Origin of the sequence: Aeromonas sp. CU5, assembly GCF_002586745.1 — a bacterium.
Lineage (GTDB): Bacteria > Pseudomonadota > Gammaproteobacteria > Enterobacterales > Aeromonadaceae > Aeromonas > Aeromonas sobria.
Genome location: NZ_CP023817.1, coordinates 804,325 through 861,995, shown reverse-complemented (window position 1 = coordinate 861,995; position 57,671 = coordinate 804,325). Strand labels below are relative to the sequence as shown.

Annotated in this window: 43 protein-coding genes, 1 pseudogene and 1 riboswitch (2 of these 45 only partly in view); of the genes and pseudogenes, 28 read left to right on the top strand and 16 right to left on the bottom strand. The window is 57.9% G+C overall.

Features of this window, described 5'->3' with window-relative positions:
- The 4 genes from flgJ to mgtE form a co-directional block, all read left to right on the top strand.
- Nucleotides 1-22: the final stretch of a flagellar assembly peptidoglycan hydrolase FlgJ gene (gene flgJ / locus CK911_RS03940; protein WP_098969061.1), read on the top strand. 1,040 nt of this gene lie to the left of the window's left edge; only the last 22 of its 1,062 coding nucleotides appear in the window; its start codon lies beyond the left edge, outside the window; it ends in the stop codon at nt 20-22.
- Between the two features lie 3 nt (nt 23-25).
- Nucleotides 26-2,029 carry a flagellar basal body rod C-terminal domain-containing protein gene (locus CK911_RS03935; protein ID WP_098969060.1) on the top strand — a complete coding sequence of 668 codons (2,004 nt, stop codon included), beginning with the start codon at nt 26-28 and terminating at the stop codon, nt 2,027-2,029.
- Between the two features lie 4 nt (nt 2,030-2,033).
- A complete protein-coding gene (flgL, locus tag CK911_RS03930) occupies nt 2,034-3,242 on the top strand; it encodes a flagellar hook-associated protein FlgL (protein WP_098969059.1) in 1,209 nt (402 codons plus the stop codon).
- Nucleotides 3,243-3,421: 179 nt separating this feature from the next.
- A riboswitch (M-box (ykoK) riboswitch) is annotated at nt 3,422-3,591 on the top strand.
- A 122-nt stretch (nt 3,592-3,713) separates the two neighbouring features.
- Nucleotides 3,714-5,057, top strand: a complete 1,344-nt coding sequence (mgtE, locus tag CK911_RS03925) for a magnesium transporter (RefSeq protein WP_098969058.1) — start codon at nt 3,714-3,716, stop codon at nt 5,055-5,057.
- Between the two features lie 210 nt (nt 5,058-5,267).
- Here mgtE and icd read toward each other — a convergent pair whose 3' ends face one another.
- Entirely contained in the window at nt 5,268-6,521 is a 1,254-nt protein-coding gene (icd, locus tag CK911_RS03920; RefSeq protein ID WP_098969057.1) for an NADP-dependent isocitrate dehydrogenase, read from the bottom strand.
- A 156-nt stretch (nt 6,522-6,677) separates the two neighbouring features.
- Nucleotides 6,678-7,553, bottom strand: coding sequence for an AraC family transcriptional regulator (locus CK911_RS03915; protein WP_042021366.1), 876 nt, complete (start codon nt 7,551-7,553; stop codon nt 6,678-6,680).
- Nucleotides 7,554-7,669: 116 nt separating this feature from the next.
- Here CK911_RS03915 and manA point away from each other — a divergent pair, with 116 nt between their 5' ends.
- The 8 genes from manA (at nt 7,670) to CK911_RS03875 (ending at nt 24,715) form a co-directional block, all read left to right on the top strand.
- Nucleotides 7,670-8,860 carry a mannose-6-phosphate isomerase, class I gene (gene manA, locus CK911_RS03910; RefSeq protein ID WP_098969056.1) on the top strand — a complete coding sequence of 397 codons (1,191 nt, stop codon included), beginning with the start codon at nt 7,670-7,672 and terminating at the stop codon, nt 8,858-8,860.
- Nucleotides 8,861-9,498: 638 nt separating this feature from the next.
- Complete coding sequence (locus tag CK911_RS03905) at nt 9,499-12,195, top strand: GH92 family glycosyl hydrolase (protein WP_098969055.1); 2,697 nt, start codon at nt 9,499-9,501, stop codon at nt 12,193-12,195.
- 56 nt (nt 12,196-12,251) lie between these two features.
- On the top strand, nt 12,252-14,654 hold the full coding sequence (locus tag CK911_RS03900; RefSeq protein WP_098972437.1) for a GH92 family glycosyl hydrolase: 2,403 nt from the start codon (nt 12,252-12,254) through the stop codon (nt 14,652-14,654).
- Between the two features lie 62 nt (nt 14,655-14,716).
- Nucleotides 14,717-17,242: a GH92 family glycosyl hydrolase gene (locus CK911_RS03895; RefSeq protein WP_098969054.1), complete on the top strand. Its 2,526-nt coding sequence runs from the start codon at nt 14,717-14,719 to the stop codon at nt 17,240-17,242.
- Nucleotides 17,243-17,549: 307 nt separating this feature from the next.
- Nucleotides 17,550-19,988, top strand: coding sequence for a GH92 family glycosyl hydrolase (locus CK911_RS03890; protein WP_098969053.1), 2,439 nt, complete (start codon nt 17,550-17,552; stop codon nt 19,986-19,988).
- A gap of 431 nt (nt 19,989-20,419) precedes the next feature.
- Nucleotides 20,420-22,312 carry a PTS fructose transporter subunit EIIC gene (locus CK911_RS03885; protein WP_098969052.1) on the top strand — a complete coding sequence of 631 codons (1,893 nt, stop codon included), beginning with the start codon at nt 20,420-20,422 and terminating at the stop codon, nt 22,310-22,312.
- A 235-nt stretch (nt 22,313-22,547) separates the two neighbouring features.
- The gene (locus CK911_RS03880; RefSeq protein ID WP_098969051.1) at nt 22,548-23,300 is read left to right on the top strand and encodes a DNA/RNA non-specific endonuclease; all 753 of its coding nucleotides are present in this window, start codon (nt 22,548-22,550) and stop codon (nt 23,298-23,300) included.
- Between the two features lie 311 nt (nt 23,301-23,611).
- Entirely contained in the window at nt 23,612-24,715 is a 1,104-nt protein-coding gene (locus tag CK911_RS03875; RefSeq protein ID WP_098969050.1) for a YdcF family protein, read from the top strand.
- Nucleotides 24,716-24,786: 71 nt separating this feature from the next.
- On the opposite strand, the gene CK911_RS03870 is transcribed toward CK911_RS03875, so the two are convergent.
- The gene (locus CK911_RS03870; RefSeq protein WP_098969049.1) at nt 24,787-25,161 is read right to left on the bottom strand and encodes a DUF805 domain-containing protein; all 375 of its coding nucleotides are present in this window, start codon (nt 25,159-25,161) and stop codon (nt 24,787-24,789) included.
- A 368-nt stretch (nt 25,162-25,529) separates the two neighbouring features.
- Here CK911_RS03870 and CK911_RS03865 point away from each other — a divergent pair, with 368 nt between their 5' ends.
- Entirely contained in the window at nt 25,530-27,455 is a 1,926-nt protein-coding gene (locus CK911_RS03865; RefSeq protein ID WP_098969048.1) for an FAD/NAD(P)-binding protein, read from the top strand.
- Nucleotides 27,452-28,657, top strand: a complete 1,206-nt coding sequence (locus tag CK911_RS03860; RefSeq protein ID WP_098969047.1) for a cytochrome c — start codon at nt 27,452-27,454, stop codon at nt 28,655-28,657. The genes CK911_RS03865 and CK911_RS03860 overlap by 4 nt, the downstream gene beginning before the upstream one ends.
- An 88-nt stretch (nt 28,658-28,745) precedes the next feature.
- Here CK911_RS03860 and CK911_RS03855 read toward each other — a convergent pair whose 3' ends face one another.
- The 3 genes from CK911_RS03855 to CK911_RS03845 form a co-directional block, all read right to left on the bottom strand.
- The gene (locus CK911_RS03855) at nt 28,746-29,081 is read right to left on the bottom strand and encodes a DUF3634 family protein (RefSeq protein WP_172953947.1); all 336 of its coding nucleotides are present in this window, start codon (nt 29,079-29,081) and stop codon (nt 28,746-28,748) included.
- A 105-nt stretch (nt 29,082-29,186) separates the two neighbouring features.
- Nucleotides 29,187-30,155 (bottom strand): nucleoside hydrolase, encoded by a 969-nt coding sequence (locus tag CK911_RS03850; protein ID WP_098969046.1) that lies wholly within the window; start codon nt 30,153-30,155, stop codon nt 29,187-29,189.
- Between the two features lie 212 nt (nt 30,156-30,367).
- Nucleotides 30,368-30,661: a hypothetical protein gene (locus CK911_RS03845; protein ID WP_068977287.1), complete on the bottom strand. Its 294-nt coding sequence runs from the start codon at nt 30,659-30,661 to the stop codon at nt 30,368-30,370.
- 212 nt (nt 30,662-30,873) lie between these two features.
- Between CK911_RS03845 and CK911_RS03840 the strand changes: the two genes are divergently transcribed.
- The 10 genes and pseudogenes from CK911_RS03840 to CK911_RS21480 all read left to right on the top strand — a co-directional run.
- Nucleotides 30,874-32,319, top strand: coding sequence for a coniferyl aldehyde dehydrogenase (locus CK911_RS03840; protein WP_098969045.1), 1,446 nt, complete (start codon nt 30,874-30,876; stop codon nt 32,317-32,319).
- Between the two features lie 41 nt (nt 32,320-32,360).
- Nucleotides 32,361-32,975, top strand: coding sequence for a TetR/AcrR family transcriptional regulator (locus CK911_RS03835; RefSeq protein WP_098972433.1), 615 nt, complete (start codon nt 32,361-32,363; stop codon nt 32,973-32,975).
- Nucleotides 32,944-33,474: a hypothetical protein gene (locus CK911_RS03830; protein WP_098969044.1), complete on the top strand. Its 531-nt coding sequence runs from the start codon at nt 32,944-32,946 to the stop codon at nt 33,472-33,474. Before CK911_RS03835 ends, CK911_RS03830 begins: the two co-directional genes overlap by 32 nt.
- 18 nt (nt 33,475-33,492) lie before the next feature.
- Entirely contained in the window at nt 33,493-34,677 is a 1,185-nt protein-coding gene (locus tag CK911_RS03825; RefSeq protein WP_098969043.1) for an iron-containing alcohol dehydrogenase, read from the top strand.
- Between the two features lie 194 nt (nt 34,678-34,871).
- Complete coding sequence (locus tag CK911_RS03820; protein ID WP_042021384.1) at nt 34,872-35,132, top strand: GNAT family N-acetyltransferase; 261 nt, start codon at nt 34,872-34,874, stop codon at nt 35,130-35,132.
- Entirely contained in the window at nt 35,119-35,709 is a 591-nt protein-coding gene (locus CK911_RS03815; RefSeq protein ID WP_098969042.1) for a nucleotidyltransferase family protein, read from the top strand. Before CK911_RS03820 ends, CK911_RS03815 begins: the two co-directional genes overlap by 14 nt.
- Nucleotides 35,710-35,780: 71 nt before the next feature.
- Nucleotides 35,781-37,604, top strand: coding sequence for a SulP family inorganic anion transporter (locus tag CK911_RS03810; RefSeq protein ID WP_098969041.1), 1,824 nt, complete (start codon nt 35,781-35,783; stop codon nt 37,602-37,604).
- Nucleotides 37,605-37,724: 120 nt separating this feature from the next.
- Nucleotides 37,725-39,086: an MATE family efflux transporter gene (locus CK911_RS03805; RefSeq protein ID WP_098969040.1), complete on the top strand. Its 1,362-nt coding sequence runs from the start codon at nt 37,725-37,727 to the stop codon at nt 39,084-39,086.
- Nucleotides 39,083-39,694, top strand: a complete 612-nt coding sequence (locus CK911_RS03800) for a hypothetical protein (protein WP_098969039.1) — start codon at nt 39,083-39,085, stop codon at nt 39,692-39,694. The genes CK911_RS03805 and CK911_RS03800 overlap by 4 nt, the downstream gene beginning before the upstream one ends.
- Nucleotides 39,695-39,997: 303 nt before the next feature.
- Nucleotides 39,998-40,224, top strand: a pseudogene (locus CK911_RS21480) (IS4 family transposase); the annotation flags it as partial.
- Between the two features lie 212 nt (nt 40,225-40,436).
- Here the strand turns inward: CK911_RS21480 and CK911_RS03795 are convergent.
- The 7 genes from CK911_RS03795 to CK911_RS03765 form a co-directional block, all read right to left on the bottom strand.
- A complete protein-coding gene (locus CK911_RS03795; protein ID WP_033137996.1) occupies nt 40,437-41,381 on the bottom strand; it encodes a TerC family protein in 945 nt (314 codons plus the stop codon).
- Between the two features lie 301 nt (nt 41,382-41,682).
- Nucleotides 41,683-42,678 carry a murein tripeptide/oligopeptide ABC transporter ATP binding protein OppF gene (oppF, locus tag CK911_RS03790; protein ID WP_042021336.1) on the bottom strand — a complete coding sequence of 332 codons (996 nt, stop codon included), beginning with the start codon at nt 42,676-42,678 and terminating at the stop codon, nt 41,683-41,685.
- Complete coding sequence (locus CK911_RS03785; protein WP_042021334.1) at nt 42,679-43,659, bottom strand: ABC transporter ATP-binding protein; 981 nt, start codon at nt 43,657-43,659, stop codon at nt 42,679-42,681.
- Nucleotides 43,660-43,737: 78 nt separating this feature from the next.
- Nucleotides 43,738-44,649: an oligopeptide ABC transporter permease OppC gene (oppC, locus tag CK911_RS03780; protein WP_042021331.1), complete on the bottom strand. Its 912-nt coding sequence runs from the start codon at nt 44,647-44,649 to the stop codon at nt 43,738-43,740.
- A gap of 14 nt (nt 44,650-44,663) precedes the next feature.
- Nucleotides 44,664-45,584, bottom strand: coding sequence for an oligopeptide ABC transporter permease OppB (oppB, locus tag CK911_RS03775; protein ID WP_042021329.1), 921 nt, complete (start codon nt 45,582-45,584; stop codon nt 44,664-44,666).
- Nucleotides 45,585-45,682: 98 nt separating this feature from the next.
- Nucleotides 45,683-47,302 (bottom strand): ABC transporter substrate-binding protein, encoded by a 1,620-nt coding sequence (locus tag CK911_RS03770; protein ID WP_098969038.1) that lies wholly within the window; start codon nt 47,300-47,302, stop codon nt 45,683-45,685.
- 279 nt (nt 47,303-47,581) lie between these two features.
- Nucleotides 47,582-48,217, bottom strand: coding sequence for a YchE family NAAT transporter (locus tag CK911_RS03765; protein ID WP_005337678.1), 636 nt, complete (start codon nt 48,215-48,217; stop codon nt 47,582-47,584).
- 849 nt (nt 48,218-49,066) lie between these two features.
- On the opposite strand from CK911_RS03765, the gene adhE reads away from it, so the two are divergent.
- Nucleotides 49,067-51,742 (top strand): bifunctional acetaldehyde-CoA/alcohol dehydrogenase, encoded by a 2,676-nt coding sequence (gene adhE / locus CK911_RS03760; RefSeq protein ID WP_098969037.1) that lies wholly within the window; start codon nt 49,067-49,069, stop codon nt 51,740-51,742.
- A gap of 521 nt (nt 51,743-52,263) precedes the next feature.
- Here adhE and CK911_RS03755 read toward each other — a convergent pair.
- From CK911_RS03755 to CK911_RS03745, 3 genes are all read right to left on the bottom strand, one after another.
- A complete protein-coding gene (locus CK911_RS03755; protein WP_042021324.1) occupies nt 52,264-53,004 on the bottom strand; it encodes a YebC/PmpR family DNA-binding transcriptional regulator in 741 nt (246 codons plus the stop codon).
- A 100-nt stretch (nt 53,005-53,104) separates the two neighbouring features.
- A complete protein-coding gene (gene aspS, locus CK911_RS03750; RefSeq protein ID WP_098969036.1) occupies nt 53,105-54,871 on the bottom strand; it encodes an aspartate--tRNA ligase in 1,767 nt (588 codons plus the stop codon).
- Nucleotides 54,840-55,154: an FmdB family zinc ribbon protein gene (locus CK911_RS03745; protein WP_204787380.1), complete on the bottom strand. Its 315-nt coding sequence runs from the start codon at nt 55,152-55,154 to the stop codon at nt 54,840-54,842. The genes aspS and CK911_RS03745 overlap by 32 nt, the downstream gene beginning before the upstream one ends.
- Before the next feature lie 162 nt (nt 55,155-55,316).
- Here CK911_RS03745 and CK911_RS03740 point away from each other — a divergent pair, with 162 nt between their 5' ends.
- The 3 genes from CK911_RS03740 to cmoB form a co-directional block, all read left to right on the top strand.
- Nucleotides 55,317-56,165: a DUF72 domain-containing protein gene (locus tag CK911_RS03740; RefSeq protein ID WP_098969035.1), complete on the top strand. Its 849-nt coding sequence runs from the start codon at nt 55,317-55,319 to the stop codon at nt 56,163-56,165.
- Nucleotides 56,166-56,440: 275 nt separating this feature from the next.
- Nucleotides 56,441-57,190, top strand: a complete 750-nt coding sequence (gene cmoA, locus CK911_RS03735; RefSeq protein WP_098969034.1) for a carboxy-S-adenosyl-L-methionine synthase CmoA — start codon at nt 56,441-56,443, stop codon at nt 57,188-57,190.
- Nucleotides 57,187-57,671: the beginning of a tRNA 5-methoxyuridine(34)/uridine 5-oxyacetic acid(34) synthase CmoB gene (gene cmoB / locus CK911_RS03730; RefSeq protein ID WP_098969033.1), read on the top strand. It continues 493 nt past the right edge of the window; the window shows 485 of its 978 coding nt (coding positions 1-485); the start codon lies at nt 57,187-57,189; its stop codon lies beyond the right edge, outside the window. Before cmoA ends, cmoB begins: the two co-directional genes overlap by 4 nt.

The following is a 57,671-nucleotide window of genomic DNA, read 5'->3' as shown; positions in this document are numbered from 1 at the left end:
ATACAACGAGATGGAGCTGTAAGGTATGGCAAGCGACCTGCTTGGAATTGGTACATCGGGCGTGTTGGCGCAACAGCGCCTGCTGCAGACCACCAGTAACAACATAGTGAACGTCAATAGCCAGGGCTATGTGCGCGAACGTACGCTGGTGTTTACCAATTCGATTGGTCTGGGCACCGGTGATCTCGTGACCGAGCGGGTAATTAACAATTACATGCAGGGTGAGGTGCGTCGTGACACCTCTGCCTACTACGGCTCCATGACTCACTATGACCAACTTGCCAGCGTTGACAGTTTGCTGGGGGACGCGAGTAACAGCGTCGGCGAGACGATCAGCTCCTATTTCAAGGCGTTTCACTCCGCCAATGAGTCACCTGCCGATATCGGTGGCCGCAAGGTCAGCATGACCGAGTTAAGCGGGATGGTTAACCGCTTTCATACCCTGTCGTCCCAGTTTGACAAACAAAGTGACACCATCAATACCCGTATCGAAGATGAAACCAAGCAGGTGAACAGCCTACTCACCAGTATCAATGATTTGAATCAAGCAATTATCCGTACTCAAGGTTCGCCAGAAGAGAACCTGATGCTGTTTGATCAGCGTGATGAAGCGATCAAACAGCTATCGGCAAAGATGGATATTCGCACTGTCGCCCAACCCAATGGCAGCATGCTGGTCAATATGACCACTGGCCACTCACTGATCCTCGATGGCGGCGTGGCACAGTTCAAGGTGGTAGCAGGGGATCCGGACTCCCGGGATCAGGAGCTGCAGCTGACCTTGGGGGACAACAAGGCATTGATTGACCATGATACCTTCGGCGGCGCCGTGGGCGGATTGTTTAAGGCCCGTACCGATCTGGAGCCGACCAAGCGTGAACTGGGGCAACTGGCGATCGCCATGGCCGATGCGCTGAACCAGCAAAATCGCCTCGGGATGGACCTGGATAACGAGATTGGCGCTGATATCTTCACCTTGCCAACCAGCAAAGGCTTACCTTACGGCAGCAATACAGGGTCAGTCGGAGCGAATGTCAGTTTTGTGCCAGGCAAGGGCACATCAGTGATGCCCCTTGATTATGAAGTCCATTTCAACAGCGCCACCGGTTATGAGGTGTTCTCGCTGGACAAGTCGGGCAATCGTACCTCTATCGCAACGGGGGCCACCCCACCGACAACCTTTGAGCTGGCGGGGCACGGTATTTCTATCGACCTGACCGGAGCTCCCGCAGCTGGAGATAAACTGTTGCTGCAACCGACCAAGAGTGCAGCGGCGGGCCTTGGCCAGCTGATCACCCGGCCGGAAGATTTGGCCCTGGCGTCTCCGTTGAAAGCCCAGAAGGCCACCAATAACGTCGGTAGCGCCGACATCAAACTCGGTGGAGTGTTCAATACCGGTGCCGGGTCGGGTTTTGGTGCCAATGCTCTGAGTCCAACGGCCCCTCAGGTGGTCAAGATAGACGCCAGTGGTAACTATCAGGTCTTCCAAGCCAATGGTACTACCTTGATCGGCACTGCGCCTGCGAGCAGCAAGGGGCAAAATTTGATGTCGACTATCGTCAACCCCTTTCCTGCAGGAACGGCTGTCTATGCAAACCCAACACAAACGCCAGGCTATGAGTTCAGTATTACCGGAACGGCTAAAGCTAACGATAACTTCACGCTCAGTTACAACACCAACGGGTTCGCCGATAACAGCAATGGTTTGGCTCTGGCCGAGTTGCAGAACAAGGATCTGGTGCGCAAGAGCACCAATGGCGGTACTACCAACGACAAGATGACCTTTAACGAGGCCTATTCCGGATTGGTGATGGCGGTGGGTAACAATACCAGCCAAGCCAAAACACTGCTTAAGGCCAATGAATCCAAGCTTATTCAGAGCACGGGTATTTATGAAAGTGTCTCCGGAGTCAATCTGGAGGAGGAAGCGGCTAACCTTATTCGCTTCCAGCAATCTTATGCTGCTTCGGCACAGGTGGTCAGTACGGCCAAAACCATTTTCGATACACTGCTCTCTTCCGTGAGGTAACGTCATGCGCATCACCACCAACATGATCTACGACCGGAATACATATTCCCTCAACAATGCCAATGAGCGGCTTAATACCGCCTATCAACAGTTGCAAACCGGCAATAAATTTCAAACGGCGGGCGAAGATCCTGCAGGTATGAGCCAGAAGATGGCCTTGACCAAAGAGATCGATCTCTTCAAACAATATGGGGTCAATGGCAGCTTGCTGGAGAACAGTCTGGGGCATGAAGAGACCGTATTGACTTCAATTAACAACGCCATGTTAAGTGCCCAGACCCTGATCCAGAAATCCAATAACGGCTCTATCAGCCTGGATGACCGCAAAGCCATCGCCAGTGAACTGGAAGGGCTACAAAAGCAGATGTTTGACTTGATGAATAGTAAAAACTCATCCGGTGAATTTATTTTTGGTGGTAATCAGAGTAAAACCCAGCCTTATGTAAAAGACACCAACGGCAATTACATCTATCAGGGTGATACTGGGCAGCGGAATATTCAGGTCTCCTCAACGGTGCAGATCGCCGCTAATGATTCCGGTCAGGATTTGTTTGAGATTGTAACAACCAGACGCACAGCCAGCGCAGTCAGTGCCAATATCAAGGTTGGCATAGGGGATCAGGGCAATTTTGATAATTTTTATCAATCCAGTTATAACCCGGCACTGGCCAGCAATAGTTACACCGTATCGACGACCATTGGGCCACCGGACACGTATGACATCAAGGACAGCGGTGGTAATACCTTGCAGACGGGTGATTACAGCCCTGGCACCAAGATCCCGTTCAATGGCCTGGAGTTAACCCTTGACCAGCCTGCGGGGGGGGCAGTGCAGCAGTTTGACCTCAATCCACCCAAGAATGACAACGTGCTAAACGGAATGTCCGATTTCATGACTGCCTTGCGTGATCCAAGTATTTCAGCAGAGAACTTTGCGAGCCGCGTGGCCGATGCAACAGTTCATATGAAAAATTCCCGTTTGAATATAGATCATGGCCTGGGGGAGTTGGGTGGACGGATGAATAGTCTCGAACAGGTCATGAGTTCTAATGAGGGATTAAGTACCCTTAATACCGGTGCTCGTGCGAAAGTCTCGGAAGCAGACCTCTATGAGGTTATTTCGACACTGTCAAAAGAGGATGCGGCACTGAGTGCTTCGCAACTCTCTTTCAGCAAAATAAGTCGCTTGACGCTATTTGACTATATCCGCTAATAAAAGGCCCGCTTGGGGCCTTTTATTTTATCTCCGATCTGCAAACAGGTTCTGTACCATCACCAGCCAATTGTAACAAGCTGTTGCCGTTACCCATTTAATGGTTACTGCGGGGTTGACCTCCCCACGGGATTAGATAATCATGCCGCCGGCACAACCCAGAGTTGTGCCGATTATTTGCAGCATCTCGTTAGGCGAGGCTCCTGTATAAACACAGGCCACTGATCTCACGACGTCCAGAGACGCCCAAGATCAGGACAGTTTTCATCGGATTAAGGTGTAAACCCAAGTGGCTTCCGGCATGCCGGATACGTTATACAGTGCTAAAGCTGGTACGTGGGGATGATGACACGCCGAACGGCGTCATTTCCTGCCTATTACTCGTCAATCAAATTGCTGTTTTCTTTCAGACTGCGATCGGATATTCGATCGTGTTCAGGCCTAGCCTGAAATCACATAAGGTCATTTGTGATGAAGAAAACACATACCATTCTTAACCGTCATCAACTGCTCGATCTGGCTGCCCTGCAGGGTTGGCTGGAACATAACCTGGATCCGGTTCAGCGCGCCGATCAACTGCTGACCCTGCGTCCGGAAGAGCTCAACTGCATCTTTGATACCCTGCCCGTTTCGCAAGGGGCCGAACTACTTGGCTCGCTCTCGGCCGAGAGTGCGGCCCGCTTGCTACAGCGACTGCATGGCAGCATTGTCAGCGTGTTGCAGGAGGCCATTCCCCGTCGCGAGATGGTGGCCATCCTGCGCAAACTGGGCCGTCAGGAACGCACTATCTTGCTGGCCCGCTTCCCGACTCAGGCACAAACCATCTATTGCGCCTTGCTGGATTGGCCCACCGAATCGGTAGGGGCCAACATGCGCCACGAGTATCTGGCAGTACGGGAAGAGGACTCCATCGGTCATGCCAAACAGCTGATCCACGATGCCTGGGACAATGCCCAGCTGTTTCGCCACATCTATGTGATCAATGGGGACGGTCGTCTGCAGGGGAGTATCTCTCTCAAGACGCTGCTGATCGCCGATCCGCTGGCTAATGTGGCCAACCTGATGGATCGGGAGACGGTACGGATCAACGCCCGGGCGGATCAGGAGTTGGCCGCGCGCCTGCTGATCGACCGCGACCTCTCGGTCCTGCCGGTCGAGGATCAGGGGCGCCTGGTCGGTATTTTCCACGTCGATGACGCGGCGGATATTCTGGAGCTCGAATCCACCGAGGATGCCGAGATGCAGGGGGGCTCATCGCCGCTCGATACCCCCTACCTGCAGGCAACCCCCTGGCAGCTGTGGCGCAAGCGGGTGGGCTGGCTGCTTATCCTGTTTGTGGCGGAAGCCTACACCGGCACCGTGTTGCGGGCATTTGAGGAGCAGCTGGAGGCCGCCATCGCGCTGGCCTTCTTTATCCCCCTGCTGATCGGTACCGGCGGTAACAGCGGCACCCAGATCACCACCACCATAGTACGTGCCATGGCGGTCGGAGAGGTGAGCCTGCGCAATCTCGGCACAGTGCTGAAAAAGGAGCTCTCCACCGGCCTCTTGATCTCGGGGGCCATTGCCATGGCCGCCTGGGTGCGCGCCTGGAGCTTAGGGGTTGGCCCCGAGATCGGCATGGTGGTGACCTTTACCATCATCGCCATCGTGCTGTGGAGTGCCACGGTCGCCTCTATCATCCCCATGGTGCTGCGTCGTTTCCGCATCGACCCGGCGGTGGTCTCTGCGCCGTTTATTGCGACCCTGGTGGATGGTACCGGTCTTATCATCTACTTCGAGATGGCCAAATGGTTATTGCCTGAGTTGCAGTAACGAGAGATTAAACCCTGTTGATGAGACCTGGATAAACAAGCGGGGCAGTTTTGTATTGCCGAAAAGAAGGGAGCGAAGTTATCCCCGCTGCGTGAAGCCAGGGCCACCGAAAAACAGAGTGAAAAAAGCCAATAAAAAATGCCAGTCAGGCTTAACTGACTGGCATTTTTCTCATGGCACAGGTCTTCGTTTCTGGCCATCAACCCATCATTACATTTGGTCGATCATGTCCTGGGCGAACTGGGAGCAGGAGCGCAGGGTGGCCCCTTCCATCAGACGCTCGAAGTCATAGGTGACGGTCTTGTTGGCGATAGCCGCTTCCATCCCCTTGATGATGAGATCGGCAGCTTCGACCCAGCCCATGTGGCGCAGCATCATCTCGGCAGAGAGGATCAGCGAGCCCGGGTTAACCTTGTCCTGACCGGCATATTTCGGTGCAGTGCCGTGGGTCGCCTCGAACAGAGCCACACCATCGCCGATGTTGGCACCCGGCGCGATACCGATACCGCCTACCTGAGCGGCCAGCGCGTCGGAGATGTAGTCGCCGTTGAGGTTCATACAGGCGATGACGTCATACTCGGCCGGACGCAGCAGGATCTGCTGCAAGAAAGCATCGGCGATGACATCCTTGATGACGATGGTCTTGCCGGTTTTCGGGTTCTTGAAGGAGCACCAGGGGCCGCCGTCAATCAGCTGGGCACCGTACTCGTGCTGGGCCAGAGCATAACCCCAATCCTTGAAGGCACCTTCGGTGAACTTCATGATGTTGCCCTTGTGCACCAGGGTCACGGAGCCGCGATCGTTGTCGATGGCATACTCGATGGCGGCACGCACCAGACGCTCGGTACCGGCCTTGGACATCGGCTTGATGCCGATACCGCAAGACTCGGGGAAGCGAATTTTCTTCACGCCCATCTCGTTTTGCAGGAAGGCGATTACTTTCTTGGCTTCTTCGCTATCCGCCTTCCACTCGATACCGGCGTAGATGTCTTCGGCGTTCTCGCGGAAGATCACCATGTCAGTCAGATCCGGACGTTTGACCGGGCTCGGGGTCCCTTCGTAGTAACGGACCGGGCGCAGGCAGATGTAGAGATCCAGCTCCTGACGCAGGGCCACGTTGAGGGAGCGAATACCGCCACCGACCGGAGTAGTCAGCGGGCCCTTGATGGCCACGCAATATTCACGAATGAAATCCAGGGTTTCGGCCGGCAGCCAGGCACCTTCGCCATAAACATGAGTCGATTTCTCGCCGGTATAGATCTCCATCCAGGCGATCTTGCGCTCGCCCTTGTAGGCTTTCTCGACCGCAGCATTCACCACATTCAACATGGCCGGGGTGACGTCAACACCGATGCCATCCCCTTCGATAAACGGAATGATCGGATGGTTGGGAACCTGCAGCTTGCCGTTGGCATCGACTGTGATTTTCTGACCCTGGGTCGGGATTACTACTTTGCTTTCCATCGGCATCTCCTAACTTCCGTTTGTTATCAACTTGTTTGTTGCGCGCGGCCATCTTAGCCCATTCATTTTCATAATAAAATGGCGAGCAAGCATGTCAGACCAAAGAGGTAGCCACCCGCCAGTGCGTTGTCACAACTCCTCTCCGACCCCGGCCATTTATCCCTCTTGCTCGCTGGTTACGGCCTGGGGCTGACTTAACGATCGATACTGGGAAGGGGTCAGCCCGGTCTTCAACTTGAACACCCGACAGAAATAGTTCACATCGGTAAAACCGCAGCGATTGGCCACCTCTTCCAGACGAAAGCGATACTTCTTGAGCATGAACTTGGCACGCTCCAGCCGTACCCAGCTGATGTAGTCCGCCAGCCGCATATGCCCCTGCTGGCGGAACAAGCGGGAGAGGTGGCTGGGGGAGAGATTGAAGCGGGCGGCGATGCATTCGCGGCTGATGGGGCGGTGGAAATTTTCCTGAATGTAGATGCAGATGCCGTGGAAGAGATCGGAGCCGCGAGGGCGACCGCTCTCCGACTCCACCAGCAGTTGCCGTGAATAGCTCAGCAGCGCCTGCAGCAGGTGATTGTCCATCGGCGCCCTCACCTGCTCCTGCGCCAGAGTATTAAGAGAGAGCAGGATATGATCGAGCGCTCGTCCAGCCCCGGCCTGAATACTGTGCTTTTGCACATCGAAGAAACCGGTGTCCCCCTTGTGTTTGCTCACCAGACTGAACCCTATCTGGCGCTTGCCAAACAGCAGGCTGAGCACGGAACAGTCGTTATCCCAGTCCGGCTTGTTCCAGCCGTTGGGGGGGATGTACATCGCCTCCCGCTGACCCATCTGTACCGACTGCACATCCCCCTCCGGGGACCAGATCTGGTTGAGATAGTGGCCACTGAATACCAGCTCGAGACGCGGGAAGTTGACCTGATAACTGAAGCAGGGAGGCACCCCTTTGTCAGAGGCAAACAAGACCTTCTCAAAGCCCTCCCCTTCACTTAGGAAACCGTCCAACAGTTGGGTAAAGATGATACTCATGAATGATCCTGATCAAGATGCAGAGAGCAACCGATTGCGGTGCGCTGCCCCTGCCATGCTATAGTCCGCGCCAGACTGAAATTCCCAAAAAATCGTTCTGATACAAGGAGCCATCCATGAGCTACCCACCGTTTTTTCTAATGTGCAACCCGATCCAGGATTATGTCTGGGGCAGTCGTGACTCCCTGACCAAGCTGTTTGGCATCGCCAATTCCGAGGGCAAACCACAAGCAGAACTGTGGATGGGCGCTCACCCCAATGGCTGCTCCGAAGTGACGCTGGCGTGCGAGAGCGTGAAGCTTTCCAGCCTGATTGAAGCCAACCCCGTTGCCATGTTGGGCGCAGCCACCCAGGCTCGTTTCGGCTCACTCCCCTTCCTGTTCAAGGTGCTCTGCGCCGAGCAAGCGCTCTCCATTCAGGTGCACCCGAGCAAGGCCCAGGCCGAAGCGGGCTTTGCCAAAGAAGAGGCCGCAGGCATCGATATCAAGGCGAGCAACCGCAATTACAAGGACCCGAACCACAAGCCGGAGCTGGTCTTTGCCCTCACCCGCTATCAGGCGATGAACGGCTTTCGCGCCATCCCGGCCATCCTGGCCCTGTTCGATCGCATGGCGCTGCCAGCGCTGGCCGACCTGACTACGGCACTGCGCCAGTCACAGGATGAGGCTGGCCTGCAGCACTTCTTCCACCAGTTACTGATCCTCAGCGGTGCGCGCAAGGACGAGGCGCTGGCAGGCCTGCTGGCCTATGCCGCCGCCCATCAGGATGAAGAGACCTTCGCCACCATCAGCAAGCTAGCCAACCAGTACCCGGGGGATGTGGGACTCTTCTCACCACTGCTGCTCAATGTGGTGACGCTTGAGCCAGGTCAGGCGATGTTCCTCGATGCCCAGACCCCTCACGCCTACATTCACGGCACTGGCCTCGAGATCATGGCCAACTCCGACAACGTGCTGCGTGCCGGTCTGACCCCCAAATACATGGATGTGCCGGAGCTGCTGGCCTGCACCCGCTGCGTCGCCAAACCAGATGACCAGATCCTGCTTAGCCCGCGCATGGAAGGCACGGTACAGCACTTCGACGTGCCGGTACCGGACTTCACCTTCAGCGTCTATGGTGCAGGGGAACATGCCCTGACCACCGGCAATGCCGAGATCCTGTTTGCCATCGATGGCCCCATCACCCTCATTGGCCAACATGATGAGCATCTGACCCTGACCATCGGGCAATCTGCTTTTGTGCCCGCCAGCACCGGCGATTATCGAGTGACTGCTGAAGGGCGTTTTGCCCGCGCCAGCAACCGCTGATCCTGGTGGGCCATCGGCTCACAACCGTCTGTTTCAAGGGCCCTTCAGGGCCCTTTTTCCAGCTCATCTGACCACATGGGTGCAGGTATCGCTCACAAAACCGATCATTTAACCCAACGCCAAAGAGTAACACGTTGACTTATAATGATTAATATCATTTATCCTCCAAGGTCACGCTACCCTGCGGTTATGCGAGCCAGCTCACACCCTTCCGCACACGTCATAAAAATCCAGTTAATGCCATTTTTTTCCTCTGTCCCCGGATATTAATCACGGAAATAATAGAAATCGTTAATTTACAGGCAGCAGGAAAAACATTTAAGAGCATTTATATATTTCAGATTTAACACGGCGTTGCCATTTATTTAATATATAGAAGAGGCAACTTTTCAAATCAGGCTATTGATGCCTGTTATTTCCCTGCGCTTTTATTTTTCCGCCTGTATGGCCAGATCGTTTTCACTATCCATTTTATCTGGCTGATATTTGCCCCTGTCACCCTGTATATCCAGTGATAGCCGGGGAAATACATGCAGATAGCCCTCTCGTCCGGCAGATATTCATTGGCTGAACCGGCGACTGCATTATCGGTTTTTATACGTTCAATACCCTACTTCCATTAACCTGTGGCGACAAATATGAAACTGAAACGTTCCCTACTTGCGTGTGCCGTACTGGCTGGCCTGGTTGGTATATCCGGTTGTCAAAATGACTCAGATACTGCTGGCGATAACAATAAAGAGACCAGCGTCTCCCGTTACGTCAATCCGTTTATCGGCACAGGGAATCTGGGCAACACCTATCCCGGCGCAACCACCCCGCACGGCATGGTGCAGCTTTCGCCCAACAACGGCGCCAATGGCTGGGAATATATCTCCGGCTATTACTACCACGACAATAGCCTTGCAGGCTTCGCTCACACCCACCTCTCGGGGGCCGGAGCCGGGGATCTCAACGATATTCTGGTGATGCCGATCAACTCCCGCTCCAATTTCATGCTGAACGAGGGGTCGGCCTCCCTGAATCTGGAGGCCTCCCGTTACAGCCACAAGGATGAAGAGGCAACGGCGGGCTACTACAAGGTCGACCTGAAGGATTACGGCATCAAGGCCGAGCTGACCGCCTCGGATCGGGTGGGTGTTCATCGCTACAGCTTCCCGCAAGATAAAAAATCACAAATCGTGGTCAACCTCGGCTTCAAGGTCAACTGGGACTACACCTCCGACTCCTATCTGAAATGGGACAAAACCCACAACCGGATCGAGGGCCATCGCTTCTCTGACGGCTGGGCCCCCAGTCAGAAAGAGTTCTTCGTGATGGAGTTCGACCAGCCCATCAAAAATATCCGCTTCGCCTACTTCGACAAAGAGCAGAACCGCTATCTGGATCTGCCGGAAGGCACCACCGAGATCGGCAACGAGACCCGTGGCAAATATCAGTATGCTCGTGCCTATGTGGAGTTTGATACCGCAGATAAGGGCCTGGCCGTGGAGGCCAAGGTGGCCCTCTCCAACGTCGAGATCGGCCGGGATGGCAACGCCGGCGCCTCCCTCAACATGACCGAAGTGGCCAACATGTCGTTTGACGATGTGCGTCAGGCCGCCACTAAAAAATGGGAAGAGGAGCTGGGCAAGATCCGGGTCAGCGGGGATGAGGAGTACAAACAGACCTTCTATACCGCGCTCTACCACACCTATCTGGGCCAGACCATCCACTCCGATCTGGACGGGCGCTACCGCCAGGTGCATCAGGGGCGCAATGCCTATCCGGATGGCAACACGCCGTGGGGTGAGCAGATCGACCCCCTCAAGGAGTCGGTACGCACCGCCGATGCCAACCGGGATGGCAAAGCGGACTTTACCCGTTACGACACCTTCTCCCTGTGGGACACCTACCGCGCAGTACAACCCCTCTCGTCACTGCTGGAGCCGGATCGCCTCGCCGATGTGGTGCTCTCCATGCTCTCTTACGCCGAAGAGGAGTGGATGGACGATCTGGGCAACCTGCGCAAGGGCAGATTGCCGGAGTGGACCTTCAAGGGCAACGAGACTGGCATGATGATGGGGATGCACTCCACCACCGTGATCCACGATGTGCTCTCCAAAGGCTCGCTGGACAGACGGATGATCGCACTGGGCTTTGGCGATGCAGAACGTCAGGAGATCAAGGAACGACTGGTGACCGCCATGATCACCGATGCCCGCGCATCCACCAGCCAGGGGGTCGCCTGGATCAAGGAGTACGAGCAACAAGGTTATGTGCCCGCCCAGTTGCACGACACGCCGCCGACCAATGACTGGGAATCACACTCCCCGTTCAAGGATGCCTGGACCTCCTCCTACTCGCTGGAGTACTCCATGGATGACTGGGCGATCGCCCAATCGATCAAGGCGGTGTTTGGCGAAAGTGACCCCCGCTATCAAGAGTTTGCCGATCGCTCCAAGAACTGGCAGGCGCAGTTTGACTTTGGCGGCAAGCAGTACAAGGGGTGGTTCAAGGCCCGCGACTACGACGGCAACTTCATTGATGCCGACTGGGTAGACCCGAAAACCGGCCGGGCAGTGGGCAAGGATTGGCGACCAGACATGTTTAACTGGTCATTCGCCGAGTCCAACGGCTGGCAATACGCCTTCAGCGTGCAGCATGACATCCAGGGTCTGGTCGACCTGATGACACGTTTCGATCAGACCCAGAATCCTCAGGCCAAACGGGGCGAACTGTTTGCCAAGCGGCTGGACGAGTATTGGACCACCTACCCGGATCGCAACGCCGGCGACAACCAGTTCCCGGTGTTCAACACCGGTAACGTGGGTCAGCATGTGCAGGGCAACGAGCCGGATATCCATGTTCCCTACCTCTACAACTACGTAGGGCAACCCTGGAAGGGACAAGCGGCCATCGCGGCAGCCACCAACGTCTGCTACAAGAACACCCCTGACGGCATCTGTGGCAACGATGACTTTGGCACCCTTTCTGCCTGGTTCGTGTTCCGGGCGTTGGGCTTCTTCCCGGTCAATGCCTCCTCCGGCATCTACGAGATTGGCACCCCCATGTTCGAAACCGCCTCGCTCGATGTGGGGGCTGGCAAGCAGTTCACCGTCACGGCCCAGAACGTCAGCCGCGACAACATCTACATCCAGTCCGCTCGCCTCAATGGCAGCGAGTTCAATCGCAGCTACCTCACCCATGAGGAGATCCTGAGTGGTGGCAAGCTTGAATTCGTCATGGGCGATAGCCCCAACCAGAACTGGGCCAGCCAGCCGGAAGATTTGCCGCCCGCGCAAGGTATCGGCACCTTCCTGCACGAAAGTGATATGCCTGCTGGCTCACGTTAACGATCTGTTCGGGGGGAGGGTTCCCTCCCCCACCATCAATCAATATTGGAATGCCCATGTTCAAACGTAATTTCATCGCCCTTGCCGTTATTGCTGGCCTGACGGGCGGTATTGCTGGCTGTACTGACGAAGAGCAGTCAACCGCCGTCGAGATCCCCGTTACCCCGATTGTCGACCTTTCCGTGCTCAACTACGTCAATCCCATGATCGGCACAGCGGCCTCCGGCCATACCTTTCCCGGCGCCACCCACCCGGCAGGGATGGTGCAGCTCTCGCCAGATACCTTTATTGGCTCCAACAGCGGTCATGAGTCAGGGCAAAACCCCTGGCACTCCGCCTCGGGTTACTGGGATTCATCCAATTACCTGACCGGTGACATAGTCGCGAACGATGTCCCGCTCTACGGTTTTTCCCACACCCACCTCTCCGGTACCGGGGCCACTGACCTCGGGGATATTCTGGTGCTGCCTTACTCGGACATGGCAGACACCCAGCTCAACAGCTTTGACAAAGCCAATGAAAAAGCCAGCGCCGGTTTTTACAAAACCAGGCTGAATAAGGGCGGTATTGAGGTGGAACTGACCGCCACCAAGCGGGTGGGGCTGCACAAATACACCTTTGCCAAAGGGGCCGAACGCAGCGTTAAGTTCGATCTGGGGCACACCTTGCTGAACAACAACGGTCAATCACTGAACAACAAGATCGAAGTGCTTGATGAATACACCATTCGTGGCCGCAGAACCTCAACCGGTTGGTTTCAGGGGCAAAATCACCTGGGTCAGGATATCTTTTTCTACGCCAAGTTCAACCAGCCAGTGGCCAGAGCCATGCTGGGGGAACAAGACAAGATGCCGACCCGGGAGATGCGCTACAACAGCGTTTATCAGGGCGATGATGTCACCGCCTACCTCGATTTTGGTCCGGGCGATCAAGCCATCGAGATCCGGGTCGGCATCTCCCCGGTAAACTGGCAAGGGGCACAGCAGAACCTGGAGGCTGAAGCCCCCACCTTTGATTTTGCCAAGGCGAAATCACAAGCCGAATACGCCTGGGCCGAAAAGCTGACCAAGATCCGGGCTGAAGGGGGAAGCTCGACGGAAAAAACCAACTTCTACACCGCCCTCTATCACATGATGATTGCCCCCATCGAGTTCTACGATGTGGATGGCCGATACGTTGACATGCTCGGTACTGTGCGCACCCTCAAGCCGGGTGACACGCCGAACTACTCCATCTACTCCACCTGGGATACCTTCCGTGCCGTGCACCCCATGTGGACCATCATGGATCCGCCGCAAGCCACCCTCTATGCCAAGGATCTGATCCGCAAGTCCAACGTGGAGTTCGGCCTGCTGCCCAAGTGGGAAGGCCACGGTTCGGAAACCGGCACCATGATCGGCTACCCTTCGGCCGCGATTCTCGGCGACGCGGTCACCAAAGGATTGATAGATGCAGACGAGGCGCTACAAGCCTCGGTCAAATCGGCCCACTACCGACCGGCAGATTACCCGCAGATCAACGATGACATTCTGAGCGCACTGATGGCCGGTCAGCTCAGCTATCACGAGAAAGAGCAGTGCGTCCGTTATCCCAACTGGAACTCGGTCTCCTACTCGCTGGAGTTCTCTTTCTACGACTGGACCATCGCCGAGATGGCGAAAGCCGCGGGCGACATGACCACCTATCAAGAGTTCAAGGCGCGCTCCTACAACTCGCTCAAGCATTGGGATCCCCAGGCAGGCAATGCCGATGGCAAGGGCTTCTTCGTGCCGACCGAGCTGAAAAACGGCGACCCGTGCGCCCTGAAATACGCGGCGGCCGATTTTGATCCCTACAAGTCGGATGCCTTCTACTACACCGAGGGTAACGCCTGGCAGTGGCAATGGTCCTTCATGCAGGATCTCGACAAGCTGACTGAAATCATGGGGGGTCAGCAGGGGCTCAACGACAAGCTCGACAACCTGTTCAACGCCAACCCGAATGGTGGCGATGCACATCAGGACATGACCGGCTATATCGGGCAGTACATCCACGGCAACGAGCCCTCCCACCACGTTATCTATCTCTACAACCGCACCGCCCAGCCCTGGAAAGCGCAGGAGTACCTCGACCGGGTCTACAAGGAGTTCTACAAAACCACCCCGGATGGTCTGATCGGCAATGAAGATGTCGGCCAGATGTCGGCCTGGTACATCATGAGCGCCATGGGCTTTTATCAAATCGCCCCGGGCGACCCGACCTACACCATCGGTCGTCCCATCTTTGACAAGGTCACCATCAACCTGCCCAACGGTCAGTTCAACGTGGTGGCGCAGAACAATGGTCCGGACAACCTCTATGTCAAAGAGGTCACCATCAATGGCAAACCACTCAACCAGTACAACACCTTCGCCCACAGCGAGATCCGTCCCGGTGGTGAACTGCGTTTTGTGATGACCAACCAGAAACCAACCCCGTAACGCCACCCGCGGCAAGCCACCCGGCTTGCCGCGTGTTCATATCAGGTATTCAGGAGCAACAGATGTTCAAACCCCATAAGCTGGCCATAGTGGTGGCCACCCTGCTGGGTCTTTATGGCTGCAACGCAAACGATGAGACCACCACCGACAATGAGCGCCCCGACAACTCCTTGCAGGTGCTGCAATATGTCGATCCCCTGATCGGCACCGATGGGCTGGGCAATGTCAATCCCGCCCCCGTCATGCCGGAAGGGATGATCCAGCCAGGCCCGGATAACTGGAACCCGGCCAACTGGGATGGCAAGGGCTCCCCTTCCGACTACCACCACCATCTGACCAAGCTTTCCGGCTTTAGCAGCACCCATATCTCGGGGGCCGGCAAGGGGGATCTCAATGACTTTGCCTTCTTGCCCTACACCGGCAGCAATACCGATCCGGTCACCATCAACAAGCCGAGCGAGCTGTCGGAGGTGGGCTATTACAAAGCCGATCTGGTAGAGACCGGCATCAAGGCCGAACTCACCGCCACCCAGCGGGTCGCCTTCCACCGTTACCGCTATCCGGCGGGTGAAGATCGCAAAGTCCAGCTCGATCTGCAGCACGAGCTGCTGGAGCAATACGGTAACCACTCCCGCAACATTTACTTCAAGCGGGTCAGCGATAACGCCATCGTCGGGGCCAGAACCAGCAACGAGTGGGGGCAGTGGCAGACGGTCTTTTTCTACGCCGAATTTTCCGAACCCTTCGTGGAGCAGACCCTCTATGTCGATGGCAAACTGAGCAGCGACACCGAAGTGGGGCTGGCCGATTACATCGGGTATGGCGAAACCCGGCCCCGGGTGCGGGATGTGGTGACCCAGCTCAACTTTGCCAAAGGGGAGCAGCCCATCACCATGAAGATGGCGATCTCGGGCACCGGCATTGAGGGGGCCATGGCCAACCTGCGCGCCGATGAACATGGCTACCGCTTCGATCAGGTTGTGCAGGAGAACAAGCAGGCATGGGCGAAGGTGCTCAATAAGTTCAACCTGGAGGGGGGCAGCGATGCCGACAAGACGCTCTTTTATACCTCCCTCTATCGCACCTATATCGCCCCCTTCGTCTATCAGGATGTGGATGGTCAATACCGAGGAATGGATGGCAAGGTGCATCAGGCCAAGCCGGGCTTTACCAACTACTCGGTCTACTCCATGTGGGACACCTTCCGCGCCGCCCACCCGCTGAAGACCATCATCGAAAAAGATCGCGCCATCGACTATGTGCACGATCTGCTCAACAAATATAAAACCGGCGGCATCATGCCCAAATGGGAGCTGCACTCCGACTATACCGGCGAGATGGTCGGCTATCCGGCGGTCTCCATCATCGCCGACGTCATCGTCAAATATCCGGGTGAGTTTTCGCCAGAAGAGATAAAGCTGGCGCTGCAGGCGGCCAACGTCTCCGCCAACTTTGACCTCGAGCTGACCAAAAACTGGGTGCCCTATCAGGATCCCTGGAACGGCGACAAGCGCTTCACCGTGATGACCCGTCACGGCCAGTATGCCGAGCAGCACGGCTATGTACCGGCCAACGTCAAATACAAGCCGGAAGAGGGGGGCATGGCGCAGGACAAGTACGATGAGCTGGTCAACGAGTCCGTCTCGTACGGGGTCGAGAATGCTTACTATGACTGGTGCATCGCCCAGCTGGCACGCCTGGCCGGTGACAAATCCGCCGAGAACCGCTATCTGGCCCGGGCCACCACCTGGCGCGCCTATTTTGACTACAACCCGGCGGAATATGGCAAATATGGTGCGACCGGCTTTATGCGCCCCAAAAATTTCGATGGCAGCTGGGTCAACAACTACCCCTCCTGCGCCATCGACAAAAACGGCGACCCGGTCACGCCACCACAAGGTTGCGACATCAACGACAGCAGCCGTTATGACACCTTCTGGCCCTATCGTGCCGAGCACCGGGGGCAGGACTTTACCGAAGGCAACACCTGGCAGTGGAGCTGGTTTGTTCCCCACGATATCGAGGGGCTCAAAGAGGCGATGGGGGGCGAGGAGGGCTTTCGGAAAAATCTGGATGCCCTCTTCACCGCCAACTCCAGCGCCGACACCTCGCAGGGGGATATGACCGGCTATATCGGGCAGTTCGTGATGGGGAACGAGCCGGATCACCATGTTCCGTATCTTTATAACTGGACCAAGGAGCCGTGGAAAACCCAGGAGTATGTGGATCAGGCGGTGCGCAGCTTCTTCCACCCGACCACCACCGGCCTGATTGGCAATGAGGACGTGGGGCAAATGTCCGCCTGGTACATCATGAGCGCCCTCGGCTTCTATCAGGTCACGCCGGGGCTCCCGGTCTACACCATAGGTCGGCCACTGTTTGACAAGGTGACGATGGATATTGATGGCGGGAAATTCACCGTGATCGCCGAAAACAATGGCCCCAAAAATATCTATGTGGAATCCGTCACCATCAATGGCAAACCCTTGGGGGAAAACCTGACCTTCAACCACAGCGATATTCGGGCAGGCGGTGAGTTGAAATTTATCATGACGGCGCAAAAACCAACCCGCTCAGATAATAAATAACCATCATTTATTACCAATATATGCCCAGGCCCAAAGCTTCCTTTGGGCCTCTTTTTTGCTGGGCTCACAAAAACACTCAAAAAATATAACGTTCTGTATCACATGATACGCGGATCACAAACAGACAGCCTTGTCACAAAAGTCTAGTGAATGACACTTTTTTACTCTGTCGATGAAACAGGGGGCATGGGAATAATAGCGGTAGCCGGGATTAACAGCGCTGAGCCTTTATATTGCGCAGGTACCACACCGGCATCAGAAAAATAGATCATGACTGCTCACCCCCTACCCGATGGAGCCGTTCCATATGTTCAAGAAAAGTATTCTGGCCATTACCCTGACCACCACGCTCACCATGTTATCTGGCTGTGATGCTGATGACAGCACCACCAATAATGACGATCAAAAGCCAACGCCAACCAATGTGTTGCAATACGTGAATCCATTCGTTGGCACTGGTTTTAATGGGCACACCTTTCCCGGCCCCGTAGTACCGGAAGGGATGGTGCAACTGTCGCCGGATACCGAACTGATAGGGTGGCACTCCTCCTCTGGCTATCACTTCGATAAAGATACCCTGTTCGGCTTTTCTCATACCCACCTCTCCGGCACCGGCATGGGGGGGCTCGGGGATATTCTGTTCCTGCCCTTTACCGAAGATAAGTCCAAATACATCGAGCAGAGCGATGATTACCGCAAAGCCATCTCGGTCAAAATGGACAAAAAGTCCGAGCAAGCCGAGCCTGGTTATTATGCGGTCCGCATCGCCGACAATGGCATCAAGGCAGAGTTGACCGCCTCCGAGCGGGTGGGCTTTCACCGCTACACCTATCCGCAGGGGCAACCACAACGGCTGAAGATCGACTTGAACTCGATCCTCAACAGCGATTGGGGCTCGAGTTCGCTTCGCAACAAACTCACCGTCAGTGAAGATGGCTACACCATCACCGGCGAACGGGATGCCGCCCATTTCTCCGGCTGGGCGAAAAACCAGAAGATCTTCTTCTATGCGACCTTCGACAAGAAGATCAAAGGGGTCTACATCCTCGCCGGAGGTATACCGGTAGAGGGGTTGAGCGCCGAGCACAAAGCAAAATCCAAAGCCGATGTCACCGCCTACGTCGAGTTTGAAGAGGGGGATTCTGCCCAGCTGAACGCCAAAGTCGCCCTCTCGGCAGTTGATGCCAGCGGCGCCCGGAACAACTACCAGGCTGAAGGCAATGTGTCGTTTGACGAAGCCCGCACCAACGCCCGCGAGAAGTGGGCTAATGCCCTCAATTTCACCATCGAGGGGGGCAGCAAGGAGCAAAACGAGATCTTCTACACCGCCCTCTATCACACCAAGATCGCCCCCATCGTCCATCAGGATGTGGATGGCAGCTTCCGCGGCATGGGCAAAGGGGCGCAGGCCAAGGGGGAAGGCAGCTACTCAATCTATTACGGTCAGGCGAGCGAAGAGCAGCCCAACTTCTCGGTCTACTCACTGTGGGACACCCAGCGGGCGCTGCACCCGCTCAAGACCATCACCGAACCCACCCGCGCTGTGCAATATGCCAAGAACCTGATCCAGAAGTATCAGGAGAGCGGCCTGCTGCCCAAGTGGGAGCATCTGGGGGATGAGACCGGCACCATGGTGGGCTATCCAGCGGTGGTGGTGATTGCCGACGCCATCACCAAATACCCCGATGCCTTCACCGCGCAGGAGAAAAATCTGGCGCTCAGGGCCGCCATCGACTCCTCCAGCTATGACAACTACCCTGCGCTGGCCACCGAGTGGGACAAGGATGTGCTGGACAAGACCCTGACCAACCACATCGACTACATCGAGAAGAACGGCTTTGCCCCGGCGGTGCAGCGGATCGATGGTCAGCCTGTCTTCCCTGACTACACCCTCGAATCGGTCTCCTACGGTCTGGAAAACGCCTTCTACGACTGGGCCATCGCCCGGATCGCCAAGGCGGCCGGCAACCCGGCGGCAGAGGCGCGCTATCTGGCCCGTTCGAACGGCTACCAGCGCTACTTCGATCACAATACGGCCGAATATGCCCAGTACGGGGTGACCGGTTTCATGCGTCCGGTGATGATCGATGGCTCCTTCATGACCCCGTTTGATCCCTATGGCACCGAACATGAGACCGGCAACTATACCGAGGGCAACGCCTGGCAGTGGACCTGGTTTGTCCCTCATGACATCAAGGGGCTAAAAACCGCGATGGGCGGGGAAAAGGCCTTCAAGCAGAATCTGGATGCAACCTTCGCCGCCGAGAGTCAGGGCTCGGAGACCGCTGACATGACCGGGATGCTGGGGCAGGTGGCCTTCGGCAATGAGCCTTCCCACCATATCCCCTATCTCTATAACTGGACCTCGGAGCCGTGGAAAACCCAGGAGAAGGTCGATTACATACTCCATACCATGTACACCAACACCCCGGCAGGCATCATAGGTAACGAGGATGTGGGCGCCATGTCTGCCTGGTATGTGATGTCATCACTCGGCTTCTATCAGGTGAATGCGGCAGATCCCGTCTACACCATCGGCCGTCCGCTGTTTGCCAAAGCGACCATCCCGGTCAAGGGAGGAACCTTCACCATCAGCGCCGATAACAACAGTGAGAAGAACCGCTATGTCCAGTCGGTCACCATCAATGGCAAACCGCTCAAGGATGGTCTCTTCTTCGAGCACAAAGAGTTTGTACCCGGTGGCAACCTCCACTTCGTGATGAGCGATACTCCGCCACAAAAGTAACGAGCCATAGCATTGCAGTGACATTCAGCACGTAACCCGCAAATGTCACTTTGTGATACCCGACGGCCCACGCCAGATGGATTGATAAAATCCAATCAGCGCCGGGCCGTTTTATTTTCCAGTTAGGAACGGAAACCTGTTTTTTCTGAAAACTACCTTAAATAGGGCAATAAACCGCAAAAAATGGCCTTAAACCTCGTTGCAAGGGTTTTTCTGCCATACCTTGACCGCTGTCACATCCCGCCATCAATTAAACAAAAACAGCTATTGAGTCACCACTCAACACTTTGCGAGCTGGATCACACCGGCAGAACCATGCAACAAAAATCCAGTTATTGCTACATTCATCGCCTGTCCAACCCTGCCTGTGAGGGCAATAATGAGCCCAATTCGCAACGCATGACTTAGCCCTGACGGGAAAGGAGAGTGAGATGTTACCCACCATGACCAACGGCAGACTCATCTGCCTGGAGTTGAAGGCCACCAGCAAGGAGGCCCTGTTCGACGAGATGGCACAGATGCTGGCGCGCGATGGCGCTGTGTCTGATCAACAGCAGTTCGTCAAAGATGTCTGGGCCCGCGAGCAGCTGGACTGCACCGGCTTCGAGCAAGGTGTCGCCCTGCCCCATGCCAAGAGCAAGGCCGTCAGCCGCCCTGCCATTGCCATCGGTGTCAGCCGCCAAGGTATCGAGTACGGCGCCGAAGATGGCAAGCCGACCCAGCTGATCTTCATGATCGCCTCCCCGGATGGCGGCGCCAACCACCACATCGAAGTGCTGGCCGAGCTCTCTACCCGTCTGCTGGAACCCGGTTTTATCGAGCAGATGAAAGCGGCCACTACCGTTGAGCAAGCACTGACCCTGCTCAAGCAAGGCCCGAAAATGGAAAAACCCGCCCCTGCCGCCAAACCGGCAGCCACTGCCCCGGCAGCCCCCGAAGAGCGCACCTTCAAGGATCGCCTCAATACCATGAAGCAGCATCTGCTGTTTGGTACCTCCCACATGATCCCCTTCATCGTGGCGGGCGGTGTCCTGCTGTCCCTGTCGGTGATGCTGAGCGGCAAGGGCGCCGTGCCGGAAGCGGGCTTCCTCAAAGACATGGCTACCATGGGTATCGCCGGTCTGACCCTGTTTACCGCTGTGCTGGGTGGCTACATCGCCTACTCACTGGCTGACAAACCGGGCCTGGCCCCGGGCATGATCGGCTCCTGGATTGCCGTTCAGCACTATCAAACCGGTTTCCTCGGCGCCATTCTGGTGGGCTTTATCGCCGGTTTCGTGGTCAATCAGCTCAAGCGGATCAAGCTGCCTGACTCCATGACCTCCCTCGGCTCCATCTTCATCTATCCGCTGATCGGTACCTTCCTGGTGTGCGGCATCGTGATGTGGGGGATCGGTGCCCCGATCGCCGCCATGATGGAAGGGATGAACCACTGGCTCTCCAGCATGGCGGGCTCCGGTAAAGTGATGTTGGGTGCCATTCTGGGTGGTATGACCGCCTTCGATATGGGCGGCCCGGTCAACAAGGTTGCTACCCTGTTTGCCCAGACTCAGGTCAACACCCAGCCCTGGCTGATGGGTGGTGTCGGTATCGCCATCTGTGTACCGCCACTGGGTATGGCACTGGCCACCTTCATGTCTCCGAAGCGTTACAAGAAAGAAGAGCGTGAATCCGGCAAAGCGGCCGCCATCATGGGCATGATCGGTATCAGTGAAGGTGCCATCCCGTTCGCCGCTGCTGACCCCGTGCGTGTTATCCCGGCCATCGTCGCAGGCGGTATCGTCGGCAACATCACCGGCTTCATGATGCACAGTATCAACCACGCCCCCTGGGGTGGCTGGATTGTCCTGCCGGTAGTAGAAGGCAAGATGGGTTACATCCTGGGTACCGTCCTCGGCGCCCTGACCACCGCCGTTATCGTCAACCTGCTGAAGAAGCCGGTGAGCGAAGAAGATGACGTGACCACCACCCAAACCAGCTTCGAGATCATTGAAGCGGAAGGTGAAGCTGACGTGCTGGCCATCACTGCCTGCCCGTCCGGTGTTGCCCACACCTTCCTGGCCGCCAAGAGCCTGCAGAAGGCCGCAGCCAAGCAGGGGATCAAGATCAAGGTCGAGACCCAGGGCGCCAACGGCATCATCAACCGCATCACCGCCAAGGATGTCGCCAACGCTCGCTACGTTATCTTCGCCCACGATGTGGCCATCAAATACCGCGAACGCTTCACCGATATCGAAGTCATCGATGTGAAGACCAAAGAGGCGATTCACAATCCGGAAGGTTTGCTGGCCCGCACCCTGGGCAACAAGGCCAACGCCGCCTGATAGCAGTCAGACTCCACCGATCACAAGGGGCCCATCACGGGCCCCTTTTCATTGCCTGCCGAGCAACCGCACATCATCCCACTGACCAAGCCACTGATTTAAAACATATTAACCAGTCACGTCACGGATCTTGGCGAGCCGTCACAGAACGGCGACGTGTAAAAAAACAGCAATTGAAGCGCTGGTCAGATCTCATGTCAAATGGCTCCGCCTACTAAACTGGAGCATCACAAAAATGATAAAAATCAATAAATTGGTTCTGGCAGTTACCCTCACCCTCACTGCCACCCCCTTGCTGGCGGCCCACTGGGAGTGCGGCCAGCACGTGCGCTTCGGCCTCCCCTCCGAATCGGATCAGAAGCTCTGCCGTGAAGGGTATGCGGTCGGCTACAACTACGACTACAAGGTGGCGGACTGGGTCTCCTACCGGATGACCGCCCAGAGCGCACAGGGCACAGTGCCACGCAAGGATGCCTTCGCCGAGGACAAGGAGATCCCGGTCGCCTATCGTGCCACCCTCTCCGACTACAAGGGCTCGGGCTACGACCGTGGCCATCAGGCCCCGGCGGGGGACATGAAATCGAACAAGAACACCATGAAAGAGAGCTTCCTGCTGAGCAACATGACGCCGCAGATCGGGGTGCTCAACCAGAAAGCGTGGCGCGTGCAGGAGGACAAGGTGAACAAGTGGGCAGTCTCCCGCAAGGATGTGCAGGTGATCACCGGCCCAATCTTTACCGGCTCTGAAGAGTCCATCGGTCAGGGTGTGGCGATCCCGAGTGCCTACTACAAGATCGTGATGGACCCGGCCAAACTGCAGGCCATCGCCTTTATCATGCCGCAGCAAGAGGTGCCCATCAGCCAGATCGCCGACTACCGGGTCTCGGTGCGTCAGGTGGAAGAGCAGACCCAGCTCAACTTCTTCAGCGATATGCCCGAAGAGCAACAAGAGACGCTGGAAGCCCGCGTCTCCCCGATGTGGAACTGAGCGCGAACACTCACCAACAGATGGATTGACACCCCATCTGTCTTGAATCGCGATATAGGGAGGGGCCAGCGCCCCTCGCAGCAGGGGGAATCACGCTCCCCCTGCCCTTTTCAGATGGCTGCTGACCCGTTGCAACCACTGGTTGTGGCATCACCCGACGACCCGCCCAGACTCACAGTTTGCCGCGCCGTTAGCTGCTATATTGCCCCCTCTTTGGCACTAACAGACTGAATTGACGCACATTTGCCTCGGCGTATCGGCCCGCAAACCGCTGCACCACAACGCGATTCAGCCCGACAGAGGACCTTTTTATGAAACAGACCCTTGTTGCCCTGACCCTCAGCGGCCTGCTGGCGCTCTCTCCCCTCACCCTGCAAGCGGCCGAGAGTTCGATGCAGATGGAGCGCGACCTCAATACCCTGGTCAGCAAACGCCAGGCGGTGGACATGCTGCTCAGCGAAGCGCTGCAGATATACAAGTCGCCAGCCAAGATCTCCCATGCCGGTTTTACCGCCAAGATGCCGAGCAATATGGAGCTGGTGACCGAGCGGCTGCTGGCCGCCTACCAGCTTGAACCCTACCGCACCGACCTGCTGATCTCGGCGGCCAACGCCCAGATCTACAACGGCAACCTGAGCCGCGCCATCACCTTGCTGGAGCAGGCACAGGCCGTCGCTCCCGATGATCTCGACATCAACAGCTATCTCGCCATCTGGCAGCTGGTGAAGGGCAACAAGGAGGCCTCCCGCAGCTATCTGGCGAAAGTGGCGGATCGCAACGGCGGCCGCGCCGCCGATCTGGAGGAGATCATCGCCCGGGTGCAGCGGATCACCGCCGCCCCGCTGCAGACCGAACTGACCGGGGATCAGCTCAAGGCCACCAGGGAGGGCAAGCGCGCCATCGTCACTCTGGGCTACGCCCTCAATCCCGACGGCAGCATGGACAAGATCCTGCTTGGCCGCCTGCAAACCACCCTGACGCTGGCCAAGGCCGACCCTGAGGCGCTGATCATCCTGACTGGCGGCGTGCCGCAGAACCGCCAGACCGAAGGCAAGCTGATGGCCGACTGGCTGGCCAATCACGGCATCGACCGCAGCCGCCTGATTGAAGATAACTACGCCACCAGCACGGTGGATAACGCCCTCTACAGCGCCTATGCCCTCGCCCGCCACCAGATTGACTATGCGGTGCTGGTGAGCTCAGCCAGCCATGTGCGCCGCGGTCAGACGGTGCTGGAAATCGCCTGCGACCAGATTGGCCCGGCCAACATCAAGGTGGCGAGCGTCAGCTACCCTGACAAACCCCTCGAGGAGCTGGCCACCCCGAGCGAGAGCGAGCTGCTCGGCATCTACCGCGACGCCCTGCGCACCTACGGCATGTGGAGTTACCGCTCCGCCCCCCTGCTGGAGCGTTGATCGGCCATCAAAACAAAAAAGAGAGGGAGGCGTGATGCCTCCCTCTCTTTTTATTGGCCCAGCCGCTTTCCTTAACTGACCATAAAGCCCTGCGAGGGGGCTGCTTTGGGATCGTCACCGAAGCGGTTTGGCCCCTGCTGGCCGTTGCAGACCATAAAGTAGATGAGCACCAGGGTGCCGATGATGGGGATGAGCCCGAGCAGCAGCCACCAAGCGCTGCGGTCGGTGTCGTGCAGGCGACGGGCCGCCACCGCCAACGATGGCAGCAGCACCGCCAGCGAATAGATGGAACTGATCAGCTCCTTGTCGCCGCCAATCAGCTTGTCCACCATGCCGAGCAGCAGCATGACGATGACGTTGCACAGCACGAACATCCAGTATTCGGTGCGGCGAGCCCGCCCGTTGAATACCGCATATTGCTTGAGGACCGAGATATACCAGTTCATTGCGCCTCCAGAATGGCTATCACGCCAGTGAGTAAAAAAGAGAGTCGATAAAACAAGTAGTTAAGATCTTAGCGCGATCATCCCCCCGAGTCGACAGGGATGCCCGAACGCCTCCCAAACTAATCAGCTGCGGCAATCATTGACCGGCCCAAGCCGGGAGATCTGCGCCCCTGCAACAGAGCAAATCAACCCCATCAGCGCATCACTCTCGTCACAAGCAGGAAAATGGTGCTTAATAATCCATTAGCAATCGTATGGACTCAGCGTGAGGATAACGGTAGATTCGGCGCCCAATCCTGAACAGGATCTGTGTCTCCCTCCCATAATGAATCCACTTATTCATTACTTCTCCTAACACAGGGATAGCCATGAGTATTACACGCAGAGATTTTCTCAACGGCGTTGCCATCACCATTGCGGCAGGCATCGCCCCCATCAATCTGCTCAAGGCTGCCGAAGGCGGCAGCACGCTGGCGGATAAAACCCTGGCCTACCCGCCCGCCCTGACCGGCCTGCGCGGCAACCATCCGGGCTCTTTCGAACCGGCCCACAGCATCGCCCGTGACGGCAAGCAGTATGACTTTGCCAATATTCCCCTCGAGGAGGAGTACGATCTGGTGATCGTCGGCGCCGGGATCAGCGGTCTGGCCGCCGCCTGCTTCTATCAGCAACTGCTCGGCGCGGATAAGAAGATCCTGCTGCTCGACAACCACGACGACTTTGGCGGTCACGCCAAGCGCAACGAGTTCACCACCCCCGATGGCCTGCGTCTGGGTTACGGCGGCAGCGAATCCCTGCAATCACCGCGTTCGGTCTACAGCCCGGTAGCGCTGGGGCTGCTCAAGGCGCTGGAGGTCAACATCGATGCGCTGGCCAAAGGGTTCCAGCAGACCTTCTATCCGGATCTGGGGCTGAGCCGGGGCGTCTATTTCGACGAGAAGCACTTTGGCGTCAACAAGATAGTGAACGGGGATCCGGGCCACAACGTGGCGGACGACATCCCCCGCGATCGCCTGAATGGCCGTCCGCTGGCAGAGTTTATCGGTGACTTCCCCCTCGATGATGCCGACAAGGCCGCCCTGCTGGCGCTGCACGAAGCGAAGATCGACTACCTGAGCGGCATGACCCGCGAGCAGCAGGATGAGTGGATCACCCGCAACAGCTACACCACCTTCCTGCGCGACAAGGTGGGCCTGAGCGAACGAGCCATCACCTACTTCCAGCAGCGTACCAACGACTTCCAGGCGGTCGGTATCGACGCCACCGCCTGCGCCGATGCGCGCCTCTGCGCCTTGCCGGGTTTCGACGGCCTCAATCTGACGCCGCTTGATGCCGAGGAGCAGGCAGAGCTGGACGACCCCTACATCTTCCACTTCCCGGATGGCAACGCCGGCCTCACCCGCCTGATGGTGCGCAAGCTCATTCCACAGGTGGCGCCGGGCCACACCATGCAGGATGTGGTGCTGGCCAAGTTTGACTACAGCAAACTCGACCTGCCTGAACACAAGGTGCAGCTGCGCCTTGGCAGCACGGCGCTGCAGGCCAAAAACATGCGCCTCGCCGATGGCAAGCTGGCGGTGGATGTCACCTACATCAAGGAGGGGAAACTGCATCGGGTACGGGCCAAGCAGTCAGTGATGGCGGGCTACAACATGATGATCCCCTACATGGTGCCCGAGATGCCGGAGCCCCAGAAGGAGGCGCTGCGCCAGAACGCCAAGGCGCCGCTGGTCTACACCAAGGTGGTGATCAAGAACTGGCAAGCCTTCGTCAAGCTGGGGGTGCACGAGGTCTACTCCCCGGCCGCCCCTTACAGCCGGGTCAAGCTCGACTATCCGGTCAATCTGGGTGGCTACGAGCATCCCAAGAGCCCGGATCAGCCGATGTGCCTGCACATGGTCTATGTGCCGACCCTACCGGGCAGCGGCCTCTCGGCCCGCGAGCAGTCCCGCAAGGGGCGCGCCATGATCCTCGGCATGCCGTTCGAACAGCATGAGCAGATGATCCGCGAACAGCTGCAGGGGATGCTGGGCAGCGCCGGTTTCAACCATGAGCAGGATATCCTCGCCATCACGGTCAACCGCTGGTCTCACGGCTACTCCTATGTCACCAACACCCTGTTTGATGACGAAGCACAGTGCGAAAAATGGATTGAGCTGGGTCGCCAGCCAATCGGCAACATCACCATCGCCAACTCGGATGCAGGCTGGAGCCCCTACGCCCACGCCGCCATCGACGAAGCGTGGCGTGCCGTCAACGAGCTGGTTGCCCTGAGCAAGGGAGGTGCCCAATGAGCCGCGCCCTGTCACTGACCGCCAGCGCCCTGCTGCTGGCCCTGCCCGCCCTTGCCGCCAACGCAGCCCCCACCATGTCGGCAGGTGAATACGTGGCCAAGCTCGGCGATTGCGCCGCCTGTCACACTAGCGAGATCAGCAAACCGCTGGCGGGCGGCAAAGGGTTCCCGACTCCCATCGGCACCGTATTTGCCACCAACATCACCCCCGACAAGACGCACGGTATCGGCAACTACAGCCTGCCGGAGTTCATCAAGGTGATGCGCGAAGGGGTGGCCCGCGATGGGCATAGCCTCTATCCGGCCATGCCCTACACCGCCTACGCCAAGATGAGCGATAAAGATCTCGAAGATCTCTATCACTACCTGATGCAGGATGTGCAGCCGCTGGCCATCGCCAACAAAGAGAGCGACATCCCCTGGCCGCTCAACATGCGCTGGCCGCTGATGGGGTGGAACTGGCTCTATCACGATGACAGCCGCTGCACCCCGGTGGCCGGCAAGAGCGAAGAGTGGAACCGCGGCGCCTATCTGGTGCAGGGTGCCGGTCACTGCGGCAGCTGTCACACCCCACGCGGATTGGGGATGCAGGAGAAAGCGCTGACCGAGGCGGATCCCGTCTACCTGAGCGGTGCCGCCCTCGATGGCTGGTATGCCCCCGACATTCGCGGCAGCCGTTACAGCAAGCAGGCGCTGATCGACCTGCTGAAAACCGGCCGCAGCCAGCATGAAGCGGTCGCGGGCCCCATGGGGGAAGTGATCACTCACAGCAGCCAATATTTCAGCGACGCCGATCTGGCCAGCATCGCCACCTACCTCACCGATCTCAAGGATGAGCCGGTGGCGGAGAAAGGGGCTCGTGCCTACGCCAGTGCCAGCGGCAAGGCGGACTACGCCATGTACTGCTCCACCTGTCACGGGGTCAACGGCCAGGGCAATGACCACGTCATTCCCTCGCTGGTGAACAACCGTACCGTGCTGGCGGGCGATCCGTCGAGCCTGATCAACGTGCTGCTGCACGGTGCCGAAACTCCGGTCACCCGCGGCCATCTCGGCTACCACATGCCGGGTTATGGCTGGACCATGGATGACGAGCGGCTCGCCGAGCTGGTCAACACCCTGCGCGCCTCCTGGGGCAATGAAGGCACCGCCGTCAAGGCGGCGGTGGTCAAGGCCCAGCGCGAGCTGCACGGCAAGGAGTAAGGGCTGTCAGCTCTCTCTTGGCCAAGTGCCATAAAAAACGGGCCTCCACTGGAGGCCCGTTTGCTATTGATGAACCTTGCTCTGGTGCTTATCCCTTGCGGGATTTGGGACCCGGCAGCGGTGCCGCCGGCTGGCGGTAATCACCATAAGGGAAGATATTGCGAAACCGCTGAGCCACCGGCTCGGGGATGGAGCGGGAGAAGATCAGCTTCACGCCATCGCCATCGCGCTGCCCCACAATGCGCCCGCGCACCATGTCGTGGCGCAGGATCTGCTTGGCGTGCTCAATAAAGGCAGGGGATACTTTGCCCCGCTTGACCACCACCTTGCCGGGAGCAAGGCGGATCTCGAACAAGGCACCACGCCCCAGCTTCATCAACCACCAGATCAGCGCAATCGCCACTATCAAGGAAATCCAGGCCATCTTCATCCCTCCCAAGGTCTTGATATCAGGCAGTATAAGCGGCGGTGCGCCCCGATTGTTTGGCGCCGATCACAGCCCCCGCGTCAGCGCGATACAAGGTCACCCTCAGCAATCCTTGCCCCAAGCCACCAGCGTCTCGCGATAGAGCGCCAGCAGCGCCTGATCCCGCACCGCCACCCCGACCTGCTGGGCACGATAGTCGGCCCAGCCGTCGTGGGGATGGGACTTGCCATCGAATTTTTGCAGGGTATGGCCGATGGCAGGCCCCTCGTTGATGACCCGCACCGGCCCCTCGCGCAGGGTAAAGAGAGTCGGATCTATCACGTAGGCGATGGCGGAGGGATCGTGTACGTGGCAGCCATCCAGACCGATGCGCTCCGAGTAAAAACGCAGGTAGAAACGACTGACATCCCACAGGAAGCGGCCCGGCTCCCCCGCCTTATCCTTGAGATCATCCAGATAGGCGCTGCTGAAGAAGCTCTGCTGGGTCACATCCAGCCCGATGATCACCACCGGCCAGTCGGCGGTAAAGACCCGGTCGGCGGCATCGGGATCGTCGTGGATATTGGCCTCGGCATAGGGGGTGACATTGCCGCGATGGCCGTTGACGCCAAAGGCGCCCCCCATCACCACTACCTGTTTTACCAGCGAAACAATCTCGGGCGCCTGTTGCAGCGCCAGCGCCAGATTGGTGAGCGGGCCGATAGTGACTATGGTGATCTCTCCCGGCGCGGCTTTCACAGCCTCGACCATGTATTGCCAGGCGGGGCGGGGATCCGGCGCGATAGTGACCTCACCCGCCTCTATGTCGCCAAAGCCGCTCGGGCCGTGGACTATGGTGGTGGGGCCGACCGGTTCGCGCAGCAGCGGGGCAGCAGCGCCTTTGGCCACATCCGCCTTCATGCCATATTTCTGCTTGAGCCAGAGGGCGTTGTGGGTGCCATTGTCGATGGTGGCGTTGCCAAAAACGGTGGTGATGGCGAGCAGCTCGATAGCGGGGTGAGCCTCGGCAAACAGGATGGCCATGGCATCGTCGATACCTGGGTCGGTATCGAGAATAATTTTATGGGTCATGAGAAATTCCTACGGTGACAAACCCTGCGACAAAGGGGAGAGTCTACCCGGCTGACGGCCCCTTATCCCGGCATGGGATCACAGACCGGGCCTTTGCCCCGGTTGTGAGGGGGCTCTGGCGACAATCAGCACAAAAAAACGGCGCGACCCTGTTGCCAGCGCCGCGCCATAGAATTGTTCGTTATCTGGCACTGATCTGCCTGACTGCCCCCTCAGTGCTTGCGATGCCAGCGCGGTGAGGTCGCCTTCTCCCCCCAGGGAGTGACACAAGGGAGCAGAGCCCCTTCAATCACCACCTCGCTGCCCGCCAGCGCCTCGGCGATCTTCTGGTGCAGCACCCGCAGCACCTTACCCTCGTGTTCGGACAGAGAGTGGCCGGCAGCAAAAAACTCCGGCTGATATTGTAGTGCCAGCTTCTGGGCAAATTCATAGGTGTTGAAGCAATCCGGCATCCGCTCAACCACATCGTCAAGCCGGGCCAACAAGCTGTTCAGTTCCCTGGTCATCATGATCTCTCCTTGTCGGTTAATAACCAAAACCTACCCCTTATTGGATAAGTCACCAATGAGCAAACCACAAAAATGTGGTGGGGCACACAGTTCTCTCTTGCGTCCTCCTCGCGGTGAGCGGGAAACAGCTTGCCAGCTTTACATTCTTGCAACAAAGCGCTAAATTCAGACCGACTAATCAGTCGGTCACTTTTCATTCGGAGAACAACATGGGTGCGGCGCAGCGTCAACACAATCCAGAAGATATCCTCGCCATCAAATTATCCTTACCAGACCATCTGGCGCGGCTAAAGCGGGCGAGTCTGGCCCACCCCATGCCGACACTGGCCGAGCGAAAAGCACAACTGAACAAGCTCAAACAGGCGCTGCTCGCCAACAAGGGGCAGCTGTGCAAAGCCCTGGCCGAGGACTATGGCCAGCGCAGTGAATACGACAGCCTGATCGCCGATGTATTGCCCTGCATCATGCAGATCAACTACACCCAGAAGCGGCTCAAGCGCTGGATGCAACCTCACCGCCGTCATGCGGGTCTGCTGCTGGCCCCCGCCAAAGTAGAAGTGCACTTCCAGCCGCTCGGGGTGGTCGGCATCATAGTGCCGTGGAATTTCCCGGTGATGCTGAGCCTCGGCCCCCTTATCACCGCTATCGCGGCGGGTAACCGAGCGATGTTGAAGCTCTCCGAGTTCACTCCCCACACCAACACCGTATTGCAGAGCCTGCTCACCAGCGTGTTTGACGAGCACGAAATCGCCATCATCGAGGGGGATGCCCAGATGGCGGCGGCGTTCAGCTCGCTTCCGTTTGATCACCTGCTCTTTACCGGCTCCACCATGGTGGGCAAGCTGGTGATGGCTGCCGCCGCTCCCCAGCTCACCCCGCTCACCCTTGAACTGGGTGGCAAGAGCCCCTGCCTCATCGCCCCCGACATGCCGGTGGCCACCGCGGTCGAGCGGATGATCTTCGGCAAGAGCCTCAACGCCGGGCAGATCTGCGTCGCCCCCGACTATGTACTGCTGCCCCGCAGCGAGGTGGATAACTTTATCGCTGCCTATCGCAGCCACTTCAGCAAGCTCTACCCGCAAGGGCTCAATAGTGCCGATTACGGCGCCATCATCAACGACCGTCAGTATCAGCGCCTCGTCAGCTGGCTGGAGGAGGCCGAGCAGGCCGGGGCCCAGATCCACCCCTGTGCCAGCCCGGCCCGTGACGATCAGCGCCGCCTGCTGATCCCGCACCTGCTCACTGGAGTATCCGACCGCTGCCAGGTGATGCAGCAGGAGATCTTCGGCCCGCTGTTGCCGCTCATTCCCTACGACACCCTGGAGGAGGCGCTCGCCTATGTGGCCGAGCGGCCCCGCCCACTGGCGCTCTATCTGATGAGCTTCGACTCCGAGCTGCAGACACGGGTGACCCGGGAGACCCACTCCGGCGGCATGGCCATCAACGAGAGTCTGTTTCAGGTGGCTGCCGACGATGTGCCGTTTGGCGGCATCGGCGCCTCCGGCATGGGCCACTACCACGGCCACGAGGGGTTTCTCACCTTCTCCAAGGCGAAAACCGTGCTGACCCGCGGCAAGTTCACCACCGGCTCGCTGATCCACCCGCCCTACAAAGGCTGGATCCAGAAGCTGATGATGGCCTTTTTCCTGCGCTGATGGAGAACCACGCCATGAGTCAACCCCCGCAGCAGAAACCGCTGTCACAGCCGATGACCGACAAGCGTCGCCAGATCCTGGATGCCGCCCTCGCCTTGTGTGCCGAAGATGGCCTGCAAGGGGCAGCCACGGCGCGGATCGCCAAAGCGGCCGGGGTCGCCAATGGCACCCTGTTCCACCACTTCCCAAGCAAGGAGGCACTGATCCTCCAGCTCTATCAGGATGTGAAAACCCGGATGGGAGCCGCCATCCATGAAGCAGACCCCACCCTGCCGCTGTACGACCAGACCCGCCACTATTGGCAACTGGCGATGGGGTGGATGCAGGCCCACCCCAACGAGCTCAAATTTGTGTTGGGTTTCTTTCACTCCCCGCTGCTGGCCAGACCGGCTCGCAGTCAGATCTTGCACGAGGCGTTGCGTTTTCTGCCCGCCCTGCTGGCAAAAGGACAGGCCAGCGGCGAGCTGATGAACGCTCCCGCACCACTACTGCTGGAAGTGTGTCAGGGGCAATTTCTTGCCTGTGCCTCACTGTTTGTCGATCAACCCCACCTTGGGCAGGATGCCTACTGGCAAGCCAGTGCATTCGCCCTGTTCTGGTCAGCCATCTCAGGAGCCAATCCCCATGCGCCTTTCCATACCAACATGGAAGTTTGAATCTGCGGCAGCCCTTGGCCGCAGCCTCTGGATCACCACCCTGCTGTGGGTGGTGGGTCGCACCCTCTGCCGCGCCGCCCGCACCGACGAGGCGGTACGACGGGAGCTTGCGCCGCTGCAAGACGGGCAGGCAATCCGCCTTGAAGTCTGCGGTATCGCTTACGCCATGAACATGCACAAGCAGGGTGGCCGCTGGTATCCCGGTGCACCGGTCGCCCCTCATGCCACCCTCCATCCGCTGCGGGTGCGCTTCAAGCATCCCAATATCGCTTTTCGCACCCTCAGTTTTCGGCTCGGGGTCAATCAGGCATTCAGTGAAAACCGGCTGCTGGTGGAGGGGGACCTAACCGTCGCCATGCAGCTGGTGCGGGGGCTGGAACAGTTGCAAGCGCTGATCCTGCCCGCCTTTATCGCGCGCACTTTGCTGCGTGACTATCCAGCCCCGACCAACAAACTCGGTCGGGCCTGCAACATCTATCTGGGTCTGGTGACCGGCTAACGTGCAAGGAGCCTTTAAATGAGCCGCTACTACGATTTTTTCTGCCCGGTCAAACTGTTGGCCGGTGAACAGGCGCTGGAGCAGCTGGCCAGCGAACTGGCCAGCCTCGGGGCACGCCGCCCGCTGCTGCTGACCGACAAGGGGGTCAATGCCACTGGCCTTGCCACCCTGTTGGCCAATGTGCTGGCCGAGGGGGAGCTGCCGGTCGCCGCCATTTGGGACGAGATCCCGGCCGACTCTTCCACCGCCGTGGTGGAGCGGATCGCCAAACGCTACCGCGAGCTTGCCTGCGACAGTCTGGTGGCGCTGGGGGGCGGCTCGGTGATCGACACCGCCAAGGCGGTCAATATTCTGGCATCCATGGGAGGAGAGCATCTGCTCGACTACTCGGGCGCCGGTTGCCTGACTCATGCACTCAAGCCGCTGGCGGTGGTGCCCACCACGGCGGGTACAGGATCAGAAGTGACATTGGTTGCGGTGATCAAGGATGAGGCGAGCGGGCGTAAGGTGCCCTTCACCTCCCCCTTTCTGCTGCCTCAGCTGGCAGTGCTCGACCCGCGCCTGACCCAGGGGCTGCCGCTCAATATCACCGCCGCCACCGCCATGGATGCCATGACCCACGCCATTGAGGCCTTTCTCGGCACAGCCAAGAACCCGGTAAGCGATGCACTGGCACTGATGGCGGTGGAGAAGATCGCCAACGCCCTGCCGCAAATTCTCACCGATCCGCAGAACAAACAGCTGCGGCTGCAGCTGGCGGAAGGCTCTACCCTGGCCGGCATGGCCTTCTCCAACTCCATGGTGGGGCTGGTACACGCCCTCGGCCACAGTCTGGGGGCCCGCTGCCATCTGCCCCACGGGCTGTGCATGAACCTCTTTTTGCCCACCGTGCTCGACTACAACCGCCCCGAGGTGGATAGCGAGTTGGCAAGGCTGCTGTTGCCGCTGGTAGGGGCAGAGCGCTTTGCCGCCACCCCGGCCCACCAGCGGGCCGAAGCGACCATCACCGCCATCCGCACCCTGCGCGATACCTTGTGGCAAGCGGTCAAGCTGCCACGTACTCTCAACGAAGCAGGTGTGAGCGATCGCTCGCTGCTGGGGGAGATCCGCGATCTGGCGATCAACGACGGCGCCATGCTGTTCAATCGTAAAGATGCCGATCGTGAGCAGTTACTTACCCTGCTGGAGCGTGCCTGGGCCTGATCCCGGCACTGAACCTGTGCCCGACTGTCAGTCGGGCACCTTCAATCAGCATCACGATAGCTCCCCTCCCTCAAACCAGATAAACCAATGCCAAAGCGGATGATATTGGCCACGGGCTTTCATTATCTGTTCTATACCTTGGCTAACAGTTATGTTGTCCCGAGAGACCCAACTTTATGCCAGAGGTGCCCACCATGAGCGAGATCATTCATCAGGCCAACCAGCAGCAGTTCATCTGTATGGTGGAGGGGAAAGAGTCGAGACTGCGCTACCGGCGGCTCGATGCCAAGACCATCGACGCCTACAGCACCTTCGTGCCCCCCGAGTTGCGGGTGCAGGGGATTGCCGAACAGCTGGCGCGCGCCTTCTTCAACTGGACTCAGGCGGAGGGGCTCACTATAGTGCCGAGCTGCCGTTACATTGATGTCTGGTTACGCCGCAATGCCAACAACTGAACCTCTGAACACCGCCCTCGAACAGCAATACCAAGCCAAAACAGAAGCCCTGCTGCGGGCCGATCCGCAGCGGATGGCCTGCCTGCAAGCCGCCGCCGAGCTCAATCTGCCCGACTGGGCGCTGGGAGCCGGTTTTATCCGCAATCTCATCTGGGATCACCTTCACCACAAGGCGGTGCCCACCCCGCTCAACGATATCGACCTTATCTATCTCGATAAAAGCGACCCGCAAGGGCTGGCCGAAGCGGCGCATGAAGCCTGGCTCGCCAAACGGCTGCCCGGCCAGCAGTGGGAAGTGCGCAATCAGGCCCGCATGCACACCCGGCAGCTGGTAGCGCCGTTTGCCAGCAGTCTGGAGGCGCTGAGCCATTGGGTCGAAGTGCCCACCTGCATCGGCGTGCGCCTCACCCGGGATGGCGAGTTCGAGTGGCTCGCCCCCTACGGCTTTGCCATCAACTGGTCGCTGCAAGTGAGTGCCAACCCCAGATGTCTCCAGGACAAACAGATTTTTACCCAGCGCATCAAGGAGAAACGCTGGCAGGCTATCTGGCCTGACCTTCAGGTAAACTGGCCATAACCTGATTGCAATCTTTCGATAACCTTGGGCACACTAGGGGAAAAGCTGGTTGTAACTCAATGGGTTAAATAATGCGCGACTTCTTCTCTCTCGAACGCTGGCTACCGGGCCTCGCCGCCCTGCTGCAATACCAGCGCGCCTGGTTGATGCCAGACCTTCGCGCTGGACTCTCCGTGGCGGCCGTGGCGCTGCCCGTCGCCATCGCCTATGCAGAGCTCGCCGGGGTGGGGGCCATCGTTGGTCTCTACTCCTGCATCCTGCCCATGCTGGTCTACGCCCTGTTTGGCACCTCCCGCCAGCTGATTGTCGGCCCCGATGCCGCCACCTGCGCGGTGATTGCCGCCGTGGTGACGCCGCTGGCCGCAGGGGATCCGACCCGTCACTGGCAACTGGTGATGACCATGACCGCCATGACCGGCTTCTGGTGCCTGATTGCCAGCCGCTTCAAGCTGGGGGTGCTGGCGGACTTCCTCTCTCGCCCCATCCTGATGGGGCTGCTCAACGGGGTAGCCATCACCATCATGGTGGGCCAGCTCTCCAAGATCTTCGGCTTCACCTTCAGCGAACGTTACCTGATCGAGCGGATCGCCAGCGGCGCCAGCTATATCACCCAAACCCATCTGCCGACCCTGGCCATGAGTCTGGTGGCCCTGCTCACCCTGCTGCTGGCCAAGCGCTACAAACCGGCATGGCCCTCCTCCATGGTGGCCATGGTGGTGACCGCTGCGCTGGTGTGGGGCTTCAATCTGGGCCAATTTGATATCGCTACCCTGGGGGCGGTGGGCTCTGGCCTGCCAGCGTTCCAGATGCCGGAATTTCCCCCCGGCCTGATGCGGGAACTGGTGCTGCCCGCCCTTAACCTGGCTATGGTGAGCTTCGTCTCCATGATGCTGACCGCCCGCAGCTTTGCCGCCAAAAACGGTTACGAGATAGACGCGGACAAAGAGTTTAGAGCCCTCGGCATGGCCAACCTCGCCTCCGCGGTCTCCCAAGGCTTTGCCATCAGCGGGGCGGATTCACGCACCGCGGTCAACGACGCCAACGGCGGCAAGAGCCAGCTGGTCTCCATCATCGCCGCGGCGGTGATCGCCCTCATCACCTTCTATCTGACGGCGCCGCTCAAATACATTCCCACCGCCGCCCTCGGGGTGGTGCTGGTGATGGCCTCCCTGTCGCTCACCGATTTTCGCGGACTGTGGGCGCTGCGCAACTCCGATCGCTCCGCCTTCTGGCTGGCGCTGATCACCTTTATCAGCGTGCTCACCATGGGGGTGATCCCGGGGATCACCCTCGCCGTGCTGCTGGGGCTGTTCCAGTTCCTGCGCAATGTGATGCGCCCCACCGACCAGCTGCTCGGCATGGATGACGAGGGGGTAGTGCGCACCCTGGGAGACAACGAACAGGCCAAGGCGATCCCGGGCATTCTGGTCTATCGCTTCAACTCGCCGCTGACCTACTTCAACGCCCCCTACTTCAAGCGGCGGGTGCTGGCTTTGCTGGTGCAGGATCCCCACAATCCCAAGTGTCTGGTGATCGACGCGGTGGCCTGCTTCACCCATCAGGACATCAGTGTGATGAGCATGGTGGGGGAGCTGCATAAGGATCTGAAACGGCGCGGCATTCATATGGTGATGGCGGGCCGCCACGGCCAGATGACCCACTGGCTCAAGCAGGCGGGCGTGCGGGTGGGCGATGAGGGGATCATCCTCTGCCCGGATATGTATCAGGCGCTACGCATGACCCGCTGCTACCGCGAGCCGGTGTTCAGGGATGACGAGGTGGTGGAAAGCACGACCGATGCCATCCGCTCCCACTGGCCGCAGGATGATGCCCTGCCCGACTCGGCGCGCCTCACCCTGCCGAGCGAACAGGAGGCGGGCGCTACGCCTGCCTGATCCCTTGGCCCGATCCTCTGGCCGGGCAATCCTGCACAAGGATTGCACCGGCCTTTACCTTGGTGTTAAATGCGCCCCCAGAGGGCACTCCCCCGTGCCCTCCCAGCTGTTGGACATGCCATGCAATCTCAATCCCACGCCGGTCCGGGCACCCTCTTTGCGCTGACCTGGCCGCTTTTTATCGATCTCGCCCTGCACTTTCTGACCGGCGCCCTCAACACTTTCATGGTGGGGCACGTCTCCTATCAGGGGGTGGCCGCGCTGGCGGTCGGCAATCAGGTGTTCGATCTCGCCATCACATTGTTCAGCTTCGTCAGCATCGGTACCAGCGTGGTGATCACCCAGTATCTGGGCGCGGGCGATCGGGAGAAGAGCCGGGTGGTGATCCACACCGCCATCGGCTTCAACCTGCTGATCGGGCTGGTGGCCGCCATCGGCGTGATGGCGGGGGCCAGCACCATGCTGGCGCTGATGAACCTGCCCGCCAACCTGATGAGCGACGCGACGCTTTACTTGCAGATCATCGGTCTCTGCCTGTTGCCGGAGGCCGCGGCGCTCTGTCTGGCGGCCACCCTGCGCGCCCACGGCCACACCCGTCAGGCGATGTATGTGACCCTGATCGTCAACCTCATCACCTTCGTCGGCAACCTGCTGCTGCTCTACGGCTGGTTCGGCCTGCCCCAGCTGGGGGTTGCCGGTGTTGCCATCAGCACAGTCACTGGCCGACTGGTGGGCGTGGTGCTGCTGGTGTGGCTGGTGGCCCGCAAGACCGGCATTCGACTGGTGGTGCGCGATATCGTCCACCCCAGCCGGGAGATGCTGGGCAAGGTGCTCCATATCGGCCTGCCTGCGGCGGGAGAGAACCTCTCCTGGATGCTGCAGTTTATGGTGGTGACAGCCTTTGTCGGATTGCTGGGTGACAAGGCGCTGGCGACCCAATCCTACTTCTTCCAGATCTGCCTGTTTATCCTTCTGTTTGGCCTCTCCATCGGCCTTGGCAACGAGATCATCATCGGCCATCTGGCGGGCGCCAGACAGTTCGATCGCGCCTATCAACAGTTGATCAAAAGCCTCAAACTGGGGCTGGCGGTCACCTGCGTCATCGCCGTGGCGGCGGCCCTCAATGGCCGCACCATCATCAGCCTCTTTACCGATGATGCCGACATCATCACCCAGGTGGCGCAGCTGTTTCTTATCAGCCTTATCCTCGAACCCGGCCGCACCTTCAATCTGGTGGTGATCAACGCCCTGCGGGCCACCGGGGATGCCCGTTTTCCCCTCTACATGGCGTTGCTCTCCATGTGGGGAATTGCCGTGCCACTCTCCTATTTCCTCGGTATCATGCAGGGCTATGGACTGGTCGGTATCTGGCTGGCGCTGGCCTGCGACGAGTGGGTGCGCGGTCTGGCCATGTTCTGGCGCTGGCGCAGTCGTCGCTGGCAAAACAAAATTCTTGTTGAAACAAAAGCGGAATCACAATGAAGAAGATAGGACTCTTGCTGGCTGCCATCCTGCTCAGCCCCCTGGCCATGGCGCAAACTGCCCCTGCCGCTCCCAAGGCTCAAGCCACCCAGACCTGGTATGTGGCCCCCATCGCCATCGATGAAACCAGCGACGCCCAGAAGGCGCTGACCAAGGACTTCATGGCCCAGATGATCAAGACCATCAAGATCAACGAATACCAGACCGGCAAGGCGGTGGGCAACACCAAAAAGCCCAAGTGGCTGATCCGCACCAAGCTGATCCCCGCCAGCAACGAGCCACTGGTCGGCAAGAAGCACCCGCAGGGTCTCACCTACGGCAAGGGCAATCCGACCCATGAGATCGTCGGCGAGCTGCTGATGAACGGCACCCTGGTGGCCCACATCGGCCAGGGCTGGCGCGAGCCTATCGTCCCGGGCACGCCGGTGGCTGACAAACTCTCCATCGCCAACTATCGCTACACCATCGGTGATCAGGCCAAGTCGGCAGATCTGGAAGAGCTGGCCGCCCAGATTGGCTTTGAAGCAGGCAAGGTGATCCACCGCGATGGCAAGCCGCTGCCCGAGAAGAAAAAGAAAAAAGAGCAGGCTGACGCAGAAAAAGAGTAACGTCGCCTGCCCCAGACAAAGGGGCAATACGGCTGTCTCTTATACCGAACTCCCCAAGCATCGCTTGGGGATTTTTTTTACTTTGTCCCCCCTTGCGTGATCTGAGCCTGTCATCGCCTCATCAAACTTCTAACATGCCCTTCACTCAACCAGCACAAGGGAGTTTGGCCACGCGAACCTACCACACTCAGTGCAGCCGTTCGCGCCGCGCGAGCGCAAGGTCGGTGGCATTGCCGACCAACGTATCTGTACCAGTGAAGTCAGCACACGAGGGCTGTGCATTCGATGCTGCTGACTGGCTGGCTGGAATGGCTCCTGCTGACCAGTGAAACCGTGACGACATCAGAGCAGGCCAGCGAGATTATCGGCGACTATGAGCGGCGCTGGCTCATCGAGGATGATCACAAAATCTGAAGAGTGCGGGCATCCGGAGCGAGGGGTTAAAGATGCAGAGCAGGGAGAATCTGACACGGATGTGCGTCATGCTGGCGTTTATCGCGGCGCGATTGCTGCTGTTGCGATGTATCGAAAAGGAACCATCCGCAGCGGGAGAAAGCTGCTGTGGTTGAAGATGGATGAAGAAGCCACTGCCGGGTAAGGCTGTTTTCAGTCAATCTTCCTCGAGCCTTAATACAGCGTGGCTTGCAATAGAAAGAGGGAGGCATCATGCCTCCCTCGCTTTTTAGCCCTGATACTAGGTGGGCTGGAACTCAAATTCTCTTAAGTGAATAGCATTGCGCCTTCAGGCGGCCTTTTTACGAGTCACGAAGAGGCTGAGTCCCATAGAGGCCAGCAGGATCAGCGCAACTACACCAAGCGCAATGCCGGTCGGGATCTTGAAGATATCCAGCAGCAGCATCTTGACCCCGATAAACATCAGGATCAGCGCCAGACCGTACTTCAGCAGAGCGAAGCGATCAGCTACGCCCGCCAGCAGGAAGTACATGGCGCGCAGGCCCATGATGGCGAAGATGTTGGAGGTCAGCACGATGAAGGGATCCGTGGTCACCGCGAAGATGGCCGGGATACTGTCCACCGCGAAGATGAGATCGCTCACCTCCACCAGCACCAGAATAAGCAGCAGCGGGGTGGCATAGCGCACACCGTCACGCCAGACGAAGAAGTTCTCCCCTTCCAGCGTCTCGGTCACCTTGAAGCGACGGCGCATCCAGCCCAGCAGCGGGTTGTTGGCGAGGTCTGGCTCCTTGTCGGCCGCCCACAGCATCTTGGCACCGGTCAGCAGCAAGAAGGCGCCGAACAGATAGAGGATCCAGTGGAACTGCTCGATCAGCCAGCTACCCGCGAACACCATACCGGCACGCATCACGATGGCACCCAGTACCCCGTACAGCAGCACCCGACGCTGCAGCTCGGCCGGAATGGCAAAGTAGCCAAACAGCATCAGCCAGACGAAGACGTTGTCCACCGCCAGCGCTTTCTCGATAAGGTAACCGGTGAGGAACTCCAACCCCTTCTGGTTGGCAATTTCACGGCCAGCGCTGTGATCCAGCCAGAGCCAGATAGCCAGGTTGAAGAGCAGGGCCACACTGATCCAGATGAGGGACCAGACACCCGCCTCTTTAAGAGACACCTTGTGTGACTTGCCGCCACCGACAAAGCGTATGTCTATCCATAACAGGACCAGCACTATGCTGAAGAAACCGGTCCACATCCACCATTCACCCATTTTCACTTCTCCCAAAAACGACAAAACCCACGTCCGAGAGGCGTGGGTTTGCGTTTAGAGCAGATACACCTTGCCTCTCGGCAAGGTCTCACTTACAGCTGATTTTCATCAACTGCCCGGCTGCCGGGTGCACTGCAGGATATGGGTGCACCGTAATGACGACAAACCGGCGAGAAGTTACTCCCCTTGTTGCGCGGATAGTAACAGCGGTAAAAGATAACGCCAAGAGGCATCTTCACTGTCGCTAAAAATAAATCGGGGCCCCATCAAGGAGCCCCGCAATACGTTCAACACCTCGCCATCAGAGCGGATCGACCTTGAGGCAGGAGACCGCGTGATCGAAGTTGCCTTCCAGCACTGGCCGAGTCTTGGCGCACTCGGGGCCAGCCACCGGGCAGCGGGTGCGGAACACGCAACCGGACGGCGGGTTCATCGGTGAGGGCAAATCCCCCTCCAGGATCTGGATCACCTTGTTGCGCTCCAGCTCCGGGTCCGGGATTGGTACTGCCGACATCAGCGCCTTGGTGTAGGGGTGCAAGGGGTTGGCGAAGATCTCCTTGCGAGTCCCCAGCTCAACGGCATTGCCCAGATACATCACCAACACCCGATCGGAGATGTGTTTGACCACCGACAGATCGTGGGCGATGAAGATGAGCGACAGCCCCATCTCCTTTTGCAAGGCTTTGAGCAAGTTGACCACCTGCGCCTGAATGGAGACATCCAGCGCCGAAACCGGTTCGTCGCAGATGATCATCTTGGGCTCCAGGATCAACGCCCGGGCAATGCCGATCCGCTGGCACTGACCGCCAGAAAACTCGTGAGGATAGCGGTTGACCAGGTTGGGCAGCAGCCCCACCTTGCTCATCATGGCGCGCACCTTCTCTTTTACCTCTTCCCGCGACAGCTTGGGATAAAAGGTGATGAGCGGTTCAGCGATGATGTCGCCGATGGTCATGCGCGGGTTGAGGGAAGCCAGCGGGTCCTGGAAGATCATCTGGATCTCTTTGCGCTTCTCTCGCAGCGCGTTGGGATCGAGCTTGGTCAAGTCATCCCCGAGCCACACTACCTTGCCCGCCGTAGCAGGCACCAGCCCGATGATGGCGCGGGCAAAGGTAGACTTGCCACAGCCAGATTCACCCACCACCCCCAGGGTCTCCCCTTCGTAGAGACGCATGGTGACGCCATCGACCGCTTTGAGGTCGGACGGTTTGGCCCAGGGCCACGCCTTGCCACTCTTGATACTGAAGTGGACCTTGAGGTCAGACACTTCCAACAGCAATTTTTTGTCGGCACCCATTTAGTTGGCCCCCTTGTTGATGGCATCCGAAACCCAGTGACAAGCCCGCTCGCGGCCGTCGTTGAACGGCGTCAGGATCGGTGATTGCTGGCCGCAAATCTCGCTGACCCGGTGGCAACGCTCCTGGAAGGGGCAGCCGGTGGGCAGACGCAGCAGGTTGGGCGGATTACCCGGGATGGTGGGCAGCTCTTCCCCTTCGGTGTCGAGGCGGGGAATGGCGCGCAGCAAGCCTTCGGTATAGGGGTGGCTCGGGCGATAGAAGATATCGTCGACCTTTCCGTACTCCATGGTACGACCGGCATACATCACCAGCACCTTGTTGCAGATACCGGCGACCACACCCAGGTCGTGGGTGATCATGATGATGGCGGTGTTGAACTCGCGTTTGAGCTCGTTCATCAGGGTCATGATCTGGGCCTGCACGGTCACATCGAGGGCGGTAGTCGGCTCATCGGCGATCAGCAGTTGCGGCCTACACAGCAGCGCCATGGCGATCATCACCCGCTGGCGCATGCCACCAGAAAACTCGTGGGGATACATGGCGATCCGCTTGCGCGCTTCGGGGATCTTCACCGCATCGAGCATCCGCACCGACTCTTCGAACGCTTCCGCCTTGCTCACCCCTTTGTGCAGCATCAGCACTTCCATCAGCTGATCCTTCACCTTCATGTAGGGGTTCAGCGAGGTCATGGGGTCCTGGAAAATCATGGCGATCTTCTCGGCGCGGATCTTGTTGAGCTTGTGTTCCGGCAGGTTGAGGATCTCGTCGCCCTGAAACTTGGCAGACCCTGTGATGATGCCGTTTTTGGCCAGCAGCCCCATGATGGCAAACGCAGTCTGGGACTTGCCAGAGCCGGATTCACCTACAATGCCGAGGGTCTCGCCCGCCGCGAGAGAGAAGTTGAGGTCGTTGACCGCCACCACATTGCCGTCCGGGGTCTTGAACTCGACCCGCAGATCTTTCACATCCAGTAACTTCATATAAAAACTCCTTATCGATCTTTCGTGATGCTTTCCTGTCGATCCATTGGACGCGATTAACGGCCCTTCGCCGCTTTCTTAGCGATCCTTCGGATCGAGGGCGTCACGCAGACCATCCCCGAGGAAGTTGAAGCAAAACAGGGTCACCACCATAAAGCAGGCGGGGAACAGCAGTTGCCAGATGGCCACTTCCATCGACTTGGAGCCTTCATCCAGCAGGGCACCCCAGCTGGTCATCGGTTCCTGAACCCCAAGGCCCAGGAAACTGAGGAAGGATTCAAACATGATCATCCCCGGCACCAGCAAGGTGGCATAAACGGCCACGATACCAAGCACGTTAGGGACTATGTGACGGGTGATGATCTTCCACTTGGAGACGCCACAGACGTGGGCAGCCTCGATAAACTCCTTGCTCTTGAGGCTCAGGGTCTGACCTCGCACAATCCGCGCCATGTCGAGCCAGCTCACCGCGCCGATGGCGATAAAGATGAGCGCCAGATTGCGGCCGAAGAAGGTGACCAGCATGATCACGAAGAACATGAAGGGGAAGGCGTTGAGGATCTCAAGAATGCGCATCATCAGGCTATCGACCCGACCACCGATAAAGCCGGAAGCCGCGCCATACAAGGTGCCGATGATGACCGCCACCACGGCGCCCATGATGCCAACCATCAGCGAAATACGGCCACCGAGCAGGGTACGCACGAACAGATCCCGCCCCAGACTGTCGGTACCGAAGTAGTGACCCGCCTCCATATCTGGCGGTGACTGCATCGCGTTCCAGTCCGGATCGTCAAAGGTGTACTGAGACAGATAGGGCCCGAAGATGACGGCCAGCCCGATGATGGTCAATATAATCAGGCTGGTCAGTGCCGCCCTGTTACGCAGGAAACGGCGGCGGGCATCCTTCCACAGGGAGCGCCCCTCCACCACTTCTACTTTTTGCGCGAACGCGTCAACGGCGTCGCGTTTTTCAGTTGAAACAACCATGATGAACTCCCGAATTAGTAACGGATCTTGGGATCGATAAAGGCATAGAGAATATCGACCACAGCGTTAAAGGTGATGGTGAGAGCACCGACCAGAATGGTCAGGCCAAGCACCATGGAGTAATCACGGTTAAGGGCACCGTTGACGAACAGCTGGCCAATCCCCGGCAAGCCGAAGATGGTCTCGATCACCACAGAACCGGTGATGATGCCGACAAACGCCGGGCCCAGATAGGAGACCACCGGCAGCATGGCCGGACGCAACGCGTGTTTGAGGATGATGTGGCGCAGCGGCAATCCCTTGGCGCGGGCGGTACGGATAAAGTTGGCATTCATGGTTTCGATCATGCTGCCGCGCATGATCCGCGAGATGGCGGAGATGTAGTACATCATCATGCCGAACACCGGCAACACCATAAACTGGATGCCGCCACCCTGCCAGCCACCGGCCGGGAACCAGCCCAGATAGATACTGAAAAACAGCACCAGCAAAGGCGCCAACACAAAGCCCGGGATCACCACCCCGGCCATCGCCGACGACATCAACAGATAGTCAATAATGGTGTTCTGTTTCAAGGCTGCAATGGTACCTAAGGTAACCCCCAGCAACACGGCGAAAAAGAACGCTGCCGCCCCGATCTTGGCTGAAACAGGCAGTGCCTGGCTCACCAGATCATTGACGGTGAAATCTTTATATTTGAAAGAGGGCCCCAGATCTCCCTGCACCAGGTTGCCCAGGTAGGTGAGATATTGCATGCCAATGGGTTTGTCGAGCCCGTATTTGGCCTCGATGTTAGCAATGACTTCGGGAGGCAGTGAACGCTCGCTGGTAAAGGGGTTACCCGGGGCGAAACGCATCATGAAGAACGAGACGGTGATCAAGACCAGCAGAGTCGGGATCGCTTCCAATAGCCGTTTAAAAATGAATTTCAACATAGACATTACCTGTCCTGAACTGCTTCCAAATGGTCGCGGTTGTAATAAAGGCCCGCCGTCTGGCGGGCCCTGCTTGTTATGCGACTTGTTGCTTTAAATCAGTGAGCAATGATGTACATATCTTTGCTGTAGAGGTTATCCAGCGGGTTGGCAGGGTAGCCGCCCACAAAAGGCTTCACCATCCGAGCCGTCACATACTGGTAGATAGGCGCAATCGGCATGTCTTTGGCCAGGATCTCTTCGCCCTGGACGTAGAGCTTGTTGCGAGCCGTCACATCAACCTGATCACGAGACGAATCCATCAGCTTGTCGAACTCCGGATTGGAGTACTTGCCATCGTTGTTACCGTGAGTGGTCTGCATCAGATCCAGCATGGAAGAGGCTTCGTTGTAGTCGGCAATCCAGCCGGCACGGCCCACATCAAACTGGCCCTGTTTCTTGGTTTCCAGATAAGTTTTCCACTCCTGGTTAACCAGACTCACCTGCACACCCAGCTTCTTCCACATGGAGGCAACGGCCACAGCCACTTTCTTGTGGTTGTCGTCGGTGTTATAGAGCAGCTCGAACTTCAGCGGTTTGCTGGCATCGAAACCAGCCTCTTCCAGCAGCGCCTTGGCCTTGGCATCGCGCTCGGCCTGAGTCATCTTCGACCACTCGGGGGCAACCGGCTTGAAACCATCGACGAAGTCCGGTACCAAGGTATAACCCGGCGTCTGACCCTGACCCATCACCTTGTCGGCAATTACGTCACGGTTGATGGCATAGGAGAGCGCGGTACGGACACGCACGTCATCAAACGGCTTCTTCTTGACGTTGTACTGGTAGTAATAGGTGCCGACATAACCGGTCACTTTCAGCTCGTCCGGCTTCTCTTTCTTCATCTGCTTGAAGCGCTCGATGGGCATCTGATAGGTGATGTCCACTTCGCCCGCCAGATAGCGGCTGAGATCGGCGTTGGTAGACTGGATCGGCAGATAGACCACCTTGTTGATCACTGTCTTACCATCGTTCCAGTAGTGCTTGTTGCGCTCCACTTCGACGCGCTCGTTCACGACCCAACTCTTCAACGCATAGGCACCGTTGGACACCATATTTTCCGGCTGGGTCCACTTGTCACCAAACTTCTCGATCACCTTCTTCGGTACCGGATAGGTAGTGGTGTGGGAAAGCATACTGACGAAATAGGGGATCGCTTTTTCAAGCTGAACTTCGAAGGTGTAGTCATCAACCGCCTTCACACCCAAGGTATCGGACGGCTTCTTGCCGGTAATGATCTCACTGGCGTTGAGGATGGTCGGGATCTCCAGATACCAGGAGTAAGGAGAGGCGGTTTTCGGATCAACGGCGCGTTTGAAGGCGAATTCGAAGTCGTGGGCAGTAACCGGATCACCGTTGGACCACTTGGCATCTTTGCGCAGGTGGAACACGTAGTGCTTGTTATCCTTGGTTTCCCAGGATTCCGCCACAGCCGGGAGAATTTCCCCTTTCGGGCCAGAAGCAACGAGACCTTCGAACAGGTCGCGCAGAATATTTGATTCGACCGTTCCTTCGGTCTTGTGCGGGTCAAGGGTGGCAGGCTCAGAGCCATTACCCTTTACCAGTTGCTGGACATCCGCCAGCTTGGTTCCCGCCGGGACATCGGCAGCCTGTGCCACATTGATGCCACCAAACAGGGCAGCCATCAGAACTGTGTTAATAATTGTTTTTTTATGAGTCATTTCCCTACTCCAACAAGAACATTCCATGCATTTACTAAAGTGACGGGGTCGAAACCCGCTCCCAGCATAATTCCCTGCCAATTCCGATAATGCAACAGATATTGTCAGGGTAATCGGCCTTTTCTGGTCAAAAAATCAGCTTGGGCGCTATTTTTCAGTATTAAAACACCGCCTCAAAGCTCGTTTTTTATACAAACGACCGATTCTAGAAAAAACCGGGCAAAAAGCAACCAATAAAAAGCCGGTCACGAGGACCGGCTTTGATAAAACAGAGCTGGCTCACATCAAGCTGGGGAAAACCCCCTTGATACCGGCCACCATGATCTCGATACCGAGGGACATCATGATAAGACCCATGATACGGGTCACCACGTTGATACCGGTATTGCCCATGATCTTGAACAGCAAGGGCGCGGCACGGAAGATAAGCCAGGAGCAGAACGAGAAGACCACCACCACCACTGACATACCGAGCAGCTGCTGCCAGTGGCTCTGGCTGGCATAAACAATCACCGAGGAGATGGCACCAGGGCCCGCCATCAGCGGCAGAGCCAGCGGCACCACGGCGATGGATTCACGCACCGCCAGTTCTCCTTTTTCCTGCTTGTTGTGCTTTACCTCGCCCAGCTTGCCCTGCAGCATCGACCAGGCGATCAGGGTGATCAGCGAACCGCCAGCAATGCGAAACGACGCCAGCGAGATGCCAAAACCATCGAGGATCAGCTGCCCCATGTACATGGAGACCAGCAGGATCACCATCACCGCAATATTGGCGGTGGTGTTGGTCTTCATCCGCTCGGCCTGGGTATGGTGGCTGGTCAGGCTGACAAACACCGGCAACAGACCAAGCGGATTGATAATTGCGAACAAACCGACAAAAAACTTCAGATACAAAGAGACGTCAATTGCTGCCATAGGCGCCTTCCAATAGTGTTACGGGCCCGTCGGGCCAATCCATTAATTTCGTGCGTAAATTTACATCATAGCCAGAGCGGGCACCAATCAAATCATCACACTTATGCGGGTGATTGTTAGTGAGTTCACCTAATGATTGCAATCAACACGGAATAAAGTGGCAAGAAGATGCGCCTTAGCCAGAGAGTAGGTAACAACAAGACAGGCACATTGCTGACAACCACCGCTAGCGCCGCCGGCACCTCCCGGTTCAGCGAGCCTGGTTGCACCGAGTGACTCTGCGTTGCCCAACAGAGGAGAGTCACAACCGTCATGAACTCGGTGATACAGGGGTCATTCTGCTCGCTACCCCCCACCAGGTAAGGCCACCACCACACCCATTACAATTTCATCACAATCAAAATTTACCACGGATTAAAACAACAACCATTTACGCAACACTTGTTGGAGATTTGCGCGCCGCCACGACATCGCAACCCTGTAAAAATCAAAATGGTTAACTTTAACGGGAGAAACCCGCCGTAAACCCCCCTTAAAAAGATCATTAACCACATGATTAATAGGCCTAAAAACCTTTTCATTACAAGCTATATCACTTCCGCTACAATCCACTCTCCTGTAACATCCCTCGCACACGGATGATGAAATAAAATTTCTTTTGTTCTTTTGTTACACATGATCCAGATCAAGTTTTTATGGACCAACACAGCTCTATAATCGACTCGGAAAGCAATTTAGTAAGGCATGTAAATACCCCGTTATAGTCATTCGCTATTTGACAGTGGGTCTATAATTGCCGGGCATTGCCAACGTCTTACTAAACAGTTTTCAAATAATCAGGAGATAAACATGGCAGTAACCAACTTGGCTGAACTGGATGCAATGGTCGCCCGCGTTAAAGAAGCTCAGCGTGAATTCGCCAGCTTCTCGCAAGAGCAGGTAGACAAGGTTTTCCGTGCAGCCGCCCTGGCCGCCAGTAATGCTCGTATTCCCCTGGCTCAAATGGCCGTGGCTGAATCAGGCATGGGTATCATCGAAGACAAGGTTATCAAGAACCACTTCGCTTCCGAATACATCTATAACGCATACAAAGATGAGAAGACCTGCGGCATCCTGAGCCAGGATGACGAGATGGGCACCATGATCATCGCCGAGCCGGTAGGTATCATCTGCGGTATCGTTCCGACCACCAACCCGACCGCTACCGCGATCTTCAAATCTTTGATCTCCCTGAAGACTCGTAACGCCATCATCTTCTCCCCGCACCCCCGTGCCAAGAACTCCACTAATACCGCTGCCAAGCTGGTACTGGATGCAGCTGTTGCCGCCGGTGCACCGAAAGACATCATCGGCTGGATCGATCAACCGTCTGTTGAGCTGTCTAACGCACTGATGAAGCACAACGACATCAACCTGATCCTGGCCACCGGTGGCCCGGGCATGGTGAAAGCCGCTTACTCTTCCGGTAAGCCTGCTATCGGTGTAGGTGCCGGTAACGTGCCAATCGTTATCGACGAAACTGCCGATGTGAAGCGTGCTGTCGCCTCTATCCTGATGTCCAAAACCTTCGACAACGGTGTGGTCTGTGCTTCCGAGCAAGCCGTTATCGTCGTTGACTCCATCTACAACCAGGTGAAAGAGCGTTTCTCCAACCACGATGGCTACATCCTGTCCAAAGATGAAGCGGACAAGGTACGTAAGGTGCTGCTGATTAACGGCGCGCTGAACGCAGATATCGTCGGTCAGCCAGCCACCAAGATCGCCGCCATGGCGGGTGTGACAGTGCCTGCCACCACCAAGATCCTGATCGGTGAAGGCCTGGAATTGTGCGCTGAAGATGAGTTCGCTCATGAGAAGCTCTCCCCGACCCTGGGTATGTTCCGCGCCAAGAATTTCGAAGACGCTGTCGAGATGGCCTGCACCATGGTCAACATCGGTGGTATCGGTCACACCTCAGGTCTGTACACCGACCAGGATCGCAACCAGGACCGCATCAGATACTTCGGTGACAAGATGAAGACCGCTCGTATCCTGATCAACACCCCTTCCACCCAGGGTGGTATCGGTGACCTGTACAACTTTGCTCTTGCTCCTTCCCTGACCCTGGGTTGCGGCTCCTGGAGTGGTAACTCCATCTCCGAGAACGTCGGTCCCAAGCACCTGATCAACAAGAAGACAGTCGCAAAACGGGCAGAAAATATGCTGTGGCACAAACTTCCGAAATCCATCTATTTCCGTCGTGGCTCCCTGCCGATCGCCTTGGGCGACCTGGAAGGCAAAAAGCGTGCAATGGTTGTTACCGACCGCTTCCTGTTCAACAACGGCTATGCCGATGACGTGGTTCGTCTGCTCAAGAAGCTGAACATGGAAGTGGAAGTATTCTACGAAGTAGAAGCTGACCCGACCCTGTCCATCGTCCGCAAGGGCGCCGAGATGGCCAACTCCTTCAAGCCGGACGTTATCCTGGCACTGGGTGGTGGTTCACCGATGGATGCGGCCAAGATCATGTGGGTCATGTACGAGCACCCGGATACTGCGTTCGAAGATCTGGCCATGCGCTTTATGGACATCCGCAAGCGTATCTACAAGTTCCCGAAAATGGGCGTGAAGGCCGAACTGGTCTGTATCACCACCACTTCCGGTACCGGTTCTGAAGTCACCCCGTTTGCGGTAGTAACCGACGACGCCACCGGCATGAAGTACCCGCTGGCTGACTACGAGCTGACCCCGAACATGGCCATCGTGGATGCCAACCTGGTCATGAACATGCCCAAGTCCCTGTGCGCCTTCGGTGGTGTGGATGCGGTCACTCATGCCATGGAAGCCTACGTTTCCGTACTGGCTAACGAATACTCCGATGGCCAGGCACTGCAAGCGCTGAAGCTGCTGAAAGAGTACCTGCCGTCCAGCTACCAGAATGGTGCCAGCGATCCGGTTGCTCGCGAGAAGGTGCACAATGCTGCCACCATCGCCGGTATCGCGTTCGCCAACGCCTTCCTGGGGGTCTGCCACTCCATGGCGCACAAACTGGGTGCTGAATTCCACATTCCGCACGGCCTGGCTAACGCCCTGCTGATCAGCAACGTGATCCGTTACAACGCCAACGACAACCCGACCAAGCAGACTGCGTTCTCCCAGTACGACCGTCCGCAAGCTCGCCGTCGTTATGCCGAAGTGGCTGACCACCTGGGTCTGACTGCTGCAGGCGACCGTACTGCTGCCAAGATCGAGAAGCTGCTGGCCTGGCTGGATGAGCTGAAAGCCACTCTGGGCATCCCGGCTTCCATCCGTGAAGCTGGCGTGAACGAAGCTGACTTCCTGGCCAAGGTTGACCAGCTGGCGCTGGAAGCCTTCGATGACCAGTGCACCGGTGCCAACCCGCGCTACCCGCTGATCACTGAGCTGAAAGCCATCCTGATGGATACCTACTACGGTCGTCCGTTCACCGAAGGCGCTGCCGCTGCTCCTGCCGCCGCTGCCCCGGTTGAAACCAAGGTTGATACCAAGAAAAAATCCAAGGCCTGATAACCAGCCCTGAGATCACAAGCCCGCGCCATGCGCGGGCTTTTTTTATCTGCAACTCATCACTCCCCCTCCATGTTGTTGTAGTGCAAACCATCCCCTCTCCCGACTAACCAGCACACCCAACGTCTAGCCAATCATCCGATAGCAACATCCAGGCAATGGCTCAGCATTGATTGCCGCACCGTGACAACAAGGGCATCGACAATCACCTCGGGCATCCTGTACACGGAGCAATCTGCCTACTGGCAGGCGCGAGCCGTCAACGCCACCTAAAGAGCTGCTCGCGTGATAAACAGGATAAGAGGAGCCATACCATGATCACGTAACGTAACCCGGCTAGCGTGTCGGGCTGACCGGCCAACAGGATCCGTGGAATGGTAAGGCGCAGATGAGGCGGGAAAAGTATTGAGCGAAGAGATCTGTTGCATTGGTGAATCAAACGACTCGTCAGCGGTTTCACCCATGCAAAGATAAAAAAATGGCAGCCATCTGGCTGCCATTGGAAGAGCACAATTCAGCGATCAGAGGGTCGCAGCAACTTCATCGGAGATGGAGCCGTTGTGATACACCTCTTGCACATCGTCCAGATCTTCCAGCATGTCGATCAGACGCATCAGCTTGGGAGCGGTTTCCGCATCCAGCTCGGCTTCGGTAGAAGGGATCATGGTCACTTCGGCATTAGCCGCCTTGAAACCCGCCGCTTCCAGCGCATCCAGCACGGTACCAAAATCGTTCGGGCTGGTGTACACCTCGATGGAACCATCCTCTTCGGTGACCACGTCATCGGCGCCCGCTTCCAGTGCCGCATCCATCAATGCATCTTCATCGGCACCGACGAAGGTCAGCAGCCCTTTCTTGCTGAACAGATAGGCGACGGAGCCGTCGGTACCCAGGTTGCCGCCACTCTTGCTGAAGGCATGACGCACTTCGGCAACAGTCCGGTTCCGGTTGTCTGTCAGGCACTCGACCATCACGGCAGATCCAGCCGGACCGTAACCTTCATAGACGATGGTTTCCAGCTGCTCACCATCACCACCACCGGCCCCACGCGCGATGGCGCGGTTGATGGTCTCGCGGGTCATGTTGCTGGTCAGGGCGGCAGTCACCGCCGCACGCAGGCGCGGGTTGTTGGCCGGGTCAGGATCACCGATCCGGGCGGAAGTAGTGATTTCCCGGATCAGTTTGGTGAAGATCTTGCCCCGCTTGGCATCTTGCGCAGCCTTACGGTGTTTGATGTTGGCCCATTTGCTGTGACCTGCCATAGAGATTCTCCGTTATTTTTTAAATGTCAGTAACACACTTCATTGCTCACCAAAGGGGAGAGAAAGGCCACCTGTGGCGGCCTTTGCTGCCGGTATCGGCTTACTCGTCGCCCTTGACGGTAGTTGCAATCGCCAATTCACCCAGCTGGGCTGCGTTGGCAAGGCTGGGGGCGTCAGTCATCAGACAGGCAGCCGCAGTGGTTTTCGGGAAGGCAATCACGTCCCGAATGTTTTCAGTACCGGTCAGCAGCATGCTGAGACGATCCAGACCGAAGGCCAGACCGGCGTGCGGCGGGGTACCGTATTTCAGCGCATCCAGCAGGAAGCCAAACTTCAGGCGCTGCTCGGCCGGGGTAATACCCAGGATGTCGAACACGGTGGCCTGCATCTCGCTGTTGTGGATACGGACAGAACCGCCACCCACTTCATAGCCGTTGATCACCATGTCGTAGGCGTTGGCGTAAGCACTCAGCGGGCTGGCTTTCAGCTCGGCCGGGCCCATGTTGCTCGGGGCGGTGAACGGGTGGTGCATGGCGGCCAGACCACCTTCACTGTCTTCTTCAAACATCGGGAAATCGATGACCCACAACGGCTTCCAGCTGTTCTCCAGCAGACCCAGATCGCGACCCACTTTCAGGCGCAGGGCGCCCATGGCATCACAGACTACTTTCTTGCTGTCAGCGCCAAAGAAGATGATGTCGCCATCAGCGGCACCGGTACGGGCCAGGATCTCGCGCACGATGGCGTCGGAGAGGAACTTGGCAACCGGAGACTGCACGCCTTCGAGGCCATTCGCGGCTTCGTTGACCTTCATCCAGGCCAGGCCCTTGGCACCGTAGATGCCGACAAACTTGGTGTACTCGTCGATCTGCTTGCGGGACAGCTCGGCGCCGCCCGGCACTTTCAGGGCTGCTACGCGGCCTTTCGGATCGTTGGCAGGGCCGGCGAACACAGCAAACTCAACCGCAGTCAGCAGATCAGCGACATCGACCAGCTCCATCGGCAGACGCAGATCCGGCTTGTCGGAGCCAAAGCGACGCATGGCTTCATCGAAGGTCATCACCGGGAAGTCACCGAGATCGACGGCCAGCACGTGTTGCCACAGCTTGCGGATCATCTCTTCCATCAGCTCACGCACTTGCGGCGCAGTCATGAAAGAGGTCTCCACGTCGATCTGGGTAAATTCTGGCTGACGGTCGGCACGCAGGTCTTCGTCACGGAAGCACTTGACGATCTGGTAGTAACGGTCGAAGCCGGACATCATCAGCAACTGCTTGAACAGCTGGGGAGATTGCGGCAGGGCGTAGAACTTACCCTTGTGCACGCGGCTCGGTACCAGATAGTCACGGGCACCTTCCGGGGTCGCCTTGGTCAGCATCGGGGTCTCGATGTCGAGGAAGCCCTGCTCATCCATGAAGCGACGCACGAAAGCACTGGCCTTGGCACGGGTCTTCAGATACTTGGCCATCTCGGGACGGCGCAAGTCCAGATAACGGAACTTGAGACGTTGCTCTTCGCTGTTGACCTGATTGAAGTCCAGCGGCAACGGCTCGGCACGGTTGATGATGTTGAGCTCGTGAGCGAACACTTCGATGGCGCCGGTTGCCATGTCGCTGTTGCGCTGGGAGTCCGGACGGGTACGCACCACGCCGGACACCTGGATGCAGAATTCGCCGCGCAGCTCGGAAGCCAGCGCGAATGCGTCCGGCTTGTCCGGATCGAAGAACACCTGCACGATCCCTTCCCGGTCGCGCATGTCGATAAAGATCAGGCCGCCAAGATCACGACGACGATGAACCCAACCGCACAATGTAATGGTCTGCCCGGCATGGGCCTCATTGACCTGTCCGCAATAGATAGAGCGCATGGACTTCTTCCTTCGAAATTGTAGAGAGACGGTTAACCTTGGGCCGCCGGGCACGACTGGCAAGCACCGTCTGTCTCACAGCTGGCCAGATTCTTTTCTTACCCGGTTTGAAATCAGTCTCGTACCATCCGGTTCCCTTGAGCCGGAAGCCTGCCGCCGATATCAGCTTGACCCGATGTGGCTTGCTACAGGCCGGACAGTCGGTCAGGGGGGCATCGGAAAGCTTTTGCAGTTTTGCCAATTCAGGACCACAGACATCGCAACGATCTGCGTAGACAGGCATGGGCCACTAGAAATTGGTAAACAAAAGGGCTGGCATTATAGAGGAAAACCCCCTTTTGGGTAAAATGGCCAGCAGCCTCCTTTCAGCAGTTTTTTGCACTCGGTGGCAAAAAAATCGACAAAAACGGGCATGCGAGCCCCAAGACCGACGAGAATAGCCGCCATGAGCCTCTATTTGGGCCTGCCACAGTGGTCCCACCCCAGCTGGCCCGGCCAGTTGCTAGGCCTTGGCGCCAAGCCTGCCGAACACCTCGCCCACTACGCCACCGTGTTCAATTCGGTGGAGGGTAACACCACCTTCTATGCCCTGCCGACGGCGGAGACGGTACAACGCTGGGCCGATGCGGTGCCCGCCCACTTTCGCTTCAACTTCAAGTTTCCACAAACCATCAGCCATCAGAGCGATCTGGTGAACGCAGATAAGCAGGTGGCCGACTTTATCCGCCTGCTCGCCCCGCTGCACCACAAGCTGGGCCTGCTCACCCTGCAACTGCCCGCCCGCTTCGGACCCGACGGACTGGCTCGCTTGCGCGCCTTCATCGAGCGGCTGCCGGCACAGTTCACCTACGCCCTCGAAGTACGCCACCCCGACTTCTTCGCCAAGGGGGAGGCCGAGCGGGCATTGAACCGGCTGCTGATGGAGAAGGGGGTAAATCGCATCATGCTCGACAGTCGCCCGCTCTTCTCGGTACCGGCAACCACTGCGACACTGATCGATGCTCAGGGCAAGAAGCCGCGACTGCCGGTGCATCTGCTGGCGACTGCCAGCGCCCCCATGGTGCGCTTTATCGGCCTGCCGGATCCGGCGGCCAACCATCCCTTCCTGCCAGGCTGGCTCCCCCACTGGCGCCAGTGGCTCGCGGAGGGCAAGGATCTCTACCTCTATATACATACTGCCGACAACGCCCAGGCACCTGAGCTGGCTCGCCAGATCACTCGCCTGCTGGAGCAGGAGATGACCCCCTGGCCGGGGGAAAACGATCGCGCACGTCAGGGAGTGCTGCGCTTTTAGCCAACCCATTCTGCGGCCATCGAACTGCGACAAAAAAAGCGCTTTTTTGTGGCGAGGCAAGCCCTGGCGTCAAGACAAATGGTCATCAATCCTCTACACTACCGCCCCAAGTAAGGGTCCGGAACATGACCCATACGAACAGGGTCGGTCCAAAGGATTTCATGACCAGCCACCCCGTTCGTAAACAGGTGATTAATCTACTCTGATGGGTGTCACCCAACGACTCAATTGAACAATACAGCCGGGCTATGCCCCGACTGTCAGGTTGCGCCAGCATGCAGACCAAAGACCAAATTTTTGCCGCCCCGATCGCCCGATTGGGGGATTTCTGTTTTGACGAACAGGTCGTCGACGTATTTCCCGATATGATCCAGCGCTCGGTGCCGGGTTACAGCAACATCATCTCCGCCATCGGTATGATGGCCGCCCGTTACGCCCAACCGATGAGCCGACTCTATGACCTCGGCTGTTCGCTGGGGGCCGCAACCCAGGCAATGCGCCGCCATATCAGCCAGCCCGGCTGCCGCATCACCGCGGTGGATCTCTCCCACCCGATGATCGAGCGCGCCCGCGCCCACCTCTCCGGTTTCAAATCCGAGGTACCGGTGGAGCTGGTGGAAGCGGATATCTGCGACATCGAGATCGAAAACGCCTCTGTGGTGGTGCTCAACTTCACCCTGCAATTTGTCGAGCCGGAGAAGCGGGCTGCCCTGATCCAGCGCATTCACGATGGTCTGCGCCCGGGCGGGATCCTGATCCTGAGCGAGAAGTTCCGCTTTGAAGATGAGCCGGTCAACGAGCTGCTTATCGAGCTTCATCTCGACTTCAAACGGGCCAACGGCTACAGCGAGCTGGAGATCAGCCAGAAGCGCACCGCCCTTGAGAACGTGATGCGCACCGACAGCCTGCAGACCCACCGTGATCGCCTGCGGGATGCCGGCTTCGTTCATCAGGATCTCTGGTTCCAGTGCTTCAATTTCGGCTCCATGATTGCCATCAAATCCAGTGAAACCCAACAGCCATGATCGACTTTGCCAACTTCTATCAACTGATTGCCAAAAACCGGCTGAGCCACTGGCTGCATACCTTGCCCGCCCAGCTGCACACCTGGCAACATGACAATCAGCACGGCGATCTGCCGCGCTGGAACCGCGCCCTCAACAAGCTGCCGGTGGTATCCCCCGGACACATCGAGCTGAAAAGTCGGGTCGATATAGGCTCGGCCGAGAGCCTCGGCGAAGGGGAGCGCAAAAAGGTCGAGAGCCTGCTGCGCCACTTCATGCCCTGGCGCAAGGGACCGTTCACGGTGCACGGCATCCACATCGATACCGAATGGCGCTCTGACTGGAAGTGGGATCGGGTGCTGCCCCATATCAGCCCGTTGGCAGGACGTTACGTACTGGATGTGGGCTGCGGCAGCGGCTATCACCTCTGGCGCATGGTGGGTGAAGGGGCCAAGCTGGCGGTCGGCATCGACCCGAGCCCGCTGTTCCTATGCCAGTTCGA

What these genes read in the sequence shown, in the direction of transcription:
- aspS (WP_098969036.1), bottom strand. Translation starts at nt 54,871, where the DNA reads ATGCGCTCTATCTATTGCGGACAGGTCAATGAGGCCCATGCCGGGCAG.
- adhE (WP_098969037.1), top strand. Translation starts at nt 49,067, where the DNA reads ATGGCAGTAACCAACTTGGCTGAACTGGATGCAATGGTCGCCCGCGTT.
- CK911_RS03850 (WP_098969046.1), bottom strand. Translation starts at nt 30,155, where the DNA reads ATGACCCATAAAATTATTCTCGATACCGACCCAGGTATCGACGATGCC.
- cmoA (WP_098969034.1), top strand. Translation starts at nt 56,441, where the DNA reads ATGCAGACCAAAGACCAAATTTTTGCCGCCCCGATCGCCCGATTGGGG.
- CK911_RS03840 (WP_098969045.1), top strand. Translation starts at nt 30,874, where the DNA reads ATGGGTGCGGCGCAGCGTCAACACAATCCAGAAGATATCCTCGCCATC.
- CK911_RS03865 (WP_098969048.1), top strand. Translation starts at nt 25,530, where the DNA reads ATGAGTATTACACGCAGAGATTTTCTCAACGGCGTTGCCATCACCATT.
- CK911_RS03900 (WP_098972437.1), top strand. Translation starts at nt 12,252, where the DNA reads ATGTTCAAACGTAATTTCATCGCCCTTGCCGTTATTGCTGGCCTGACG.
- CK911_RS03825 (WP_098969043.1), top strand. Translation starts at nt 33,493, where the DNA reads ATGAGCCGCTACTACGATTTTTTCTGCCCGGTCAAACTGTTGGCCGGT.
- CK911_RS03915 (WP_042021366.1), bottom strand. Translation starts at nt 7,553, where the DNA reads ATGAGTATCATCTTTACCCAACTGTTGGACGGTTTCCTAAGTGAAGGG.
- CK911_RS03905 (WP_098969055.1), top strand. Translation starts at nt 9,499, where the DNA reads ATGAAACTGAAACGTTCCCTACTTGCGTGTGCCGTACTGGCTGGCCTG.
- CK911_RS03860 (WP_098969047.1), top strand. Translation starts at nt 27,452, where the DNA reads ATGAGCCGCGCCCTGTCACTGACCGCCAGCGCCCTGCTGCTGGCCCTG.
- mgtE (WP_098969058.1), top strand. Translation starts at nt 3,714, where the DNA reads ATGAAGAAAACACATACCATTCTTAACCGTCATCAACTGCTCGATCTG.
- CK911_RS03880 (WP_098969051.1), top strand. Translation starts at nt 22,548, where the DNA reads ATGATAAAAATCAATAAATTGGTTCTGGCAGTTACCCTCACCCTCACT.
- CK911_RS03895 (WP_098969054.1), top strand. Translation starts at nt 14,717, where the DNA reads ATGTTCAAACCCCATAAGCTGGCCATAGTGGTGGCCACCCTGCTGGGT.
- oppB (WP_042021329.1), bottom strand. Translation starts at nt 45,584, where the DNA reads ATGTTGAAATTCATTTTTAAACGGCTATTGGAAGCGATCCCGACTCTG.
- CK911_RS03870 (WP_098969049.1), bottom strand. Translation starts at nt 25,161, where the DNA reads ATGAACTGGTATATCTCGGTCCTCAAGCAATATGCGGTATTCAACGGG.
- CK911_RS03745 (WP_204787380.1), bottom strand. Translation starts at nt 55,154, where the DNA reads ATGCCTGTCTACGCAGATCGTTGCGATGTCTGTGGTCCTGAATTGGCA.
- CK911_RS03890 (WP_098969053.1), top strand. Translation starts at nt 17,550, where the DNA reads ATGTTCAAGAAAAGTATTCTGGCCATTACCCTGACCACCACGCTCACC.
- CK911_RS03875 (WP_098969050.1), top strand. Translation starts at nt 23,612, where the DNA reads ATGAAACAGACCCTTGTTGCCCTGACCCTCAGCGGCCTGCTGGCGCTC.
- CK911_RS03885 (WP_098969052.1), top strand. Translation starts at nt 20,420, where the DNA reads ATGTTACCCACCATGACCAACGGCAGACTCATCTGCCTGGAGTTGAAG.
- CK911_RS03800 (WP_098969039.1), top strand. Translation starts at nt 39,083, where the DNA reads ATGAAGAAGATAGGACTCTTGCTGGCTGCCATCCTGCTCAGCCCCCTG.
- CK911_RS03830 (WP_098969044.1), top strand. Translation starts at nt 32,944, where the DNA reads ATGCGCCTTTCCATACCAACATGGAAGTTTGAATCTGCGGCAGCCCTT.
- icd (WP_098969057.1), bottom strand. Translation starts at nt 6,521, where the DNA reads ATGGAAAGCAAAGTAGTAATCCCGACCCAGGGTCAGAAAATCACAGTC.
- CK911_RS03765 (WP_005337678.1), bottom strand. Translation starts at nt 48,217, where the DNA reads ATGGCAGCAATTGACGTCTCTTTGTATCTGAAGTTTTTTGTCGGTTTG.
- CK911_RS03795 (WP_033137996.1), bottom strand. Translation starts at nt 41,381, where the DNA reads ATGGGTGAATGGTGGATGTGGACCGGTTTCTTCAGCATAGTGCTGGTC.
- CK911_RS03855 (WP_172953947.1), bottom strand. Translation starts at nt 29,081, where the DNA reads ATGGCCTGGATTTCCTTGATAGTGGCGATTGCGCTGATCTGGTGGTTG.
- oppC (WP_042021331.1), bottom strand. Translation starts at nt 44,649, where the DNA reads ATGGTTGTTTCAACTGAAAAACGCGACGCCGTTGACGCGTTCGCGCAA.
- CK911_RS03820 (WP_042021384.1), top strand. Translation starts at nt 34,872, where the DNA reads ATGAGCGAGATCATTCATCAGGCCAACCAGCAGCAGTTCATCTGTATG.
- CK911_RS03770 (WP_098969038.1), bottom strand. Translation starts at nt 47,302, where the DNA reads ATGACTCATAAAAAAACAATTATTAACACAGTTCTGATGGCTGCCCTG.
- CK911_RS03755 (WP_042021324.1), bottom strand. Translation starts at nt 53,004, where the DNA reads ATGGCAGGTCACAGCAAATGGGCCAACATCAAACACCGTAAGGCTGCG.
- CK911_RS03935 (WP_098969060.1), top strand. Translation starts at nt 26, where the DNA reads ATGGCAAGCGACCTGCTTGGAATTGGTACATCGGGCGTGTTGGCGCAA.
- oppF (WP_042021336.1), bottom strand. Translation starts at nt 42,678, where the DNA reads ATGGGTGCCGACAAAAAATTGCTGTTGGAAGTGTCTGACCTCAAGGTC.
- CK911_RS03845 (WP_068977287.1), bottom strand. Translation starts at nt 30,661, where the DNA reads ATGACCAGGGAACTGAACAGCTTGTTGGCCCGGCTTGACGATGTGGTT.
- CK911_RS03815 (WP_098969042.1), top strand. Translation starts at nt 35,119, where the DNA reads ATGCCAACAACTGAACCTCTGAACACCGCCCTCGAACAGCAATACCAA.
- flgL (WP_098969059.1), top strand. Translation starts at nt 2,034, where the DNA reads ATGCGCATCACCACCAACATGATCTACGACCGGAATACATATTCCCTC.
- CK911_RS03810 (WP_098969041.1), top strand. Translation starts at nt 35,781, where the DNA reads ATGCGCGACTTCTTCTCTCTCGAACGCTGGCTACCGGGCCTCGCCGCC.
- CK911_RS03785 (WP_042021334.1), bottom strand. Translation starts at nt 43,659, where the DNA reads ATGAAGTTACTGGATGTGAAAGATCTGCGGGTCGAGTTCAAGACCCCG.
- manA (WP_098969056.1), top strand. Translation starts at nt 7,670, where the DNA reads ATGAGCTACCCACCGTTTTTTCTAATGTGCAACCCGATCCAGGATTAT.
- CK911_RS03805 (WP_098969040.1), top strand. Translation starts at nt 37,725, where the DNA reads ATGCAATCTCAATCCCACGCCGGTCCGGGCACCCTCTTTGCGCTGACC.
- CK911_RS03740 (WP_098969035.1), top strand. Translation starts at nt 55,317, where the DNA reads ATGAGCCTCTATTTGGGCCTGCCACAGTGGTCCCACCCCAGCTGGCCC.